The sequence below is a fragment of the Streptomyces carminius genome, assembly GCF_002794255.1.
In the GTDB taxonomy this organism is placed as follows: Bacteria; Actinomycetota; Actinomycetes; order Streptomycetales; family Streptomycetaceae; genus Streptomyces; species Streptomyces carminius.
Genome location: NZ_PGGW01000019.1, coordinates 232027 through 289697, shown reverse-complemented (window position 1 = coordinate 289697; position 57671 = coordinate 232027). Strand labels below are relative to the sequence as shown.

At 73.8% G+C, this 57671-nt stretch carries 48 protein-coding genes and 1 riboswitch (2 of these 49 only partly in view); of the genes, 30 read left to right on the top strand and 18 right to left on the bottom strand.

What is annotated here, in order from left to right; genetic code table 11:
* Positions 1–585 carry the 3' portion of a sulfite oxidase-like oxidoreductase gene (locus CUT44_RS07595; protein WP_100201384.1) on the top strand. The gene continues 57 nt to the left of window position 1, outside the view, so 585 of the gene's 642 nt are visible here — the last part of the coding sequence; its start codon lies beyond the left edge, outside the window; it ends in the stop codon at positions 583–585.
* Positions 586–631: 46 nt separating this feature from the next.
* Here the strand turns inward: CUT44_RS07595 and CUT44_RS07590 are convergent, their stop codons facing one another.
* The 7 genes from CUT44_RS07590 to thiO form a co-directional block, all read right to left on the bottom strand.
* Positions 632–1225, bottom strand: coding sequence for a DUF4396 domain-containing protein (locus CUT44_RS07590; protein WP_100201383.1), 594 nt, complete (start codon positions 1223–1225; stop codon positions 632–634).
* Positions 1226–1301: 76 nt separating this feature from the next.
* Positions 1302–2243 carry a deoxyribonuclease IV gene (locus CUT44_RS07585; RefSeq protein ID WP_100201382.1) on the bottom strand — a complete coding sequence of 314 codons (942 nt, stop codon included), beginning with the start codon at positions 2241–2243 and terminating at the stop codon, positions 1302–1304.
* A 67-nt stretch (positions 2244–2310) separates the two neighbouring features.
* Positions 2311–3018, bottom strand: a complete 708-nt coding sequence (locus CUT44_RS07580; RefSeq protein WP_100201381.1) for a transglycosylase SLT domain-containing protein — start codon at positions 3016–3018, stop codon at positions 2311–2313.
* Positions 3019–3327: 309 nt separating this feature from the next.
* On the bottom strand, positions 3328–5253 hold the full coding sequence (gene pknB, locus CUT44_RS07575) for a Stk1 family PASTA domain-containing Ser/Thr kinase (RefSeq protein WP_100201380.1): 1926 nt from the start codon (positions 5251–5253) through the stop codon (positions 3328–3330).
* Positions 5254–5395: 142 nt separating this feature from the next.
* The gene (locus CUT44_RS07570) at positions 5396–6193 is read right to left on the bottom strand and encodes a thiazole synthase (protein ID WP_100201379.1); all 798 of its coding nucleotides are present in this window, start codon (positions 6191–6193) and stop codon (positions 5396–5398) included.
* Between the two features lie 6 nt (positions 6194–6199).
* Positions 6200–6412 (bottom strand): sulfur carrier protein ThiS, encoded by a 213-nt coding sequence (gene thiS / locus CUT44_RS07565; RefSeq protein ID WP_100201378.1) that lies wholly within the window; start codon positions 6410–6412, stop codon positions 6200–6202.
* Positions 6409–7614 (bottom strand): glycine oxidase ThiO, encoded by a 1206-nt coding sequence (gene thiO, locus CUT44_RS07560; protein WP_100201377.1) that lies wholly within the window; start codon positions 7612–7614, stop codon positions 6409–6411. The genes thiS and thiO overlap by 4 nt, the downstream gene beginning before the upstream one ends.
* A riboswitch (TPP riboswitch) is annotated at positions 7609–7721 on the bottom strand. Its footprint overlaps the gene before it by 6 nt.
* 230 nt (positions 7722–7951) lie before the next feature.
* On the opposite strand from thiO, the gene CUT44_RS07555 reads away from it, so the two are divergent.
* From CUT44_RS07555 to CUT44_RS07535, 5 genes are all read left to right on the top strand, one after another.
* Complete coding sequence (locus CUT44_RS07555) at positions 7952–9163, top strand: NAD(P)/FAD-dependent oxidoreductase (RefSeq protein ID WP_233221296.1); 1212 nt, start codon at positions 7952–7954, stop codon at positions 9161–9163.
* A gap of 33 nt (positions 9164–9196) precedes the next feature.
* Complete coding sequence (locus CUT44_RS07550; RefSeq protein WP_100201445.1) at positions 9197–9595, top strand: Rv2175c family DNA-binding protein; 399 nt, start codon at positions 9197–9199, stop codon at positions 9593–9595.
* Between the two features lie 124 nt (positions 9596–9719).
* Positions 9720–10439, top strand: a complete 720-nt coding sequence (thiE, locus tag CUT44_RS07545) for a thiamine phosphate synthase (RefSeq protein WP_100201376.1) — start codon at positions 9720–9722, stop codon at positions 10437–10439.
* 110 nt (positions 10440–10549) lie between these two features.
* Positions 10550–11470 carry a methylenetetrahydrofolate reductase [NAD(P)H] gene (gene metF / locus CUT44_RS07540; RefSeq protein ID WP_100201375.1) on the top strand — a complete coding sequence of 307 codons (921 nt, stop codon included), beginning with the start codon at positions 10550–10552 and terminating at the stop codon, positions 11468–11470.
* A gap of 30 nt (positions 11471–11500) precedes the next feature.
* Positions 11501–12538: a hypothetical protein gene (locus tag CUT44_RS07535; RefSeq protein ID WP_199185642.1), complete on the top strand. Its 1038-nt coding sequence runs from the start codon at positions 11501–11503 to the stop codon at positions 12536–12538.
* Between the two features lie 46 nt (positions 12539–12584).
* Here the strand turns inward: CUT44_RS07535 and CUT44_RS07530 are convergent, their stop codons facing one another.
* Entirely contained in the window at positions 12585–14108 is a 1524-nt protein-coding gene (locus tag CUT44_RS07530; protein WP_199185641.1) for a phytoene desaturase family protein, read from the bottom strand.
* Positions 14109–14624: 516 nt separating this feature from the next.
* Here CUT44_RS07530 and CUT44_RS33880 point away from each other — a divergent pair.
* The 3 genes from CUT44_RS33880 to CUT44_RS07515 all read left to right on the top strand — a co-directional run bounded on the left by CUT44_RS33880 (position 14625) and on the right by CUT44_RS07515 (position 16712).
* Positions 14625–15149: an SAV_6107 family HEPN domain-containing protein gene (locus CUT44_RS33880; protein WP_158239574.1), complete on the top strand. Its 525-nt coding sequence runs from the start codon at positions 14625–14627 to the stop codon at positions 15147–15149.
* Positions 15150–15257: 108 nt separating this feature from the next.
* Complete coding sequence (locus CUT44_RS07520; protein WP_100201373.1) at positions 15258–16025, top strand: methyltransferase; 768 nt, start codon at positions 15258–15260, stop codon at positions 16023–16025.
* A gap of 291 nt (positions 16026–16316) precedes the next feature.
* Positions 16317–16712: a DUF3040 domain-containing protein gene (locus tag CUT44_RS07515; RefSeq protein ID WP_100201372.1), complete on the top strand. Its 396-nt coding sequence runs from the start codon at positions 16317–16319 to the stop codon at positions 16710–16712.
* A gap of 163 nt (positions 16713–16875) precedes the next feature.
* Here CUT44_RS07515 and CUT44_RS07510 read toward each other — a convergent pair whose 3' ends face one another.
* From CUT44_RS07510 to CUT44_RS07495, 4 genes are all read right to left on the bottom strand, one after another.
* On the bottom strand, positions 16876–19314 hold the full coding sequence (locus CUT44_RS07510) for a transglutaminase TgpA family protein (protein ID WP_100201371.1): 2439 nt from the start codon (positions 19312–19314) through the stop codon (positions 16876–16878).
* A gap of 27 nt (positions 19315–19341) precedes the next feature.
* The gene (locus CUT44_RS07505) at positions 19342–20772 is read right to left on the bottom strand and encodes a DUF58 domain-containing protein (RefSeq protein ID WP_100201370.1); all 1431 of its coding nucleotides are present in this window, start codon (positions 20770–20772) and stop codon (positions 19342–19344) included.
* Positions 20772–21797, bottom strand: coding sequence for an AAA family ATPase (locus tag CUT44_RS07500; RefSeq protein ID WP_100201444.1), 1026 nt, complete (start codon positions 21795–21797; stop codon positions 20772–20774). The genes CUT44_RS07505 and CUT44_RS07500 overlap by 1 nt, the downstream gene beginning before the upstream one ends.
* A 143-nt stretch (positions 21798–21940) precedes the next feature.
* Entirely contained in the window at positions 21941–22483 is a 543-nt protein-coding gene (locus tag CUT44_RS07495; protein WP_100201369.1) for a beta-class carbonic anhydrase, read from the bottom strand.
* Positions 22484–22892: 409 nt separating this feature from the next.
* On the opposite strand from CUT44_RS07495, the gene rsmH reads away from it, so the two are divergent.
* The 16 genes from rsmH (at position 22893) to CUT44_RS07415 (ending at position 41681) form a co-directional block, all read left to right on the top strand.
* Positions 22893–23849 carry a 16S rRNA (cytosine(1402)-N(4))-methyltransferase RsmH gene (rsmH, locus tag CUT44_RS07490; protein ID WP_100201368.1) on the top strand — a complete coding sequence of 319 codons (957 nt, stop codon included), beginning with the start codon at positions 22893–22895 and terminating at the stop codon, positions 23847–23849.
* A 92-nt stretch (positions 23850–23941) separates the two neighbouring features.
* Positions 23942–24442: an FtsB/FtsL family cell division protein gene (locus tag CUT44_RS07485; RefSeq protein ID WP_233221283.1), complete on the top strand. Its 501-nt coding sequence runs from the start codon at positions 23942–23944 to the stop codon at positions 24440–24442.
* Positions 24439–26397 carry a peptidoglycan D,D-transpeptidase FtsI family protein gene (locus tag CUT44_RS07480; protein ID WP_100201367.1) on the top strand — a complete coding sequence of 653 codons (1959 nt, stop codon included), beginning with the start codon at positions 24439–24441 and terminating at the stop codon, positions 26395–26397. Before CUT44_RS07485 ends, CUT44_RS07480 begins: the two co-directional genes overlap by 4 nt.
* A complete protein-coding gene (locus tag CUT44_RS07475; protein ID WP_100201366.1) occupies positions 26394–28172 on the top strand; it encodes a UDP-N-acetylmuramoyl-L-alanyl-D-glutamate--2,6-diaminopimelate ligase in 1779 nt (592 codons plus the stop codon). Before CUT44_RS07480 ends, CUT44_RS07475 begins: the two co-directional genes overlap by 4 nt.
* A complete protein-coding gene (locus tag CUT44_RS07470; RefSeq protein WP_100201365.1) occupies positions 28169–29623 on the top strand; it encodes a UDP-N-acetylmuramoyl-tripeptide--D-alanyl-D-alanine ligase in 1455 nt (484 codons plus the stop codon). Before CUT44_RS07475 ends, CUT44_RS07470 begins: the two co-directional genes overlap by 4 nt.
* On the top strand, positions 29623–30681 hold the full coding sequence (mraY, locus tag CUT44_RS07465) for a phospho-N-acetylmuramoyl-pentapeptide-transferase (protein ID WP_100201364.1): 1059 nt from the start codon (positions 29623–29625) through the stop codon (positions 30679–30681). The genes CUT44_RS07470 and mraY overlap by 1 nt, the downstream gene beginning before the upstream one ends.
* Entirely contained in the window at positions 30678–32126 is a 1449-nt protein-coding gene (gene murD, locus CUT44_RS07460) for a UDP-N-acetylmuramoyl-L-alanine--D-glutamate ligase (RefSeq protein WP_100201363.1), read from the top strand. Before mraY ends, murD begins: the two co-directional genes overlap by 4 nt.
* Before the next feature lie 724 nt (positions 32127–32850).
* Positions 32851–34272 carry a putative lipid II flippase FtsW gene (gene ftsW, locus CUT44_RS07455; RefSeq protein ID WP_199185648.1) on the top strand — a complete coding sequence of 474 codons (1422 nt, stop codon included), beginning with the start codon at positions 32851–32853 and terminating at the stop codon, positions 34270–34272.
* A gap of 7 nt (positions 34273–34279) precedes the next feature.
* Positions 34280–35374: an undecaprenyldiphospho-muramoylpentapeptide beta-N-acetylglucosaminyltransferase gene (gene murG / locus CUT44_RS07450; RefSeq protein ID WP_100201362.1), complete on the top strand. Its 1095-nt coding sequence runs from the start codon at positions 34280–34282 to the stop codon at positions 35372–35374.
* A 64-nt stretch (positions 35375–35438) separates the two neighbouring features.
* Complete coding sequence (locus tag CUT44_RS07445; RefSeq protein WP_100201441.1) at positions 35439–36290, top strand: cell division protein FtsQ/DivIB; 852 nt, start codon at positions 35439–35441, stop codon at positions 36288–36290.
* Positions 36291–36566: 276 nt separating this feature from the next.
* Complete coding sequence (gene ftsZ, locus CUT44_RS07440; protein WP_100201361.1) at positions 36567–37814, top strand: cell division protein FtsZ; 1248 nt, start codon at positions 36567–36569, stop codon at positions 37812–37814.
* Positions 37815–37825: 11 nt separating this feature from the next.
* Positions 37826–38596, top strand: coding sequence for a peptidoglycan editing factor PgeF (gene pgeF, locus CUT44_RS07435; RefSeq protein WP_233221280.1), 771 nt, complete (start codon positions 37826–37828; stop codon positions 38594–38596).
* Positions 38593–39312 carry a YggS family pyridoxal phosphate-dependent enzyme gene (locus CUT44_RS07430; RefSeq protein WP_100201360.1) on the top strand — a complete coding sequence of 240 codons (720 nt, stop codon included), beginning with the start codon at positions 38593–38595 and terminating at the stop codon, positions 39310–39312. The genes pgeF and CUT44_RS07430 overlap by 4 nt, the downstream gene beginning before the upstream one ends.
* A 201-nt stretch (positions 39313–39513) precedes the next feature.
* Entirely contained in the window at positions 39514–40161 is a 648-nt protein-coding gene (locus CUT44_RS07425) for a cell division protein SepF (RefSeq protein WP_100201359.1), read from the top strand.
* Positions 40162–40229: 68 nt separating this feature from the next.
* Complete coding sequence (locus CUT44_RS07420) at positions 40230–40514, top strand: YggT family protein (protein ID WP_100201358.1); 285 nt, start codon at positions 40230–40232, stop codon at positions 40512–40514.
* A gap of 48 nt (positions 40515–40562) precedes the next feature.
* Positions 40563–41681: a DivIVA domain-containing protein gene (locus tag CUT44_RS07415; RefSeq protein ID WP_100201357.1), complete on the top strand. Its 1119-nt coding sequence runs from the start codon at positions 40563–40565 to the stop codon at positions 41679–41681.
* A gap of 358 nt (positions 41682–42039) precedes the next feature.
* Here CUT44_RS07415 and ileS read toward each other — a convergent pair whose 3' ends face one another.
* Entirely contained in the window at positions 42040–45189 is a 3150-nt protein-coding gene (gene ileS, locus CUT44_RS07410; protein ID WP_100201356.1) for an isoleucine--tRNA ligase, read from the bottom strand.
* Positions 45190–45694: 505 nt separating this feature from the next.
* On the opposite strand from ileS, the gene CUT44_RS07405 reads away from it, so the two are divergent.
* The 3 genes from CUT44_RS07405 to CUT44_RS07395 all read left to right on the top strand — a co-directional run bounded on the left by CUT44_RS07405 (position 45695) and on the right by CUT44_RS07395 (position 48042).
* The gene (locus CUT44_RS07405) at positions 45695–46363 is read left to right on the top strand and encodes a TraR/DksA family transcriptional regulator (RefSeq protein ID WP_100201355.1); all 669 of its coding nucleotides are present in this window, start codon (positions 45695–45697) and stop codon (positions 46361–46363) included.
* Positions 46364–46445: 82 nt separating this feature from the next.
* Complete coding sequence (gene lspA / locus CUT44_RS07400; RefSeq protein ID WP_100201354.1) at positions 46446–47024, top strand: signal peptidase II; 579 nt, start codon at positions 46446–46448, stop codon at positions 47022–47024.
* A gap of 76 nt (positions 47025–47100) precedes the next feature.
* On the top strand, positions 47101–48042 hold the full coding sequence (locus CUT44_RS07395) for an RluA family pseudouridine synthase (protein WP_100201353.1): 942 nt from the start codon (positions 47101–47103) through the stop codon (positions 48040–48042).
* A gap of 79 nt (positions 48043–48121) precedes the next feature.
* Here the strand turns inward: CUT44_RS07395 and CUT44_RS07390 are convergent, their stop codons facing one another.
* Positions 48122–49294: a mechanosensitive ion channel family protein gene (locus CUT44_RS07390; protein WP_100201352.1), complete on the bottom strand. Its 1173-nt coding sequence runs from the start codon at positions 49292–49294 to the stop codon at positions 48122–48124.
* 26 nt (positions 49295–49320) lie between these two features.
* On the opposite strand from CUT44_RS07390, the gene CUT44_RS07385 reads away from it, so the two are divergent.
* Positions 49321–50037: a dienelactone hydrolase family protein gene (locus CUT44_RS07385; RefSeq protein ID WP_408646723.1), complete on the top strand. Its 717-nt coding sequence runs from the start codon at positions 49321–49323 to the stop codon at positions 50035–50037.
* Positions 50038–50106: 69 nt separating this feature from the next.
* Here CUT44_RS07385 and CUT44_RS07380 read toward each other — a convergent pair whose 3' ends face one another.
* The 3 genes from CUT44_RS07380 to CUT44_RS07370 all read right to left on the bottom strand — a co-directional run bounded on the left by CUT44_RS07380 (position 50107) and on the right by CUT44_RS07370 (position 53607).
* Positions 50107–51816, bottom strand: a complete 1710-nt coding sequence (locus CUT44_RS07380; protein ID WP_100201350.1) for an alkaline phosphatase D family protein — start codon at positions 51814–51816, stop codon at positions 50107–50109.
* 254 nt (positions 51817–52070) lie between these two features.
* Positions 52071–52865, bottom strand: coding sequence for a thioredoxin domain-containing protein (locus tag CUT44_RS07375; RefSeq protein WP_100201349.1), 795 nt, complete (start codon positions 52863–52865; stop codon positions 52071–52073).
* 46 nt (positions 52866–52911) lie between these two features.
* Positions 52912–53607: a hypothetical protein gene (locus CUT44_RS07370; protein ID WP_233221279.1), complete on the bottom strand. Its 696-nt coding sequence runs from the start codon at positions 53605–53607 to the stop codon at positions 52912–52914.
* 328 nt (positions 53608–53935) lie between these two features.
* On the opposite strand from CUT44_RS07370, the gene dnaE reads away from it, so the two are divergent.
* Positions 53936–57478 (top strand): DNA polymerase III subunit alpha, encoded by a 3543-nt coding sequence (gene dnaE, locus CUT44_RS07365; protein ID WP_100201348.1) that lies wholly within the window; start codon positions 53936–53938, stop codon positions 57476–57478.
* Between the two features lie 151 nt (positions 57479–57629).
* Here the strand turns inward: dnaE and CUT44_RS32985 are convergent, their stop codons facing one another.
* On the bottom strand, positions 57630–57671 hold the final stretch of the coding sequence (locus CUT44_RS32985; protein WP_158239573.1) for a hypothetical protein. It continues 120 nt past the right edge of the window; 42 of the gene's 162 nt are visible here — the last part of the coding sequence; its start codon lies beyond the right edge, outside the window — the gene reads right to left on this strand; the stop codon is at positions 57630–57632.

Here is a 57671-nt window from a genome sequence, read left to right as displayed (position 1 = left end):
CTTCCGCCGGGACAGCGGCTCCAGCGTGGCTGGCCGGTGACCCACTACGGCCCGGTGCCCAGGTTCCGGCCCGAGCGCTGGGAGTTCCGCGTCTTCGGGGTCACCGCCGACGGCGGGACGCGGCACTGGAGCCACGAGGAGTTCTCGGCGCTGCCCCACGAGACCGTGGTCGGGGACCTGCACTGCGTCACCCGGTTCAGCATGCTGGGCGTGGAGTGGGGCGGGGTGCGGGCCCGTACGGTCCTCGAGCTGGTGCCGCCCGCCGAGGAGGTCACGCATGTGATGGTGTGGGCCGAGTACGGGTACAGCGCCAACCTGCGGCTGGCGGACTTCGCCGCCGACCGCACGGTGTTCGCCACCCACCGGGCCGGCGAGCCGCTCACCGCCGAGCACGGCTTCCCGGTGCGGCTGGTCGTGCCGCAGCTGTACGCCTGGAAGGGGCCCAAGTGGGTGCGGGGAGTGGAGTACATGACCGCCGACCGCCGGGGCTTCTGGGAGGAGCGGGGCTACCACAACCTCGGTGACCCCTGGCGGGAGCAGCGCTACTCGTACCAGGAGGAGCCGGGCGACGGCCCCGAGCCATGACCAGGTGCCCGCCGTCCGGCCCTCCGGGCGGTGCGCCCGGGGCCGCTCAGTGGTACCGGTGCACCACCGCGTGCCCCCTGCCGCGGCCGATCAGCCAGCGGTTGACCGGGGTCGTCACCACGAAGGCGACGGCGAAGGCGAAGGCGAGCGCGCCCCAGAACAGCCAGTCCGAGAGATGGGCGTCCAGCGCGCCCGGCGTCAGGGCGATGACCCCGTTGTCGACCAGTTCCATCACGGTGATCGAGACGGTGTCGGCGGCGAGGGCGACCCGGACGGCGTTGCGGAGGCCGACGCCGGCCCGCAGGACGGCCCGGAGCGTGAAGCTGTAGCCGAAGAGGAACGCCAGGACGATGGCGAGGGCCATGGTGGGCACGGTGTGCCAGCCGAGGGCGGTGCCGATGACCATGCCCAGCACCTCGCCGAAAGCGCAGCCGGTGAGGCAGTGCAGGGTGGCCCTGGCCGCCGTCGCCCAGGAGGCGGCGCCGGGGACGGTGTGCTCTCCGTGGTCCGCCCGGCCCGTGGAATCCGGGTGGCTCGTGTGGTCCGCGTGTCCGGAGTGGTGCCGCGGGTGACCGGTGTGCTCCGCGTGACCGGTGTGGCCGTGATGCCCTTCGCGGGAGCGGTACGACTGCGACGACATGGAATGACACCTCCGTGACGGGAAGGACGGCTGTCCGCCGCGCAGTGCCGAGCATATACCCCACGGGGGTATGGAGTCAGCCTCTGAGCTCCTTCAGCCGTGCCACGTCCGCCGTATGCCCCTCCTTGCCGCCCGGCGTCTCGATGACCAGGGGCACCCCCTCGGTCGCCGGATGGCGGAACAGTTCCCGGAACGGCTCCGCCCCGATGTGCCCCGCGCCGATGTTCGCGTGGCGGTCCCGGCGCGCACCGGCGACGTCCTTGGAGTCGTTGGCGTGGATCAGCCGCAGCCGTCCCTCGCCCACCACCGCCGTCACCTCGTCCAGCAGCGCCTTCATCCCTCCCCCGGCGGCCGTGTCGTGCCCGGCGGCGAAGGCGTGGCAGGTGTCCAGGCAGACGCCGAGCCGGGGATGGCGCTCCAGGGCGTCGACGTACGGCCCCAGGTCCTCGGCCAGGGCGCACAGCGAGGCGCCCTGGCCGGCGGTCGGCTCCAGCAGCAGCCAGGGGTCCTCGGAGGTGCCGGAGGTGTCCAGCTCCGCCAGCAGCGGCAGCAGCCGCTCCCGGACCTGGGCCAGCGCGGTGGCGCGGTCGCGTCCGCCGGTGGCCGAGCCGGTGTGGACCACCACCCCCAGGGCGCCGATCCGCCGGGCACGGCGCAGCGAGTGCCGCAGCGAGGTCACGGACAGGTCGGCCGTGGCCTCGCTGTGCGAGCCGAAGTTGATCAGGTAGGGGGCGTGGACGTAGGCCGGGATGCCCTCGTCCGCGCAGGCCGTGCGGAACGCCTCGTCCTGCCGGGGGTCGCCGGCCGGAGTGGCCCAGCCGCGCGGATTGGCGACGAAGACCTGCACGGCCTCCGCGCCGATCTCGCGGGCGTGGGCCAGCCCCTTGGCGGCGAGCCCGCCGGACACCGCGACATGGCTGCCCACGGGGTTGCGGGCGCGGCGGGCCGCGGGGGCGGAGCCCCGGGAGGAGGACGGGGCGGAGGGGTTCCGGACGGAGGGGGACGGTGCGCTGCTCACACACCGAAGGGTGCCAGGCCCGCGGCGGGAACGGCCCGTCGGCCCGGGTGCCCGGATACCCGGCCGGTCAGTAGGCCGAGTGGACGTTGTCCATCGAGCCGTACCGGTCGGCCGCGTAGTTGCAGGCCGCGGTGATGTTCGCCACCGGGTCGTAGATGTCCCAGGAGGTGCCCTCGACGTGGTACGCCGCGAAGGTGGGCGGGATCACCTGGAGCAGGCCCTTGGAGGGGATGCCGTTCCGGGCGTTGATGTCCCAGTTGTTGATCGCCCGCGGGTCGCCGCTGGACTCGCGCATGATGTTGCGGTGGATCCCCGCGTAGCTGCCGGGAATGCCCTCGCGCTCCATGACGGCCAGGGCCTCGCGGATCCAGCCGTCGAGGTTGTCCGGGTAGGAGGCGGCCCGCACCGGGCGGTCGGCGGAGCGGGTGGCGGGCTGCCGCGCGGTGGCGCGCCCGTCCGTCCCGGTACCCTCGCGGGCCGCGGGTTTCCGCTCCTCCTCCAGGTCCTCCAGGGCTTCGGCCTGCGCCTCCTGATAGGCGGCCGCCGACCGCTCCGCGAGGGCACCCTGCTGGAGGGGGTCGGCGCCGGTGGCCGGGGCGGTCAGTTCGACGGGGGCGCCCGCGGCGGGGGCGGCCTGGGCGGCCTGGGACGGTTCCGGGCCCGGAGCGAGGACCAGGGCCACAGTGGCGGCGCCGGTGGCGGTGGCCACGCCGGCGGCCGAGAGCCGGTGGGTGCCGGCCGCGCGGAGCCGGCCGAGAACGCTGGCAACGGTCATGGGGGAGGAGAACCTCTTCCGATCGCTGGAGCCGCACAGCCGGACCGGCCGGTGCCGGTGGGGGCGCGCCGGGTCCTGCTCCCGACGCCGCGACCGTTGCATTGTCAGCACTCGGAACTTATCCGGACAAAGAGCGGAAATACTAACCCGTTTCGTAGCCGCCGGGTTCCTCCGGCTCTCAGGGCGCCCCGGGCGGTGCATACGGCCGCCTCGGCGGCCGTACGCGCCCACTACGGGGGTTAGTAAGTGATCCGGGTCCTATGGGGCGTCTCACAGCGCAGGCGCCCCGGATCACCGTACGTGTCCGGGTCAGCGCACCCAGATGGTGATCTCCGAACCGCGCGGGGCCCGCTCGCCGCCGTCCACGGACTGGTCGAAGACGGTGCCGGTGATGAAGACCTTGCGGACCCTCACCTCGAAGCCCGCGTCCTCGAGGGCCTGCCGGGCCTCGCTCTCGTCCAGGCCCTCCACACCGGGGACCTCCACCAGCTCCGGACCCTTGGAGACGGTCAGCGTGACGGTGTCGTCCTCGGCGGCGACCGAGCCCTGTGCGGGGGACTGCCGGGCGACGCTGCCCTCCTCCTCCTCGGAGAACACCCGCTCCGGAGCCACCTCGGCCTTCAGACCGGCCTCGGTCAGCCGCTGCCGCGCGGTGCCCTCGTCCTCCCCGACGACACCGGGCACCTCGATCCGCTCGCCCTTGGACACCACCAGTGCCACGGCCGCGCCGGGCCGCCGCCCGGTGCCCGCGGCCGGCTCCGTGCGGATCACCGAGCCCCGCTCCACGTCACCGGAGAACTCCCTGGTCACCATGCCCGGCTCCAGCCCGGCAGCCTTGATCCGGCGGCGCGCGTCGGCCAGGGAGGCGTCCTTCACCCCGGGGACCTCGACCCGCTCCGGACCCCGGGAGACGGTGAGGGTCACCGTGCCGTTGCTGCGGATGCGCTCGCCGCGGCCGGGGTCGGTCGAGACCACCCGGCCCTTCGGCACGGTCTCGCTGTGCTCCCGGGCCACCTTCCAGTCCAGGCCGGCCTCCTCGACGGCCCGCTTCGCCTCGGACTCGGTCATGGAGAGCACCCCGGGGGTCCGGGTGAACTGGCCGGAGTTGATGTACCACACCCCCAGACCCGCGCCGAGGACCAGCAGGACGGCGACGACCACCGCCTGCACCGAGCGGCGCGGCATCCGCCGGCCCGTGCGGGCGGCCGGTCCGGCCGGGGGTACGGGCGGCACGGGCAGCACACTGGTGCGGTTCAGGGAGTCGTCCGCTCCCGCCGCGTCCCGCGGTACGCGGCGGGACAGGACGGCGGTGCTGTCCTCGGGGCCGACCGCTCCGGCCCCGGCGCCCCCGCCGACGGCGGCCGGGGGCAGGAGGTCGAGCTGCCCGTCGGTCAGTGCCTGCCGCACCGCGCCGACCTCGGCGAGCAGTTCCACGGCGTCGGCCGGGCGCCGCCGCGGATCGCGGGCGGCGGTACGGGCGACCAGGGCGTCGAGTGCGCCGGCCAGGCCGGGCACGGCCGCGGACGGGGCCGGGACGTCCTCGTTCAGATGCTGGTGGAGCACCTGGGCCGGGGTGTCGCCGGAGTGCGGCTTGGCGCCGGTCAGCATCTCGTACAGCATCACGCCGCAGGCGTAGACGTCCGCCCGGGCGTCGGCGGTGCCGTGCTCGATCTGCTCGGGGGCCAGATAGGAGACGGTGCCCAGCAGCGAGCCGGTGGAGGCGGAGGTCTGCTGGCCCACCGCCCGCACCAACCCGAAGTCGGCGACCTTGACCCGTCCGTCGTCCCCGATCAGGACGTTCTCCGGCTTCATGTCGCGGTGCACCAGCCGGTCCAGATGGGCGGCGCCCAGCGCCGCGAGCACCGCCTGGAGGATGTCCAGGGCGGCGCGCGGCTGGAGCGCCCCGCGCTCGCGCAGCAGATCGCGCAGTGTGCAGCCCTCGACGTACTCCATCGCCAGGTACACGTAGCCGCCGTCCGCACCCTGGTCGAAGACCCCCACCACATTGGGGTGGGCCAGCCGGGCGGCCGACTTGGCCTCCCGGATGAACCGCTCGACGAACGAGCCGTCCACCGCGAGGGAGGGGTGCATCACCTTCAGGGCGAGCACCCGGTCCAGCCGGGTGTCCAGGGCCCGGTAGACCGTGGCCATGCCGCCGACGGCGATCCGCGCTTCCACGCGGTACCGGCCGTCGAGCAGCTGCCCGAGCAGCGGGTCCTGAAGGGTGGTGTCCACGCCGCAGAGTCTACGAGCCCGCCCCGGCACCGGCGCCCGGGTCCGCGGCGGGTGCCCCGGAGTGCAGCGGAACGGTGACGAAACCGCCGCCCGGGCGCGATCCGCGCGCCCGGGCACGCGCCGCGTCCCGCCCGGACGGCCCCTACCGGAACGCCGGGCGCTCCGGGTCGAGGTCGGCCGTTCCCTCCGCAGGCGAGGACGCCAGGGCGAAGTGGCGGCGCGGGATGCGGCCCGCCCGGTACGCCAGTCGCCCCGCCTCCACCGCGTGCCGCATGGCCTCGGCCATCAGCACCGGCTCCTGGGCCCGGGTGACCGCGGAGGCCAGCATCACCGCCGCGCAGCCCAGTTCCATGGCGAGCGCCACGTCCGAGGCGGTGCCCGCGCCCGCGTCGAGGACGACCGGTACCGACGCCCGCTCGGTGATCAACTGGAAGTTGTGCGGATTGCGGATACCCAGGCCCGAGCCGATCGGCGAACCCAGCGGCATGATCGCCGCGCAGCCCACGTCCTCCAGCTTCCGGGCCAGGACGGGGTCGTCGTTGGTGTACGGCAGGACGGTGAAACCGTCGTCCACCAGTGTCTCGGCGGCCTCCAGCAGTTCCACCGGGTCGGGCAGCAGGGTGCGCTCGTCGGCGACGACCTCCAGCTTGACCCAGTCGGTGCCCAGCGCCTCGCGGGCCAGCCGGGCGGTGAGCACGGCTTCCCCGGCGGTGAAGCAGCCGGCGGTGTTGGGCAGTACCCGGATGCCGTGCCGCTCCAGCACCGACAGCACCGAGCCGGAGACCGAGGGGTCCACCCGCCGCATCGCGACGGTGGTCAGCTCGGTACCGGAGGCCAGCAGCGCCCGCTCCAGGACGTCCAGGCTGGGCGCGCCGCCCGTACCCATGATCAGCCGGGAGGCGAAGGCGGTGCCGCCGATGGTGAACGTGTCGTCGGCCATGGGAATTCAGCCTCCCTGGACTGCGGTGAGGACCTCGACGCGGTCGCCGTCGCCGAGTTCGGTGGCGGGCCACTGCCCGCGCGGTACGACGGTCTCGTTGACCGCCGCGGCCACCCCCGTGGTCGCGGCGGTGAGACCGGCCACGAGCCGGTCGAGGGTGAGGCCGCCCGTGATCTGCCGGGGCTCCCCGTTGAGGCGGATGGTGACCGGTGCGTTCACGCGTGACTCCTTTGGGCCGTGTTCTCCCGTGCCGCCCCCCGCGGTGCCGCGCTCTCTCCGGCGGTGTCCTCCCGGGCCGCGCGGTCGAAGCGCCGGGGGCTGAACGGACGGATCTCCCCGGGGAGCCCGCCGTCGGTCAGCACCCGGGCCAGGGCGTCGCCGGTGACCGGGGCCAGCAGCACCCCGTTGCGGTGGTGGCCGGTGGCCAGGTACAGGCCGGGCAGTGCGGTCGGGCCGAGCAGCGGCGCGTTGTCGGGGGAGCCGGGGCGCAGCCCCGCCAGGGTCTCCACCAGCGGCAGTTCGGTGATGCCGGGCACCAGTTCGTGCGCGTCGCGCAGCAGCTCGTAGACGCCGCCCGCGGTCACCGTGGTGTCCCAGCCCTGCTCCTCGCTGGTGGCGCCCAGGACCAGCTCGCCGTCCGCCCGCGGCACCAGGTAGACATGGCCGCCGCGGACCAGGGCCCGCACGGTGCGGGAGAGGAACGGCGCGTACACCGGCGGGACGCGCAGCCGCAGGATCTGTCCCTTGACCGGGCGCACCGGCGGCAGCACCTCCCGGGGCACGCCCGCCAGCCGCCCGCTCTCGCTGCCCGCCGCCAGTACGACCCGGTCGGCCGCCACCTCGGTGCCGTCCTCCAGGGCCACCCCGGCCGCCTGGTCGCCGGTCACCGTCAGCCGGCCGGCCCGCTGCCGGACGAAGTCCACTCCGGCCCGCTCGCAGGCGGTCAGCAGTGCGGCCGCCAGCCGCCGGGGATCGACCTGGTGGTCACCGTCCACCCGGAGCCCGCCGCGCACCCCCGGGGCGAGCATCGGCTCCAGTCTCCGGCACTCCCGGCCGGTCAGCCAGGCCGAGTCCAGCCCGCAGCGCCGGTGCAGTGCGTGCAGCTCCCGCAGGTGGGCGCGGTCGTCGGCGTCCAGGGCGACCGCGAGGGTGCCGCAGGTGCGGTAGCCGGTCTCCTGTCCGGAGGCCGCCGAGAGCTCGGCGGTGAACTCGGGGTAGCGGCGCGCGGAGGCCAGGTTGAGGGCGAGCAGTGCCTCCTCGCCGTAGTGCAGTTCGGTGACGGCGGCCAGCATCCCGGCCGCGACCCGGGCCGCCCCGCCGCCCGGCGCCGGGTCGACGACCGTGACGCGCGCTCCCCGCTGTGCGGTGCGCCAGGCCGTGACCAGCCCGATGACGCCGCCGCCGATGATCACTACGCGCATGGGCGCGCCCCTCCCTTCGCCGGCATGACCCGGATCAGGTTCGTACGGTCGGAGGCCGCACAAGCCTCCCTCTCAGCCCGGTGCGCCGGGCTCCCGCGAGTCGTTCCGCTGCTGTCCACTGCCGCGGTCCGGGCCGTCTGGCGTTCCCCGGACTGCCGCCACCCTACTGCGGGCCCCGGTGCGGCTGAAGGGCGGTCCGGACCCCGGACCGCCCTTCAGCCGCACCGGGCGGTTCCGCACCGGTCCGCGCCGACCTCCTGCGCCGACCTCCTACAGTGAGTGCGTGAGCGCGCGAACCGAGCAGAGCGGGCAGCGGGTCCTGATCGCCGGGGCCGGGATGGCCGGGGTGCAGACCGCCGTACAGCTGCGCGAGCGGGACTGGCCCGGGACGGTCACCCTGCTCGGCGCCGAGCCCCACCGGCCGTACGACCGGCCGCCGCTGTCCAAGGCGGTGCTGACCGGCGGGGCCGGGGCCGCCGCGGGAACCGGTTCCGGCACCACCTTCGACATCGCCTTCGACGTCGACTTCGACGCGCTCGGTGTGGAACTGCTCCTGGGGCGGAGGGCCACCGGGGTGCGCCCCGCGGACCGGGAACTGGACACCGACGCCGGGCCGCTGCCGTACGACCACCTCGTCCTCGCCACCGGCGCCGAGCCGGTCCCGCTGCCCGGCGGCGGCGCCGGGGCGCACCTGCTGCGCACCCTCGACGACGCCGAGCGGCTGCGTCCGGTGCTCGCCGCCCGGCAGCCGCTGGTGGTCGTCGGGGCGGGCTGGATCGGTGCGGAGTTCGCCACCGCCGCCCGCGAGGCGGGCTGCCCGGTGACGGTGGTCGAGGCCGCCGGCCACCCGCTGGCCGGGGTGCTGCCGCCCGAGGTCGCCGGCCGGCTGCGCCGCTGGTACGAGGAGGCCGGCGCCGTGCTGCTCACCGGACGCACGGTCACCGGAGTACGGCCCGGCGGCACGCAGCCGTACGAGGCGGAGCTGTCCGACGGCTCCGCGCTGCCCGCCCGGGCCGTGGTGGCCGGGATCGGCGCGCGCCCGGCCACCGGCTGGCTGGCGGGTTCGGGCGTGGCCCTGGACGCCTTCGGCGCGGTGCTCGCCGACGACCGGCTGCGCTCCTCCGTCCCCGGTGTGTACGCGGTCGGGGACTGCGCCTCCTTCCCCTCGGCCCGGTACGGTCGGCGGCTGCTGGTGCACCACTGGGACAACGCGCTCGTCGGACCGCGGACGGTCGCCTCGCTGCTGACCGCGGGCGAGGCCGAGACCCCGCCGTACGACCCGGTGCCGTACTTCTGGTCCGAGCAGTTCGGCCGCTTCGTCCAGTACGCGGGTCACCACGGCGAGGGCGACGAACCGCTGTGGCGCGGCGACCCGGACGGCCCCGCCTGGTCGGTGTGCTGGCTGCGCGGCGGTGTGCTGCGGGCGCTGCTGGCGGTGGGGCGGCCCCGGGACGTCGCCCAGGGCCGCAGGCTGATCGAGCGCGCCGCGGTGCTGGACCCGGCCCGGGCCTCCGACCCGGCCGTACCCCTGAAGAGCGCCGTGCGCTAGTGGCTGTCGGTCCCGGATGGCAGGCTTGTGCCCGTGAACGAGATTGACGCGAAGACCGATGCTCTCGTCCCGGCCTGGCTCACCCTCCCCGATGTCGCGGAGAAGCTGGGTGTGGAGGTGACCCGCGTACGGCAGCTCATCAAGGAGGGGCAGCTGATCGCGGTGCGCCGCGAGAACCGCGAGAACCGCGGAAACGGCGAGAACACCGGAAACAGGGTGCTCCAGGTTCCCGCCGACTTCATCGGCGAGGGACGGATCGTGAAGGGGCTGACCGGGACCATCACCCTGCTCAAGGACGACGGCTTCAGTGACGAGGAGATGTTGGAGTGGCTGTTCACACCCGATGACACCCTGCCCGGCACCCCGGCGCAGGCACTGCGCGAGAACCGCGGGACCGAGGTGAAGCGGCGCGCCCAGGCGCTCGCCGTCTGACCGACCCGGCCGGACCGGGGCACCGGTCCGCCGAGAACCGCACGACCGATCCACCGGTGTGCGGGTGGTGGCGCCCGGCCGGGCGCCACCACCCGCACACCCCGCCCCGGGGGGAGGGCCCGCGATGGCCCCTGAGACCGCTGACACCGCCGCGACCACCGCGACCACGAACACGCCGGAGGCCGGGACCGCACGCGAGCGGCTCGGCGACGCCCGGCTGTACCTGTGCACCGACGCCCGCACCGACCGCGGTGATCTGCCCGCCTTCCTGGACGCGGTGCTCTCCTCGGGGGTGGACATCGTGCAGTTGCGCGACAAGACCCTGGAGGCGGCCGAGGAGCTGGCGCACCTGGAGGTGTTCGCCGAGGCCTGCCGCCGACACGGGAAGCTGCTCGCGGTCAACGACCGGGCGGACGTCCTCCACGCGGCCCGCGCGGCCCGTACCGCCGGCCCGGACGTGCTGCACCTGGGGCAGGGGGACCTGCCGGTGGCGGCGGCCCGCGCGATCCTGGGCGACGGCGTCCTGATCGGCCGCTCCACCCACACCGGGGCCGAGGTGGACACCGCGCTCGCCGAGCCGGGTGTGGACTACTTCTGCACCGGTCCCTGCTGGCCCACCCCCACCAAGCCGGGCCGGCCGGCCCCCGGGCTGCCGCTGGTGCGGTACGCGGCGGCGCGGCGGCCGTCCCGGCCCTGGTTCGCCATCGGCGGGATCGACGCCGGGAACCTCGACGAGGTGCTGGCGGCGGGGGCACGGCGGGTGGTGGTGGTCCGCGCGATCACCGAGGCGGACGACCCGGGAGCGGCGGCGGCACGGCTGGCGGAGCGGCTGCGGCGGGCCTGAGGACCGCTCGCCGTCCACCTGCCGGACAGCGGGTGGGCAGCGGGCGGACAAACGGGGCGAAAGCATCCGGCCGTGCGGTGTCGGCCGGAACCGCCCGTTAGCCTGCGGGTATGTCTCTCGGTACCCCCTCCACCCGGACGGATCGCGCACGCACCGTCCGCGAGCTGCTCGCCTCCGGCGAACGCTCGTACTCCTTCGAGTTCTACGCGCCCAAGACGGAGAAGGGCGAGCGGGTCCTGTGGGACGCGGTCCGCCGTGTCGAGGCGGTCTCCCCGACCTTCGTGTCGGTGACCTACGGCGCCGGGGGCTCCTCCCGGGAAGGCACCGTACGGGCCACCGAGCGGATCGCCACCGAGACCACCCTCACCCCGGTCGCGCACCTCACCGCGGTGGACCACTCGGTGGCCGAGCTGCGCAACGTCATCGGCCAGTACGCGGACGCCGGCATCCGCAACATGTTCGCGGTGCGCGGCGACCCGCCCGGCGACCCGACGGGCGAGTGGATCCCCCACCCCCAGGGCGTCATGTACGCCGCCGACCTCGTCCGGCTCATCAAGGAGTCGGGTGACTTCTGCGTCGGCGTCGCGGCCTTCACCGGGATGCACCCGCGCTCCACCGACGTCGAGAGCGACACCCGGTACTTCGTCGAGAAGTGCCGGGCCGGTGCCGACTACGCCATCACCCAGATGTTCTTCCACGCCGAGGACTACCTGCGGTTGCGCGACCGGGTAGCCGCCGCCGGTTGTGCCACTCCCGTCATCCCGGAGATCATGCCCGTCACGAACGTGCGGCAGATCGAGCGGTTCGCCCAGCTCAGCGACGCGCCCTTCCCGCCGGAACTGGCCGAACGCATCCTGGCGTTCGAGCACGATCCGGCCGCTGTACGCTCGTTGGGAATCGAGTACGCCACGGAACTGTGCGCGAGGCTGATGTCGGAAGGCGTCCCCGGACTCCACTTCATCACCCTCAACCGCTCCACGGCGACACTGGAGATCTACGAGAACCTGGGCCTGCACCAGCGGGGCCGGTAGGAAAAACGGACACGGGTGGGGAGGACGCACATGGGGTGGACGCTCCTCCACATCGCGTTCGGTGCTGTCGCGGTGTGGCTGCTGGCCGAGGTGCTGCTGCAGTACAAGGCGCGGCTGCGCTGGCGGCTGCTGGCCTTCGGCGGGTTCGCCATGGTGGTCGTCGGTGTGGAGCTGGCGCCCTCGCTTCCCCTGATCGCACTGGGCGCAGCCGCCTTCGCGGTCGGTCAGACCTTCGTCACGCTCTCCTACCGGCGCGGCTTCACCGCGGGCTGGGCGATCGGCGGTCTGCCGGGAGTCGGCAGCCGCCGGGAGGTGCGGCCCATGCCCCCGGAGGAGGCCGGACCGCAGCTGGAGGTCACCGACCTGCGCGTGGAGGAGACCGCGGAGGGGGCCGGGGAGCAGTCCGCCTACCGGCCGGAGCCGCTGCCCGACGACACCGGCCAGTACGGCGTCTACGCGCGGGAGCCGCAGCCCGGCGAGCAGGAACCCGGCGAGCGGTACGCCGAGTACGGCACGGCGGACGGCACCGGTGGCGGGCAGGACGGCTACGGCGGCCAGTACGGCTACGGCGGGTACGGCACCGGTGGCGGGCAGGACGGGCAGTACGCCGCGGCCGGCGACTCCGGATACCCCGGCTCGTACGGCGACGGCACCGGGATGCCCGGGCAGCCCGCCTACGACGACCTGTACGCGACCGCGGCGGACTCCTCCCAGGCCGCGCAGGGATACGCCCCCTACCCCGACTACTCGGGCGGCTACGACACCGGCGGCTACGGCACCGGCGGCTACGGAGCCGGCTACGGCGCCGACCCGTACGCCGGCGCACCGCAGCAGCCGTACGGCCAGAACCCGTCCGACGTCCCGTCCGGCGAGGTGTGGGTGCCGCAGCAGCGCGACACCGAGCCCCAGCCCCAGCCCCAGCCCGGGCAGGACGGCTACGGCGGCCAGTACGGGTACGGCACGGGTGACGGCTACGGGGACCAGTACGGCCAGGGGCCCAACGGGGAGGCCGGATACGACACCTCCTCCGGCGCCGGCTACTACTACGGCGACCAGTCCCGCTGGTGACCCGCCGCGGGCGTCCGCCCGCGGCACACCGCGAGGGCGGGCGTTCTCACCGCGAGCCGCGCCAGCCGTCCCCCTTGACCACCAGCCCGGCCACCAGCGCCCCCGACATCCCGGCGTGCGCCAGCCCGCCCCCGGGATGCGCCCAGCCCCCCGCCCGGTACAGCCCGGGCAGCGGTGCCCGGTTGGCCGTCCGCAGGAAGGCGCCGTCCGCCCCGGCCAGCGCGGGGGCGGGCACCGCGCCGCCCGGTGCCCCGGTCTCCCGCTCGGTGTCGGCCGGGGTGCGCACCTCCCGCCACAGCAGCCGCCCGCCCAGGGCCTCCCCGGCGGCGTCCACGGCGGCCAGTGCCTCGTCGGCGAGGCGTTCGGCCGCTCCCGGCGCCGTCCAGTCCACCGCCCCCGGCCACTCCGGGGCCGTCAGCACGGCACCGGGCGGGGCCGCCCCGGCCCGGTGCGGGGGCACGGTCACCGACAGCACCGCCGACTCGTGTCCGCCGTCGGGCACCAGTGCCGGATCGCCGGGCCGCAGCACGGTGACGGTCCGCACCGCCTTCCCGGGGGCGGACAGGTGCACCACGGTGCGGTGTGCGGTGCCGGCGGGCCGGGCGCCGCGCAGCGCGAGGAGCACCGTCAGCCGTCCCGGGGCGGAGCCGGGCCCGCGGTTCCCGCCGTCCTGCGGGTCCCCGGGGGCGTCCGGGGCCTCGTACAGCGACCGGGAGCCGGTGCCGCAGACCACGGTGTCGGCCGCCATCCCGGTCCCGTCGGCCAGCTCCACCCCGGCGGCCCGGCCGTCGGCCACCGTGATCCGGGAGACGCCGGTGCCGAAGCGGAACTCCACCCCGCGCGCCAGGCACCGCTCGTGGACCGCGTCCGCCAGCGCGCGCAGCCCGCCGGCGACGTACCAGGTGCCGAAGGTCTGCTCCAGGTACGGCAGGACGACGGCGCTCGCCGGTGCCGTGCGCGGGTCGAGGCCCCAGCCGAGCACACAGCTCTCCAGCAGCGCGGCCGGCCGCGGATCGCGCAGTTCGGCGCGGACCGCCCGGCCGAAGGTGGTGGCGCGGCGGCGCAGCGGCCCGTACCGCCGCGCCGGATACGGGTCGCGGCCCAGCGCCGCCCGGTCGGCCGCGGCGGTCAGCGGTTCCTCCAGCAGCGGGCGGCGGGTGGTCTCCCACACCTGGCGGGCCCGGACCAGCAGCTCGCTCCACCGCTCACCCGTGCCCGCGCCGAACGCGGTGTCCAGGGCGCCGGTCACCCGCGCGCGGGAGCCGCCCGGCAGGACGACGCCGGTGCCGTCGGCCAGGACGTGCCGCACGGCCGGCTCCACCCGTTCCAGCCCGACGCACTCCTCCAGCGGCTCCCGGCCGGTCTTGACGAACAGGTCGCGCCAGACGGCGGGCAGGTGGAGCAGCCCCGGGCCGGTGTCGAAACCGAACCCGTCCCGCTCGTGGCGCCGTACCGCGCCGCCGTAGGTGTCCGACCGCTCGCACACCGTCACCCGGTGGCCCGCCGCGGCCAGCCGGGCGGCGGCCGCCATGGCGCCCATACCGGCGCCGATCACCACAGTCCGTGCCATGGGGAGGGACTCTAGTCGGGTGGCGGTAACAGCTTCGGGGCGCCGTACGCAGAAGGGAGTGGAAGCGCCTGAGTACGGTTCTGAGTAGCTGTGCGGATGGGCTTCGGACGGCGTGGACGGCAGAGTCGGAGACGACGGGCACTACCGCACCGCACCGCCGGCACGGGGCGGCGGAACGGGGCGTGGCCGTCCGTGGGGGAACGCTCGGGGAACCACGGGGGACGGAAGCGGGCGGCACGGCCTACAGGCCGGGCCGCCCGCTTCCGCCGTTCCGGTCCGCGCCGCGGCGGTCCCGTGCCTCCCGTGCGCCCCGGTGCCTCTCGCATCCCGGTGCCTCTCGCGCCCCGGCGTCCCGGCGCGCCGGGACGGTACGTCAGGGTAACGCCCCGGGTTCGGGCAAAGCCCTGTGAAGGGACGTCTGCCCAGGTCAGAGTCGATTGTCAGTGGCATGCGCAACGATGTTCCCATCGTGACCAGCACACGCGTGCACAGTCAGACGACGACAGGAGGTTCGCCATGAACGGGCCCCCGAAGGATGTCCACCCCGTGCTGCGCCGGGCCGCGGCCCCGCCGGCCGCACTCGACCTGCTCGCCCAGGCACAGCACGGCCTCGACGAGGCCGCGGAGCTGGAGCACTCCAACGACCGGTACGCCGCCGCGCACCTCGCCGCCCTGCGCACCGCCGCCGCGGTGCTCGCGGTGCGCGGCCGGCCGGAGTCCACCGCCCGCGCCAGAAAACGCATACGCAGCGCCTGGGAGGTCCTGCCCGAGGTGGCGCCCGAGCTGGAGGAGTGGAGCCGGCTGTTCGCCGCCGGGGCGCCGAAGCGGGCCCGGGCCGAGGCGGGTATCGCGGGCGCGGCCAGCAGCCGGGACGCCGAGGAGCTGATGCGCGACGCCGGGATGTTCCTGCGGATCGTCGAGCAGATGCTGGTGCAGCAGCCCGCGCTGCCGCACTCCAGGATCGCCCAGGAGGAGTCGGCGGGACGGTCCGGCCGGGCAGGGCTGCGGGGCCGGGAGGACCCGGAGCTGCGCGCGGGCTGAATGCCGCCGGGGCAGTGGGGGGCAACGGGGCGGGCCGGGCGGCTCCGGCCGCGGTGACGCAATAGGCTGGGCCGGCCAGCGTCCCGCAGCCGCCGAGGAGCGTCCGCCATGTCTCGCCCCCATACGTCCCTGCGCACCGCCGTCGTCTGGGAAGTGCTGCGGGAGGCGCTCGACGACCGGGCCAAGGCCGCGGGAAGGGATGTCCTGGACATCCTGGACACCGGCGGCGGCACCGGGAACTTCGCCGTCCCCGTGGCCCGGCTCGGCCACCGGGTCACCGTGGTGGACCCGAGCCCGGACGCGCTGTTCGCACTGGAGCGGCGCGCGACGGAGGCGGGCGTACCCGACCGGGTGCGCGGGGTGCAGGGCGACGCGCACGGGCTGTTCGACGTGGCCGAGCGCGGCGGCTACGACATGGTGCTGTGCCACGGGGTCCTGGAGTACGTGGACGACCCGGCGGAAGGACTGCGCAACGCGGCGGCCGCGCTGCGGCCGGAGGGCGGCACCCTGAGCGTGCTCGCCGCGGGACTGGGCGGCATGGTGCTCGCCCGTGCCCTGGCGGGGCACTTCGCCGAGGCCCACCGGGCGCTCACCGATCCCGACGGGCGGTGGGGCGGCGGCGACCCGGTGCCCCGGCGTTTCACCCCCGAGCAGCTCACCGCCCTGGTCACCGCCAACGGACTGGAGGTCGGCGCGGTTCACGGGGTGCGGGTCTTCACCGATCTGGTGCCGGGCGCCCTGGTGGACACCGACCCGGGCGCGGCCCGGGCCCTGGCCCGGCTGGAGGAGGCCGTGGCCGAACTGCCCGCCTTCCGGTCCGTGGCGGCGCACCTCCATGTGCTGGCGCGTACCGGCTCCGGCCCGGCGGCGGGCTGACCGGAGTCCAAAGGAGGCGGCCGCACACCGCGCGCACGGCGGGAGGCCCTTCCGGAGTGCGTGCGGTAGGCCACAGACGACCCGAACGGCCGCTTCCCGCCGTATGATCGAGGGACACCTTCCCGGCATGACGGCCCGGCGGCGGGGGAATGAGTCCACCACCGCCTTCCGGCATCTCGGTCCCGGTGGCACGAACTGGTGTAGAGGGGCGGGTTTCACGGGGGCGGATCCCTGCCTATCCTTGAAGGGTCGCATCCGGTCGCCCCCGCGACCGACGAGTAGGAGGACTCCGTGCCGCTCTCTGAGCACGAGCAGCGGATGCTCGAGCAGATGGAGCGAGCGCTGTACGCCGAAGACCCCAAGTTCGCGACAGCGCTCGAGGGAAGCGAGCTGCGCACGTACACCCGGCGACGGGTCTACCAGGCGGTCGCGGGCTTTCTGGTGGGCGTCGCGCTCCTCATGGCGGGGATGGTCGCGCAGCAGGTCGTCGTCAGCGTGCTGGGCTTCCTCGTCATGCTCGGCTGCGCCGTTCTCGCGGTGACCGGCTGGCGTAAGGCGCCCAAGCCCGGTGAGCAGCACCAGGAGGCGGGCCGGCCGGCGCATTCCCGCAGGCAGGGACGGCCGCGCCGCTCGATGATGAACCGTATCGAGGAGCGCTGGCAGCGCCGCCGCGACGAGCAGCAGTGAGGGACGGCGGCAGGGATCGAGCCGTGCCGGCCACCGGCGGACGGTGACGGACCGGATGTGACGGGTGAGGGGCCCTCCACACAGTGGAGGGCCCCTCACCCGTCACATCCGGTCCCCCGCCGGTTTCCGGGGGTGCCCGCGGGCACCCCCGGAAACCGGCGGGTCAGGCCCGCTGCCGTGACGGCCGCAGCCGTGCGACCGTCCTCCGCAGTGCCCCGCCGTACCGTTCGGCCACCGCCGACCAGCGATCCGAGACCGCCCACACCATGCGTACGGCCGACCGCGGCAGCAGCCGGGCCCGCAGCCGCGCCCGGCGCCCGGCGGCCTCCCGGAGCCCGTCCCGCACCCGCCGCACCTCCTCGGCCAGCCCTTCCGCCGACCGCGGCTCGGGGGCGTACAGCGCCCGCTCCACCGCCGTGGCCAGCCGGTGTGCCGCCTCGGCCGCCTCGCCCTCCAGCCTGCCCAGCCGTACGATGCGCGCCGCGGTCATCCGCGGCGTGGCGGACTCCTGGGGGAGGATGCCGTGGTCCCAGGCGGAGTCGACCGTCTCCCGCCAGGCGGCGAGCGTCCGGGTCCCGGGGTCGGGGCCGCCGCCCATGCGCCGGGACCGGACCCGGCGCCGCCACAGTCCCGGCAGTGCCACCAGGCCCGCCAGCAGCGCCAGCAGCCCCGCCGCCGTCAGCACCGGCGTCCCCAGACGCAGCAGCGAGTCCGCGAGGGAACCGCCGGAGGAGCCGTCGTCCCCGGCGGGGGCCGCCGGGTCGCAGGCCCCCTGGGCCCGCACGTCCACGGGGCACTCCGCGCTCCGCGACGGGAGGGGAAGCGGCTCGGCCTCGTCCTCGGGCAGCGGCGCCGGAACGCTCGGCCGGTCGACGGGGGGCAGATCGGGCCGGGTGTACTCCGGGACGTTCCCGCGGCTCGGGGTGGGCTCGAAACGGGTCCAGCCCACGCCCTCGAAGTACAGCTCGGGCCAGGCGTGCGCGTCCTGCAGCCCCACGGTCATCCCGCCCTCACCGTCCGGCTGGCCCGGCGTGAAGCCCACCGCGACCCGGGCCGGGATGTCCAGGGTGCGCGCCATCGCGGCCATGGAGAAGGCGAAGTGGACGCAGAAGCCCTCCCGGTCCTCCAGGAAGCGGGCGATGGCCTGACTGCCGGTGCCGGCCTCCACCTCGGTGCTGTAGCGGAAGCCGCCCCGGGCGGCGAACCAGTCCTGGAGCATGACCGCCGCCGCGTAGTCGTTCGGGGCCCCCCGGGTGACCCTCCGTGCCGTCTCGGCGACCACCGGCGGCAGCGAGCCCGGCACCTCGGTGTACTCCGCGCGCAACGCCGCCGAGGGCTCGGGCGCCTCGGCGAGCTGCCGCGCGGTCGGCTGCACCACCAGACTGGTCACCTGGTACCGCGCCCCCCGGGTGGTCTGGCCGCGGTCGCCCACCACGGTGCGGCCCTCCGGCTCGAAGCGCCACCGGCCGCCGATGCGCACCTCGTCGGCCGGGTACGGCATGGGAAGCCAGCTCTGCGCGTACCAGTCGGCGGCCCGGACGATGGTGGTGACCTCGTCGGTGCGGACGTCCCCGGACAGCCCGGGCACCGGGGGGAGGAACTGCGGCAGCTCGGTGATCCGCCGCTCCGACGGCCGCCACGCGGCGCCGTCGAACTCGTCCAGCGCCACGATCCGCAGATACATGTCCGAGGTGCTCTCGGCGTCGGTCCGGTAGGTCAGCACGGTGCGGTTCTCCGGCTGCTGCAGGCTGTTCTCCAGCGCGACCAGCGGATTGACCGCCGAGACCGTGCCGCCGCCCGGTCCCCGCCCGCCGCGGGCGGTCTCCAGCAGCCCGCCGCTCAGCGACGGCAGCGCGGCCGGGGCGACCAGGGCGACACCCAGGGCGACCGCGCCGATCCGCCGCCCGGTGCGCAGCGGCGCCACGGCGGAGTCGTCCGCCCGCCAGCCTCCCGGCTCCGCGCCGATGCCCGCGGGCCGGTCCGTGCCGTCCCGGCCGCCGCCTCGGCCGCCGAACACCCGGCCCCACTGGGACAGCCGGTCCCGGCCCTCCGCGAGGAGCAGCAGCAGGTAGCCGGAGGCCGCGCAGAGGAACCACAGCCAGCGCACCCCCTCCCGGGGAGCCAGCCCGGCCGCCACGGAGTACAGGGCCAGCAGCGGCAGTCCGGCCGGGGCCGCGCTGCGGTACGTCACGGCCAGCGCGTCGACCAGCAGGCCGATGACGACCACCCCGCCGACCAGCATCAGCCGGATGCCGTCGGTGACCGGGGCCGGGATCGAGAACCGGCTGACATCCGCGGTGCCCTGCGTCAGCAGCGCGCCGAACGCCTCGAAGGCGTCGGGGCCCGGCACCACCCCGAACAGGGCCTCCCGCCGGACGAAGACGAGGGTGAGCAGCAGCAGCGTCACCAGTGCCTGGATCCCCACCACCGCCCCGCCGGGGAGCGGCCTGCGCCGGGCCGCCGCGCCCACCGCCGTCTGGATGCCCAGCAGCAGGGCTGCCTGCGCCAGCCAGCCCACCGGGCCGACCAGCGGCAGCAGGGCGCATGCCGAGGCCAGTGTGGCCACCCAGGCGCACAGCGCCAGCCGTGCCTGTCCGCTCATCACCGTCGGCCCCTCCTCACCTTTCTCTCACCCGCTCGCCGGCTCGTCCACGGGACCGCCCGCCGGACCGCCCGCCTTCGGGCCGCTCGCCGGCGGTCCGAAGGCGCCGCCCGGCACCTCCGCCTGCCGCCACAGCCGGGGCAGCGGCTCGGCGGGGGTGTACGGCAGCACCGCCCAGCCCGCCTCGGACAGCAGCCGCTGCTGTTCCTCCTCGGTGCTCCGCGCCCGCAGCCCGCGCGGGACCAGGGCCACCGCGCCGTCGGCACGCTGCCGCATCCGGCAGGCCAGTACCGTCTGCTCCTCGTCCGTCATGCCGAGAAAGGCGACCAGCAGTCCCTCGTGCCCGCCGCCGCTGCCGCCGCGCAGTGCCTCGTAGGCCCGGGCCAGACCCGGCTCGCCGGAGTGGTCCACCACCGCGAGGGTGTCCATGATCAGCCCGGCGGTGTCCGAGGAGCCGCCCTCCAGGCTGCCGCCGTCCGGGCCGGGCACCGAGGCGCCGGTGTCGGTCAGCAGCCGTACCGCGTATCCCCGCTCCAGCAGATGGGCGGCGACCGAGGCGACGCCCGAGACCGCCCACTCGAACGCCGAGTCCGGGCCGGAGCCGGTCCAGGCCGACCGGCGGGTGTCCAGCAGCACCGTGCAGTGCGGTTTGCGCGGTTGTTCCTCGCGGCGCACCATCAGCTCGCCGTGGCGGGCGGTGGAGCGCCAGTGCACCCGGCGCAGGTCGTCACCGCGCCGGTAACCGCGCGGGATCACGTCGTCCTCGCCCGCCGTCGCCAGCGAACGCTGCCGTCCCTCGCCCCAGCCGCCGGTGTCGCCGCCCAGCCGCACCGGCGGCAGCGGCTCGGTCAGCGGCACGACGGTGAGGAGGTCGTACGAGCTGAAGGACCGGGTCAGCTCCACCATGCCGAAGGGGTCGGTCAGGCGCAGCTGCAGCGGCCCCAGCGGGTAGCGCCCGCGCAGGTCGGAGCGGATCCGGTAGGAGACCTCACGGCGGCCGCCGGGCTCCACCCGGTCCAGGACGAAGCGGGGGCGCGGCCCCAGCACATAGGGCACCCGGTCCTGGAGCATCAGCAGCCCGGTGGGCAGCCGCGAGACGTTCTCCAGCCGCAGGTGCACCCGGGCCTCGGAACGGGCGGAGACCCGGGAGGGGGTCAGCCGGCGGGAGGCCGCCACCCGGTGCCGGGTGCGGTGCAGGACGGCCACGCACACCAGGGGCAGCGCGGCCAGCAGCATGCCCACCCGCAGCAGGTCGCCCTGGCCCAGCAGATAGGCGCAGACCGTCGCCGCGGCCCCCGCGGCCAGGAAGGAGCGCCCCCGGGTGGTGAGCCCGCCGAACGCGGTGCGCAGCGGGCCGTGCCGCCGCCCGGTACGCGCGGCGTCGTGCCCGGTGTCCCGGCCCGGGCTCCGGCCGGGACCGGTGGCGGTGCCACCGCTGCCGCCCCAGCCGCCGTCCATCAGTAGCCCCGCTGGGGCGGGCGGCCGTACAGCGGGGGCTGCGGGGGCGCCTCCCGGGGGTGTGCGGCGGGCACCGGCACCCGCTGCAGGATCTCGGTGACGATCTGCTCGGCGGTGCGCCCGCTCAGCCGGACCTGCGCGGTGGGCAGCAGCCGGTGCGCCAGGACGGGGACGGCCAGCCCCCGTACGTCGTCGGGCAGGACGAAGTCCCGCCCGTCCAGGGCCGCCGTCGCCTTGGCCGCCCGCAGCAGGTGCAGGGTGGCCCGGGGGGAGGCGCCCAGCCGCAGCTCGGGGTGGCTGCGGGTGCCCGCCACCAGCTCCACCGCGTACCGGCGGACCGGTTCGGAGACATGGATGCCGCGCACGGCCTCCGCCAGCTTGGCGATCTCGTGGGCGTGGGCGACCGGCTCCAGGTCGTCCAGCGGGGAGAGGCCGCCGTGCACGTCCAGCATCCGCAGTTCGGCCTCCGGGCTGGGGTAGCCGATCGAGACCCGGGCCATGAAGCGGTCGCGCTGGGCCTCGGGCAGCGGGTAGGTGCCCTCCATCTCGACCGGGTTCTGGGTGGCCACCACCATGAACGGGTCGGGCAGCTCGTAGCTGTGTCCGTCTATGGTGACCTGCCGCTCCTCCATCGACTCCAGCAGCGCCGACTGGGTCTTGGGGGAGGCGCGGTTGATCTCGTCGCCGATCACGATCTGGGCGAAGATGGCGCCCGGCTTGAACTCGAACTCCTGCCGCTGCTGGTCGTAGACGCTCACCCCGGTGATGTCCGACGGCAGCAGGTCGGGCGTGAACTGGATCCGGCGCACCGAGCAGTCGACGGATCTGGCCAGGGCCTTGGCGAGCATGGTCTTGCCCACCCCCGGCACGTCCTCGATCAGCAGATGGCCCTCGGCCAGGAGTACGGTCAGCGAGAGCCGTACGACCTCCGGCTTGCCCTCGATCACGCTCTCCACCGACCGGCGCACCCGGTCCACCGTGGCGGTCAGATCGCTGAGGCTCGCTCGCTCGTCATAGGTCGTCACCCGGCCCTCCTCGGCCCGTTCCACGGACCGGCCGCCCCAGGCGGCCGACCGGCCCCATTCCGTCCCGCGGGCCCCCCGGCCGCGGGGGACCCGCGGGGATGGAGCCGGCACTCAACCATTCTTCACGTACACAGGCTTACGCGTCACGGTTCCCGATCGTTCGCCGGGCCGTCCGCGGGATCGATCTCCCGCAGCAGGCCCGTGGTGACGTCGAAGACGAAGCCGCGCACGTCGTCGGTGTGCAGAAGGAACGGAGAAGTACGTACCCGTTCCATCGACTGCCGCACATCCTGGTCCAGATCCCGGAAGGACTCCACGGCCCACGAGGGCCGCTGGCCGACCTCCAGCTCCAGCTCGTGCCGGAAGTCCTCGGTGAGGTTCAGCAGGCCGCAGCCGGTGTGATGGATCAGCACGACGGAGCGGGTGCCCAGCGCGCGCTGACTGATGGTCAGTGAGCGGATGACGTCGTCGGTGACCACACCGCCGGCGTTGCGGATGGTGTGGCAGTCGCCGAGGTCGAGGCCGAGCGCGTCGTGCAGGTCGAGGCGGGCGTCCATGCAGGCGACCACGGCGACCTTCAGGACCGGCCGGGCGTCCATGCCCGGGTCGGTGAAACCGGCCGCGTAGTGCCGGTTGGCGGAGACGAGTCGGTCGGTGACCGACTTTTCACGGGAAGACGGTGGCATGGTACGACCGTAACCGGACCGTGCCCGCGTGGCCCGTGGCGGGGCCGGGCAAAGCCGGTCATCGCACCACAGGTGTGACGCACGCCACACACCGGGTGCGGAGCGCGCCGCCCGGCGGGCGTCTCCGGGCCGGCGGCCGCCCGCCCGGAGCGGCCGTGACGCGCCTGACCAGTTGGTTGACCGGGCGAACCAGTGGACTAAAGTGACGCGGAGTGGGAGTCGGGGCACTCTGCCGAGCTCCCTCCGGAACCGACATCCCGCGTGTGCCCTGCGCACACGTACGGCCGTGTACGGCACCGGCCTCCTCCCGCTCCCGGCCGGGCGGCACAGTCCTTCCCGGCCGCCGTCCCCCTTTCCCCTTTCCGAGCGGGTGGGACCGGGCCGTACGGGCCGGCTCAAGGAGAGCCCAGTGAGCACCAACGAGCGGCACGTCCCGGTCATGCTCCGGCGCTGCCTGGACCTGCTCGCCCCCGCCCTGGAGCGGCCCGGCGCGACGGTCGTGGACTGCACCCTGGGACTGGGCGGCCACAGCGAGGCGCTGCTGTCCGCCTTCCCCGGGCTGCGGCTGATCGGTCTGGACCGCGACCCGGCCGCCCTTGAGCTGGCCCGTGAGCGGCTGGCGCCGCACGGGGACCGGGCCACCCTGGTGCACGCCGTCTACGACGAGCTCCCCGCGGTACTGGCCCGCCTGGGCGCCCCGCGGGTCCAGGGGGTGCTGTTCGACCTCGGGGTCTCCTCCATGCAGCTCGACGAGGCCGGACGCGGCTTCGCGTACGCCCGGGACGCGCCCCTGGACATGCGGATGGACCAGAGCCGGGGCGTCAGCGCCGCCGAGGTGCTCAACACCTATCCGCCGGGGGAACTGGTGCGCCTCCTGCGCGCCTACGGCGAGGAGAAACAGGCGAAGCGGATCGTCGCGGCGATCGTGCGGGAGCGCGAGAAGGAGCCCTTCACCACCAGCGCCCGGCTGGTGGAGCTGATCCGGGCGGCACTGCCGCAGGCCGCCAAGCGCACCGGGGGCAACCCGGCCAAGCGGACCTTCCAGGCGCTGCGCATCGAGGTCAACGGGGAGCTCGCCGTCCTGGAGCGGGCGCTGCCGGCGGCCGTGGCCGCGCTGGCCCTGGGGGGCCGGATCGCGGTGCTCTCGTACCACTCGCTGGAGGACCGCCTGGTCAAGCAGGTGCTGGCGGCCGGCGCCGCCGGCACCGCGCCCCCCGGTCTGCCGGTGGTCCCCGAGCGCTACCAGCCCCGGCTGCGGCTGCTCACCCGGGGCGCGGAGCTCCCCGGCGAGGAAGAGGTGGCCGGGAACCGCCGTGCCGCCCCCGCCCGGCTGCGTGGCGCCGAGCGCATCCGGGAGGAGTCCTGAAGGAGACGCCGAGGCCGCCGGAGACACCGGGCACGCCGAGGAAACAGCCGAAGGCGGAGCCGGGAGCAGGAGCGAGGACGGGGGCGAGGGCAGTGCCGGGAACAGGGCCGGGAACAGGACCGGGAGCGGGACCGAGGCCGCCCGGGACAGGGCCGAAGGCCCGGAAGACGGTCGCGGCGGACCGGGGGCGCACCGCCCCCACACCGCAGCAGCGGCTGGCCCGGCTGGCGCGGCTGGCGCCCGCCGGCAGCCCCGCCGGCCCGGCCCGCACCCCCTTCGTGCTGCTGGTCGTGGTGCTGCTCGGCTCCGGGCTGCTGACCCTGCTGCTGCTCAACGCCGCCGTCAACCAGGGCTCCTTCGAGCTGGGCGAACTGGAGAAGCGGACCGAGGAGCTGACCGACGAGGAGCAGGCCCTCCAGCAGGAGCTGGACTCCTACTCCGCCCCCGGCAGCCTGGCCGAGAAGGCCCGCGAACTGGGTCTGGTGCCCGGCGGGAACCCCGCCTTCATCCTCCCGGACGGCACCGTCCGCGGTGCCCCCTCCCCGGTCCCCGGGGCCGTTCCCGGCGCGGACGGGCAGGGAGAGCGGCCATGAGCGACCGACCGCGCCGCACCCCCGGCCCACGCCCGGCGCCCGGCGCCGGAGCCCGTCCCCGCCCGTCCGCCCGCCCGTCCACCCGTACGCCCGCCCGCGCGCCCGCCCGCCCGTCCCGCCCCGGTGCGCGGGGAACCGTCCGGCTGAGCAGCCACCGGCCCCGGCTGCGGCTGTTCGGACTCCTGTTCACCCTGGTGATGCTGGCCTTCACGGTGCGGCTGCTCCAGGTGCAGGCCGTGGACGCGGGCACCTACGCGGCCAAGGCCGACGTCAACCGCTACGTCACCGTTCCGATCGCCGCCGAGCGGGGCACCGTCACCGACCGGAACGGCGTGGCGCTGGCCACCACGGTCGACGCCTACGACGTCACCGCCGACCCGTACCTGTTCACCCCCGAGCAGGCGAAGGTGCCCGACGCCCCCGCCCAGGCCGCGGAGCTGCTCGCCCCCGTCCTCGGGGTGGCCGAGGAGACGCTCACCGAGCGGCTGTCCCGGCCGGACACCCGCTATGTCGTCCTGGCCCGGCAGCAGTCCCCGCAGGTCCGGCGACAGATCACGGACCTGCGGCAGGTCCTGGCCGAGCGGCAGGGCTCCGGCGGGACCCGCAACGTACTGGCCGGGGTGTACTTCGAGGAGCACGCCAAGCGGGTGTACCCGGGCAAGCGGCTCGCGGCCGGGGTGCTCGGCTTCGTCACCGCGGACGGGACGGGCGGCGGCGGACTGGAGGCGAAGTACGACGAGACGCTGGCCGGGCAGGACGGCAAGATCACCTATGCCCAGTCCGGCGGCCGCCGGGTCCCCACCGAGGAGGTGCGCGAACAGCCCGCCCGGCCCGGCTCCGACGTGGAGCTGACCCTGGACCGCGACATCCAGTGGGCCGCGCAGCAGGCCATCTCCGAACAGGTCGAGAAGTCGCAGGCCGACCACGGCTACGTGGTCGTCCAGGACGTCCGCACCGGTGAGATCCTGGCCATGGCCAACGCGCCCGGCTACGACCCGAACGACCTGTCGGGCGCCACCGCCGACCGGCTGGGCAACCCCGCCGTGCAGGACGCCTTCGAGCCGGGCTCCACCAGCAAGGTGATGTCCATGGCGGCGGTCCTGGAGGAGGGCGCGGCCACCCCCGACACCCACGTGGTGGTGCCCAACCGGCTGCCGCGGGCCGACCGCAGCTTCGCGGACGACCACGACCACCCCACCCTGTACCTCACCCTCAACGGGGTGCTCGCCAAGTCCAGCAACATCGGCACGATCCTGGCCGTCGAGCAGCTCGGTGACACCCAGCCGGAGGCCAACCGGGTGCTCCACTCGTACCTGCGGAAGTTCGGCATGGGGCAGCGGACCGGCCTGGGCTTCCCCGGCGAGACCTCCGGCATCCTCGCCGACCCGGAGGACTGGAACGCCTCCCAGCAGTACACCATCCCCTTCGGCCAGGGGATGTCGGTCAACGCCGTCCAGGCGGCGTCGGTCTACTCCACCGTCGCCAACGGAGGTGTACGCGTGGCGCCGACCCTGGTGCGGGGCACCACCGGGCCGGACGGCCGGTGGCGGCCCGCGCCCAAGCCGGAGCGGACCCGGGTGGTCGGTGAGAAGACCGCGCGGACGCTCACCACCATGCTGGAGTCCGTGGTGGCCGACGCCGAGGGAACCGGCACCGCCGCGCAGATCCCCGGCTACCGGGTGGCGGGCAAGACGGGCACCGCCAACCGGGTGGATCCCGCCACCGGCCGCTACAACGGCTACACCGCCTCCTTCGCCGGGTTCGCGCCCGCCGACGCCCCCCGCGTCACCGTCTACTGCGCCGTGCAGAACCCCAAACAGGGCAGTTACTTCGGCAGCCAGGTGTGCGGCCCGGTGTACCAGCAGGTCATGAAGTACACCCTCAAGGCCCTCCGCATCCCGCCCACCGGCGAGAAGGCCCCCCGGCTGCCCCTCACCTTCAAGCCCGGAGAATGACCGGAAAGCGACCTGTGAGAACCAGAACAGAACCCCCGTGGAACCCCGCCGGCACCACCGGCGGGCCCCCCGCCGAACCCGGTACCTCGCTTCGCGGCACACCGGGCGGGCCCGGTACGCTCACCGCCGTGCCACAAGCTGATCAGACCCCTTCCCCGCCCCCGGTCCCGCCCCGCCCGGAGCGGGTCCGCCCCGTCCCGCTGGCGGAGCTGGCCCGGCTGCTGGGCGCCGCCGTCCCCGAGGGCAACGCGGCCGTCACCGGCATCACCCACGACTCGCGCGCCGTACGCCCCGGCGACGTCTACATCGCGCGTCCCGGCGCCCGCTTCCACGGCGCGGACTTCGCCGCCTCGGCCGCCCGGCTGGGCGCCGTCGCGGTGCTGACCGACCCGACGGGCACCGGGCGGGCCGCAGCCACCGGCCTGCCGGTGCTGACGGTCGGGGACCCGCGCGAGGTGATGGGCGCCCTGGCCGCCGCCATCTACGGCGACCCGGGCCGGGACCTGCTGCAGATCGGCATCACCGGCACCTCCGGCAAGACCACCACCGCCTACCTCATCGAGGGCGGGCTGCGCGCGGCGGCGAAGGAGGGGGAACCGACCGGGCTGATCGGCACGGTCGAGTCCCGCATCGGCGACGAGCGGATCAAGTCCGAGCGGACCACCCCGGAGGCCACCGAGCTTCAGGCGCTGTTCGCCGTGATGCGCGAGCGCGGGGTCCGCTCGGTGGCCATGGAGGTCTCCAGTCACGCACTGGTGCTGGGCCGGGTGGACGGCTGCGTCTTCGATGTCGCCGTCTTCAACAACCTCAGCCCCGAGCACCTGGACTTCCACTCGGACATGGAGGACTACTTCCGGGCGAAGGCGCAGCTCTTCACGGCGGCGCGGTCCCGCGCCGGTGTGGTCAACATCGACGACGAGTACGGACAGCGGCTGGCAGCCGGCGTCAGCGAGGTCCCGGTCACCACCTTCTCCGCCGAGGGCCACCCGGACGCCGACTGGCGCGCGCGGGACGTGGAGGTCGGTCCGCTCGGCTCCACCTTCACCGTCGTCGGGCCCGGCGGCGAGACCGTGCGGGCCGCCGCACCGCTGCCCGGCCCGTTCAACGTCTCCAACGCGCTGGCGGCGATCACCGCGCTGGTGGCCGCCGGGATCGACCTGAAGACCGCGGCCGAGGGCGTCGCCGCGGTGCCCGGCGTGCCCGGCCGGCTGGAGCGGGTGGACGCCGGCCAGCCGTACCTGGCGGTCGTGGACTACGCGCACAAGCCCGACGCCGTGGAGTCCGTCCTGCGTGCCCTGCGCAAGGTCACCGGGGGCCGGGTGCACGCGGTGCTCGGCTGCGGCGGCGACCGGGACCCGCACAAGCGGCCCGCGATGGGCGCGGCGCTGGCCCGGCTGGCCGACACCGCCGTCCTGACCTCCGACAACCCGCGCTCGGAGGACCCGCTCGCGATTCTCGCCGCCATGCTCGCGGGCGCCGCCGAGGTACCGGTCCACGAGCGCGGCACCGTGCTGGTGGAGGAGGAGCGCGCCGCCGCCATCGCCGCCGCCGTCGCCCGGGCCGAGCCCGGGGACACGGTGCTGGTGGCGGGCAAGGGCCATGAGCGGGGCCAGGACATCGCCGGGGTGATCCGCCCCTTCGACGACCGCGAGGTGCTGCGTGCGGCCGTCGAGCGCCGGCTGGCCGCCCGCGACCGGGAAGCCGGCACGGCCGGGGAGCCCGGCCCGGCCGGAGACACCGAAGGAACCGAAGGAACCGTGGAGAACACGCCGTGATCCCGATGACCCTCGCAGAGATCGCGGACGCCGTCGGTGGCCGGGTCCACGACGTGCCGGACGGGGCGGCGGTACCGGCCGTCGCCGGTCCCGTCGTCCGGGACTCCCGGGAGGTACGGCCCGGCTCCCTGTTCGTCGCCTTCGCCGGTGAGCGGGCCGACGGCCACGACTTCGCCGCGCGGGCCGTGGCCGACGGCGCGGCGGGCGTACTGGCCGCCCGGCCGGTCGGCGTCCCGGCGGTCGTCGTCGACGACGTGCTGACCGCCCTGGGGGCGCTGGCCCGCCATGTCACGGCACGGCTGGGCACCACCGTCGTCGCCCTCACCGGCTCGGCGGGCAAGACCAGCACCAAGGACCTCATCGCCCAGCTCCTGCGGCGGCTCGGACCCACCGTGTTCACGCCCGGCTCGCTCAACAACGAGATCGGCCTGCCGCTGACCGCGCTGAGCGCCGAGGAGGGCACCCGCCATCTCGTCCTGGAAATGGGTGCCCGCGGCATCGGCCACATCCGCTACCTGACCGGGCTGACCCCGCCGCGCGTCGGCGTGGTGCTCAACGTCGGCTCCGCGCACCTGGGCGAGTTCGGCGGCCGCGAGCAGATCGCGCAGGCCAAGGGCGAACTGGTGGAGGCCCTGCCCCCGGCCGAGGAGGGCGGGATCGCCGTCCTCAACGCCGACGACCCCCTGGTGCGGGCCATGCGGGCCCGCACCGACGCCCGGATCGTCCTCTTCGGCGAGTCCGCCGACGCCGACGTCCGCGCCGGGAATGTCCGGCTCACCCCGAAGGGGCAGCCCGCCTTCACCCTCCACACCCCCACCGGGTGCGGGGAGGTGACCATGCGCCTGTACGGTGAGCACCACGTGTCGAACGCGCTCGCCGCGGCGGCCGTCGCCCACGAGTCGGGCATGTCCGCCGAAGGGATCGCCGAGGCGCTCTCCGCCGCGGACACGCTCTCCCGCTGGCGGATGGAGGTCACCGAGCGCGCCGACGGCGTGACCGTCGTCAACGACGCGTACAACGCGAACCCCGAGTCCATGCGGGCCGCACTGCGCGCGCTGGTCGCGATCGCGGGCGGTGACGCCGTGGGGGAGGGGCGTCGCACCTGGGCGGTGCTCGGTGAGATGGCCGAACTCGGCGAGGAGTCGCTGGCCGAGCACGACGCTGTCGGGCGGCTCGCCGTCCGGCTCAACGTCAGCAAGCTCGTGGCGGTGGGTGGCCGGGAGGCCGCCTGGCTCGACATGGGCGCCAAGAACGAGGGTTCGTGGGGTGAGGAGTCGGTGCACGTGTCCGACGCTCAGGCGGCAATCGACCTGTTGCGCGACGATCTGCGGCCGGGGGACGTCGTCCTGGTGAAGGCGTCCAGGGCGGCAGGCCTGGAGAAGGTGGCGCTCGCGCTGGTCGAGGGCAGGGGTCTCCCCGCCGAAGGTAGGGGAAAGGTCGCCGACCGATGATGAGGCAGATCCTCTTCTCCGGGGTCATCGGGCTCTTCCTGACCCTGGTCGGCACACCGCTGCTGATCAAGCTGCTGGCCCGCAAGGGCTACGGGCAGTTCATCCGCGACGACGGCCCGCGGGACCACCACAGCAAGCGCGGCACCCCCACCATGGGCGGCATCGCCTTCATCCTGGCCACCCTGATCGCCTACGCCCTCACCAAGGTCATAACCGGCCAGCCGCCGTCGTTCTCCGGCGTGCTGGTGCTGTTCCTGATGGCGGGCATGGGCCTGGTCGGCTTCCTCGACGACTACATCAAGATCGTCAAGCAGCGAAGCCTGGGCCTGCGCGCCAAGGCCAAGATGCTCGGCCAGCTCATCGTCGGCATCGCCTTCGCGGTGCTGTCGCTGAACTTCGCCGACGCCCGCGGCCAGACCCCGGCGTCCACCAAGCTCTCCTTCACCGAGGACTTCGGCTGGTCGATCGGGCCGGTGCTCTTCGTCATCTGGGCGCTGTTCATGATCCTGGCGATGTCCAACGGCGTGAACCTCACCGACGGCCTCGACGGCCTGGCCACCGGCGCCTCGGTGATGGTCTTCGGCGCCTACACCTTCATCGGGGTCTGGCAGTACCAGGACTCCTGCGCCATCACCGGCAGCCCGAGCTGCTTCGAGGTACGTGATCCACTGGACCTGGCGGTCGTCGCCTCCGCGCTGATGGGCGCCTGCTTCGGCTTCCTGTGGTGGAACACCTCGCCCGCCAAGATCTTCATGGGCGACACCGGCTCGCTGGCGCTGGGCGGCGCGCTGGCCGGGCTGGCCATCGTCTCCCGCACCGAGCTGCTGCTGGCCCTGCTCGGCGGTCTGTTCGTCCTGATCACCATGTCCGTCGTCATCCAGGTCGGCTCCTTCCGGCTGACCGGCAAGCGGGTGTTCCGGATGGCACCGCTCCAGCACCACTTCGAACTCAAGGGCTGGAGCGAGGTGCTGGTGGTGGTCCGCTTCTGGATCATCCAGGGCATGTGCACCATCGTCGGCATCGGCCTGTTCTACGCCGGCTGGGCGGCCGGGAAATGACGGCCGGTCACCCCGTCGGCGGGCGGTTCGCCGGGAAGCGCGTCACCGTCGCCGGTCTCGGCGTCTCCGGAATTCCCGCGGCCCGGGTGCTGCGGGAACTGGGCGCGGAGGTGACGGTCGTCAACGACGGCGACGACGAGCGCGCCCGGCGGCAGGCGGCCGAACTGGAGGAGTCGGGCGCCACGGTCCGCCTCGGCGACGGCGCCACCCTGCCCAAGGGCACCGAACTGGTCGTCACCACCCCCGGCTGGCAGCCGGACAAGCCGCTGTTCGCGGCGGCCGCCGAGGCCGGGGTGCCGGTGTGGGGCGATGTCGAGCTGGCCTGGCGGCTGCGCGGCCCCGGGGCCGCGCCCTGGCTGGCGGTCACCGGCACCAACGGCAAAACCACCACCGTACGGATGCTGGCCTCGATCCTGACGGCCGCCGGCCTGCGCACCGCCGCCGTCGGCAACATCGGTGTCTCGCTGCTGGACGCGGTCCTCGGCACGGAGCCGTACGACGTGCTCGCCGTGGAGCTGTCCAGCTACCAGCTCCACTGGTCGGCCTCGGTGCGGCCCCACTCGGCGGCGGTGCTCAACCTCGCCCCCGACCATCTGGACTGGCACGGCTCGATGGAGGCGTACGCCGCCGACAAGGGCCGGATCTACGAGGGCAACGAGGCCGCCTGCGTCTACAACGCCGCCGACCCCGCCACCGAGGAGCTGGTCCGCCGGGCCGACGTCGTGGAGGGCTGCCGGGCGATCGGCTTCACCCTCGGCACCCCCGCCCCGTCCCAACTGGGCGTGGTGGAGGGCGTCCTGGTGGACCGGGCGTTCGTGGCGGACCGGCACCGGCAGGCGCAGGAGCTGGCCGAGGTGGCGGACGTGAACCCGCCCGCCCCGCACAACATCGCCAACGCCCTGGCCGCCGCCGCCCTCGCCCGTGCCTTCGGGGTGGAACCGCGGGCCGTGCGCGACGGGCTGCGCGCCTTCCGGCCCGACCCGCACCGCATCGAGCACGTCGCCGAGGTGGCGGGGGTGGCCTACGTCGACGATTCCAAGGCGACCAACACCCATGCCGCCGAGGCGTCGCTGAACGCCTACGACCCGGTGGTGTGGATCGCCGGGGGCCTCGCCAAGGGCGCGACCTTCGACGAACTGGTGGCCGGGGCGGCGAAGCGGCTGCGCGGCGCGGTGCTGATCGGTGCCGACCGTGCCCTGGTCCGTGCGGCGCTGGCGCGACACGCCCCGGATGTTCCGGTCGTCGACCTCGACCGGACCGACACTGGGGCGATGGCGGCGGCGGTCCGCGAGGCCGCCGGGCTGGCCCGCCCCGGGGACACCGTCCTCATGGCGCCGGCCTGTGCCTCGATGGACATGTTCACCAACTACCACGCGCGCGGCGAGGCCTTCGCCACCGCCGTCCGCGAGCTGGCCGCCGGCCGGTCCGCGGAGCGGGAGCACTGACCCGCCGGCCCCCGCTCCGCGGACCGGCCGGCGCGGGAGAGCAGGAGGGGACGTTGACTTCTCCCCCCGGGGCGGGGGGACCCGGCCCTCGCGGGCCGGTCCTTCCGCCCCGCCGCCGGCCGCCGGTTCGCGCCGACGGCCGGGACCGGCGCGCCGTTCACCGGTCCCGCACCGGATCCGCGCACCCGGCGGCGTCCCGCCGGTCCGGCGGCGGCAGCCGGCCCGCCCGGAGGCCGAACCGCCCTTCCCCGGCCGGCTCCGCGGAAGTCCGTTCCTCCCCCGCGCGCGGGGGACGCCCCCGCCCCCGCCCGAGAGCGGGGGCAGCCACGGAGGAGTTCCGATGACGGCCGAGCGCCCCGCGTCGCCGACGGTGCCCGCGTGTACGCCTGCCGGGGTCGGCGGGTCCCCGGCCCGCCGTGCTCCCCGTGCTCCCCGCGCTTCCCGTGCCTCCCGTACCGGGGCGTCCGCCCCGCGCTCGTCCCCGCGCGGGGCGGAGGGGCGGGTCCGGCCGGTGGCGTCCGTGGCCGGGGCGGTGGTGTTCGCGGTGGTGGCCGCCCTCCGTACGGCGCTCCGCCCGGTCGTGCCCGCCGCGGCGAGTGCCGCCCCGGCCCTCCCGCGGCGCCCTCCGCGCGGGCTCGCGGCGGGGTGGGCGGACCGTGTCCGCGCCGCTCTCGCGTCCGCCGTGCCCACCGGCCCCGTGCCGGCGGCCGCGGGCGGCCCCCCGGTGCCCGTTCCCGCCCCCGTCCCCGCCGCGGGGCGTCTCCCGCGCGAGGCGCAGCGCTCCCGCCCGGGCGCGCCCCGTGCGGCGTCCGGACGGGGCTCCGGCGCCGCGCCGCACCCGGCACGCCCCCCGCGTCCCCCGCGCCCCCCACGCCTCGTGCGGCGTCCGGCGGCGGGCCTCCGGCGGCTGTACCTGCGGGCGAAGCGGACCTGGGACCGGCCGCTGACCGCGTACTACCTGATCCTCGGCGGCAGTCTGCTGATCACCGGCCTCGGTCTGGTGATGGTCTTCTCCGCCTCCCAGATCGAGGCGCTGCGCTCCGGGCTGTCCTCCACGTACTTCTTCCGCAAGCAACTGCTGGCCGCCGCGCTGGGCGGTGTGCTGCTGCTGGCCGCCGCCCGGATGCCCACCGCGTTCCAGCGCGGGCTGGCGTACCCGCTGCTGGCCGTCACGGTGTTCCTGATGTGCCTGGTCCAGATCCCCGGGATAGGGCAGGAGGTCAACGGCAACCGCAACTGGATCGGTCTCGGCGGCCCGTTCCAGCTCCAGCCCAGCGAGTTCGGAAAGCTCGCCCTGGTGCTGTGGGGGGCCGACCTGCTGGCCCGCAAGGGTGAACGGCGGCTGCTCGTCCAGTGGAAGCACCTGCTGGTGCCGCTCGTTCCGGTGGCACTGCTGCTGCTCGGCCTGATCATGCTGGGCCGGGACATGGGCACCGCGATCATCCTCGCCGCGATCCTCCTGGGGCTGCTGTGGCTGGCCGGGGCGCCCCTGCGGCTGTTCGGGGGGATGCTCGCCGTCGGCGGGGTCCTGGGGGCCCTCCTCATCGGGACCAGCGGCAACCGGCTGGCCCGCTTCGCCTGCCTGGGCGCCACCGAGCCCGGCCCCAACTACGAGTGCTGGCAGGCCGTGCACGGCATCTACGCCCTGGCCTCCGGCGGCTGGTTCGGTTCCGGACTGGGCGCCAGCGTGGAGAAATGGGGGCAACTGCCCGAACCGCACACCGACTTCATCTTCGCCGTGACCGGGGAGGAACTCGGTCTGACGGGGACGCTGTCGGTGCTCGCCCTTTTCGCGGCTCTAGGCTATGCGGGTATCCGCGTGGCCGGACGTACGGAGGATCCCTTCGTCAGGTATGCCGCGGGAGGTGTGATCACCTGGATCACGGCCCAGGCCGTGGTCAACATCGGTGCGGTGCTCGGCCTGCTGCCGATCGCCGGTGTCCCGCTCCCGCTGTTCTCCTACGGAGGGTCCGCCCTGCTGCCGACGATGTTCGCGGTCGGACTGCTGATCTCGTTCGCGAGAAGGGAGCCCGCCGCACGGAGGGCACTGGCCATGCGGCAGCCCGCTGTGAGAAGGAAGCTGGCTGGGGTGAGACGGAAGACAATGCGACGGAGCGCCGTTCGGCGCCCGTCCGGAGAGCGGTGAAGATTCGGTGCATGTCGTACTCGCCGGTGGGGGGACCGCCGGCCACATCGAGCCCGCGCTCGCCCTCGCGGACGCCCTGCGCAGGCAGGACCCGGCCGTGGGGATCACGGCACTCGGAACGGAACGCGGACTTGAGACCCGGCTCGTCCCGGAACGCGGCTACGACCTGGAGTTGATCCCGGCCGTGCCGCTGCCGCGCAAACCCACCCCCGAACTGATCACCGTACCGGGGCGGCTGCGGGGGACCATCAAGGCGGCAGAGCAGGTCCTGGAGCGCACCGGGGCCGACTGCGTGGCCGGCTTCGGCGGCTATGTGGCGCTGCCCGGCTACCTCGCCGCCAAACGGCTCGGGGTGCCGATCGTCGTCCACGAGGCCAATGCCCGGCCCGGGCTGGCCAACAAGATCGGCTCCCGCTACACCCGCTTCGTCGCCGTATCCACCCCGGACAGCAAGCTGCGGCACGCCCGCTACGTCGGCATCCCGCTGCGCCGCTCCATCGCCACCCTGGACCGGGCGGCGGCGCGCACCGAGGCCCGGGCCGCCTTCGGCCTCGACGCCAACCTGCCCACGCTGCTGGTCACCGGCGGTTCCCAGGGCGCGCGGCGGCTGAACGAGGTCGTCCAGGTCATCGCTCCGGCCCTGCAGCGCTCCGGGGTGCAGATCCTGCACGCGGTCGGCCCGAAGAACGAGCTGCCGCGGGTGGACAACATGCCCGGGATGCCGCCCTACCTCCCGGTGCCGTACCTGGACCGGATGGACCTGGCGTACGCCGCGGCGGACATGATGCTCTGCCGCGCGGGCGCGATGACGGTGGCCGAACTGTCCGCCGTCGGGCTCCCGGCCGCCTACGTCCCGCTGCCGATCGGCAACGGGGAGCAGCGGCTGAACGCCCAGCCGGTGGTCAAGGCGGGCGGCGGGCTGATCGTCGACGACGCGGAACTGACGCCGGAGTGGATCCAGGCCAACGTCCTGCCGGTGCTCACCGATCCGCACCGGCTCTACGAAATGTCCCGCTGCGCGGCCGAGTTCGGCCGGCGGGACGCCGACGAGCTGCTGGTCAAGATGGTGTACGAGGCGGTCGCGGCACGTCGCCAGGGCTGATGCCCCGGCGCGGGGAAGCGGTCGCGGAGGCACAGGAGCGGGGAGAGCAGGAAGCGTGTCCGAACTGTCCGCGACGGAACCGCCGGCCGCCGGCCGCGGTCGGCGGGGCCCCGGCCGTGGCGGGACGGGCCCCGGCCCGCGCCCGGCGGCGCCGGGGCCCCGCCGGCGCCGCCGGGCGCTCCTCGTGCTGTCCCTGGCCCCGGCTCTGCTGCTCGGCGGCCTCGCCCTGTGGCTGCTCTACGGCTCCGCGTGGCTGCGGGTGGAGGAGGTCACGGTCGGCGGGGAGCGGGTCCTGACCCGGCGGCAGGTGCTCGACGCGGCCGACGTGCCGCTGGGCGAGCCGCTGGTCTCGGTCGATCCCGGCGCGGTGGAGCGGCGGCTGCTGGAGAGGCTGCCCCGGATCCGGTCCGTGGAGGTGTCGCGGTCCTGGCCGCACGGCGTGGAGCTGACGGTCACCGAGCGCAGAGCGGTGCTCGTCATGGTGCGGAACGCCGAGAACACCGGGAACGCCGGGAACGCCGAAAAAACCGAAGGTGACGGGAAGTACGTGGAGGTGGACGAGGAGGGCGTACCGTTCGGCACGGCCGCCGAACGGCCCGCCGGCGTCCCCCTGCTCGTACTGGACCTCGGCGACTCCCCGAGCCGGCACCGGTTCGGTCCCGGGCGGATGCGCCGGGAGGCGGCGGAGGCCGTCACGGCCCTTCCCGGCGGGGTGCGCCGGGACACCCGCACCGTGCGGGTCCGCTCGTTCGACTCCATCACCCTGGAGCTGACGGATGGACGCACGGTGCTGTGGGGGAGCGCCGAGCACGGCGCCAGGAAGGCCGAATCGCTCACTTTGCTGATGAAAGCGGCCGAGGGGGCCGACAGGTTCGACGTGCGGGTCCCCGGCGCTCCGGCGGTGTCGGGGAGTTGACGGGGGTACAGGCGGGCCAGCACCCTGGTTGGCTACCCCGATACCTGATCACATAGGGTGAGAAGAAAAACGGGAGGTTCGGCGTGTTCGTTGAACGCGCACGGCTTGTCGACCTAGTGTCCATTCCGGAGAATCCGAGGAACGACAGACACTGGTAACCCTGAACTTCAACGTTAGGGTTCGGGTCGGCGTCCGGACCGTCCCACTCGGCATAGGCCGTCGCACCGCAGCCCTTGTGGAGCGGCGACACATAACTCGAGGCGAGAGGCCTTCGACGTGGCAGCACCGCAGAACTACCTCGCAGTCATCAAGGTCGTCGGCATCGGCGGCGGTGGCGTCAACGCCATCAACCGGATGATCGAGGTCGGTCTCAAGGGCGTCGAGTTCATCGCGATCAACACCGACGCACAGGCCCTGCTGATGAGCGACGCCGACGTCAAGCTCGACGTCGGCCGTGAGCTCACCCGCGGCCTCGGAGCCGGCGCCAACCCCGATGTCGGCCGTAAGGCCGCCGAGGACCACCGGGAGGAGATCGAGGAGGTCCTCAAGGGGGCCGACATGGTCTTCGTCACGGCGGGCGAGGGCGGTGGCACCGGTACCGGAGGCGCGCCCGTCGTCGCGGGCATCGCGCGTTCCCTCGGCGCCCTCACCATCGGCGTCGTCACCCGCCCGTTCACCTTCGAGGGCCGCCGCCGGGCCAACCAGGCCGAGGACGGCATCGCGGCCCTGCGCGACGAGGTCGACACCCTCATCGTCATCCCCAACGACCGGCTGCTGTCCATCTCGGACCGCCAGGTCAGTGTGCTCGACGCGTTCAAGTCCGCGGACCAGGTGCTGCTGTCCGGTGTGCAGGGCATCACCGACCTCATCACCACGCCCGGTCTGATCAACCTGGACTTCGCGGACGTCAAGTCCGTGATGTCGGAGGCGGGCTCGGCGCTCATGGGCATCGGCTCGGCGCGCGGCGACGACCGTGCGGTGGCCGCCGCCGAGATGGCGATCTCCTCGCCGCTGCTGGAGGCGTCCATCGACGGCGCCCGCGGTGTGCTGCTGTCCATCTCCGGCGGCTCCGACCTCGGCCTGTTCGAGATCAACGAGGCCGCCCAGCTGGTGAGCGAGGCGGCACACCCCGAGGCGAACATCATCTTCGGCGCGGTCATCGACGACGCGCTCGGGGACGAGGTCCGGGTCACCGTCATCGCGGCGGGCTTCGACGGCGGGCAGCCGCCGTCGAAGAACCGCGACAAGGTGCTCGGTTCCTACAGCGGCGGCAAGGAGGAGCCCGCCGCGGGACCGCGCCCGGTGCCCGCCGAGCCCGACCGCCCGTCCTTCGGCGGACTCGGCTCGGTCACCCCGCGGGAGGAGGAGGAGAAGCCTCCGGTGGCCCCGCTGGCCGACTCCCCGTCCCCCTACGGCACACCGTCCTCCGACAGCGGCCCGTCCGTGACTCCCCAGGTGCCTCCGGCCCGTCCGTACCAGGACGGGCAGGCCGAGGAGCTCGACGTGCCGGACTTCCTCAAGTAGGCGCCACGGGCGTGATACGACAGCACGACCTCATAAGCGGCGCGCACTTCGCCTTCACCGACCGGTGGGGCGGGGTGAGCGCCGCTCCGTACGGCGAACTCAATCTCGGCGGCGCGGTCGGGGACGACCCGGGCGCGGTGCGGACCAACCGGGAGCTGGCGGCGAAGGCGCTCGGCCTCGACCCGGCCGCGGTGGTCTGGATGAACCAGGTGCACGGCCGCGAGGTGGCCGTCGTCACCGGGCCGTGGAGCACCGGCGCCGCGCCGGAGGCGGACGCGGTGGTGACCACCCGCCGGTCCCTCGCTCTCGCGGTGCTCACCGCCGACTGCGTACCCGTCCTCCTGGCCGACCCGGTCGCTTCGGTCGCGGGCGCCGCGCACGCCGGACGGCCCGGCCTGGTCGCCGGGGTGGTGCCGGCGGTGGTGGCGGCGATGACCGACCTGGGCGCCGACCCGGCGCGCACCGTCGTACGCATCGGCCCCTCGGTGTGCGGGCGTTGCTACGAGGTGCCGGAGCGGATGCGGGAGGAGGTCGCGGCGGTGGTGCCCGAGGCGTACGCCACCACCTCCCGGGGCACCCCGGCGGTCGATGTCGCCGCGGGCGTGCGTGCCCAGCTCGTCCGGCTCGGTGTCCCCGAACCGCCGCGGTCCCGGGTGTGCACGCTGGAGTCGGACGACCACTACTCCTACCGCCGGGAGAGGACCACCGGCCGGCTGGCGAGCTATGTCTGGCTGGCCGGCGCGGACGGCACCGGTGCGGCGGACGGGGAGCGTGGGGTGTGAGCGACCGCAGGGCCGAACTGGCCGGCCGTCTCGCCCGGGTGGAGGAGCGCATCACCCGCGCTTGTGTCACCGCGGGGCGCGAACCGAAGGACGTGACCCTGATCGTGGTCACGAAGACCTACCCCGCCGAGGACGTCCGGCTGCTGGCCGGACTCGGGGTGCGGCAGGTGGCGGAGAACCGCGACCAGGAGGCGGCCCACAAGGCGGCGTCCTGTGCCGATCTCGCCCTCACCTGGCACTTCGTGGGGCAGTTGCAGACCAACAAGGTCCGCTCGGTCGCCCGTTACGCCGACTTCGTGCACTCGGTCGACCGGCTCAGACTGGTCGGCGCGCTGTCCTCGGCGGCCGAACGGGCCGGGCGGCGGATCGGCTGCCTCGTCCAGGTGGCGCTCGACCGGGAGTCGGGTGCGGCGGGGGAACGCGGCGGTGCCGCGCCCGGCGAGGTGGGGGAGTTGGCCGACGCGCTGGCCGCCGCGCCGGGGCTGTGGCCGGCCGGTGTGATGACGGTCGCACCCCTGTCCGGGCCGTACGCCGGGCGGCCGGAGGCGGCCTTCGAGCGGCTGGCGGAAATCTCAACCCGGCTACGGGCCCGCCATCCTGCTGCCACCATGGTCTCCGCGGGAATGAGCGCGGACCTGGAGGAAGCGGTGGCGGCAGGTGCGACACATGTGCGTATCGGCAGCGCGGTACTCGGAGTCCGACCCGGGCTCCGGTAACGTCGCCGAAGGAGTCGGAGCACAACAGAAAATATGGTCATTCCGCCTGAAGGGGATGGCCGTGTGGATCCAGGGCCACCGGGACCACCGGGACCACCGGGGGCGGGGCCCTGGGGCCTCCTGCCGGAGGTGCCGGGGGCAGGGAAGGGGCCTCCCCCGCCCGCGGGCAGGGGAACCACCACAGAGCGGAGGACGCAGAGAATGGCCGGCGCGATGCGCAAGATGGCGGTCTACCTCGGCCTCGTGGAGGACGATGGGTACGACGGCCCGGGGTTCGACCCCGACGACGAGTTCGAGCCCGAGCCGGAGCCCGAGCGGGACCGGCGACGGCATCAGCCGCACCAGCCCGTGGACGCCCCCGCGGCCAAGGCCGAGGAGGAGCCGGAGCCCGAGGAGCCGGTGCGCGTCGTCCGTCCTCCGGCCCGCCGGGAGCGTGAGCAGATTCCCGCGGCCGTCCCCGACAGCGGGCGGTCCGGGAGGATCGCCCCCGTGTCGTCCATCACACCCGAACGCCAGAGCCTGGAGAAGAACGCGCCGGTGATCATGCCCAAGGTCGTGTCCGAGCGGGAGCCCTACCGGATCACCACACTGCACCCCCGGACGTACAACGAAGCCCGTACTATCGGGGAACACTTCCGCGAGGGCACTCCCGTGATCATGAACCTGACCGAGATGGACGACACGGACGCGAAGCGTCTCGTCGACTTCGCCGCCGGTCTGGTCTTCGGCCTCCATGGGAGTATCGAGCGGGTGACACAGAAAGTATTCCTGCTGTCGCCTGCTAACGTCGATGTCACGGCGGAGGACAAGGCCCGCATCGCAGAGGGCGGGTTCTTCAACCAGAGCTGAGATCGGACCACACCGCAGTACGCCGGCCCACGGGCCGGACACGGAGCAAGGGGAGAGGGAAGCGCACGATGGGAGTCGCACAGCAGGTGATCCTCATTGCGCTGCAATGCTTCCTGGTCGTACTGATCTTCCGCCTGGTGATGGACTACGTCTTCATGTTCGCCCGCTCATGGCAGCCCGGCAAGGCGATGGTGGTCGTCCTGGAGGCCACCTACACTGTCACTGATCCGCCACTCAAGCTGCTGCGGCGGTTCATACCGCCGTTGCGCTTCGGGGGTGTGGCGCTTGATTTGTCCTTCTTCGTACTGATGATCATCGTCTACATCCTGATCAGTGTCGTGGCCGGGCTGTGAGCGATACGGTCCTGCCGATATGCCGATGACTTACGTTGAGGTGGAGAGATGCCGCTGACCCCCGAGGACGTGCGGAACAAGCAGTTCACGACCGTCCGACTCCGCGAGGGCTACGACGAGGACGAGGTCGACGCCTTCCTCGACGAGGTCGAGGCCGAACTGACCCGGCTGCTCCGGGAGAACGAGGACCTGCGCGCCAAGCTCGCCGCGGCGACCCGGGCCGCCGCGCAGAGCCAGCAGCAACAGGGCATGCGGAAGCCGCCGGAGCACCAGGAGAGGCCCGGCGCGCCCGTGCCCGCCGCCATATCAGGACCGCAGCCGGTCCCGCCGGGGCAGATGGGCGGTCCGCCCCAGCTGCCCGGCGGTGCACCGCAGCTGCCGGCAGGTCCCGGCGGGCCCGGGCCGCAGGGCCCGCACGGTCCCGGTCCGATGGGGCACGGCGGTCCGATGGGTCACGGCGGCCCCATGGGCGGTCCGGGCGGCCACGGCGGTCCCGGTGGTCCGGGCGGTCCCGGTGGCCCGGGTGGTGACAGCGCGGCCCGTGTGCTGTCGCTGGCGCAGCAGACCGCCGACCAGGCGATCGCGGAGGCCCGTTCCGAGGCCAACAAGATCGTCGGTGAGGCGCGCAGCCGCGCCGAGGGCCTGGAGCGGGACGCCCGTTCCAAGGCCGACGCCCTGGAGCGGGACGCGCAGGAGAAGCACCGCGTCGCGATGGGCTCCCTGGAGTCCGCCCGCGCCACGCTGGAGCGCAAGGTCGAGGATCTGCGCGGCTTCGAGCGCGAGTACCGCACACGGCTGAAGTCCTACCTGGAGAGCCAGTTGCGCCAGCTGGAGAGCCAGGCCGACGACTCGCTGGCCCCGCCGCGCACCCCGGCGGCGGCCTCGCTGCCGCCGTCCCCCTCGATGGCCCCGGCCGGCGGCGGGATGGGCGGACACCAGCAGATGGGCGGTCACAACCAGGGCGGCCAGTCGATGGGCGGTCCGGGCGGTCACGGCGGTGGCCACGGTGGCCACAACCAGGGCGGCGGTCAGACGTACGGCGGGCAGCAGCAGATGTCCCCGGCCATGACCCAGCCGATGGCGCCGGTCAGGCCGCAGGGCCCTCAGCCGATGCAGCAGGCACCGTCACCGATGCGGGGCTTCCTCATCGACGAGGACGACAACTGACCGGCTGAACCGGCGGCGGGGACCGAGGTGCCCGCCGCGGGTGACGGACGGATCGGCATATCACGACGGGCCGGGCCCGGGACCGTGTGGTCCCGGGCCCGGCCCGTCGGCGTGGTGGTACTACGGGCCTGCCCGGCAGGTCCGGCCACCGGGGATGCCGGGCGGTGCCCGTACGGCGGCGGCCACCGTCCGGCCGGCTCCGGGGAGTTCGGGGGCAGCCCCGGCACCTCCGGAGGGCACTCCGCCCGGCCGGTGCTCCGCTCCCCGGTACCGCGCCGACCCGGCCGGCTCCCGGCTGTTCCGGGCCACCCGGCGGCGGCCCGGAACAGCCGGGAGCCGCGCGCGGCCCCGGCGGCCCCTACGCCCGGCGGAGCCGGAAGACCAGGGACAGCGCCTCGTCCTCGAAGGGCTCGCCGAAGGAGCCGTCCCCCTCGCCCTCCGCGTAGTCCACCGCCAGGACCTCGTCGGAGACCAGGGCCTGGTGGTCGTTCAGCGCCCGGGTGACCTCCGGGTCGTCCGAGCGCCAGCGCAGGACGATCCGGTCGGCCACGTCCAGCCCGCTGTTCTTGCGTGCCTCCTGGACCAGCCGGATCACGTCCCGGGCCAGGCCGGCCCGGCGCAGTTCCGGGGTGATCTCCAGGTCGAGGGCGACCGTGGCGCCCGTGTCGGAGGCCACCGACCAGCCCTCACGCGGGGTCTCGGTGATGATGACCTCCTCCGGCGACAGCGCGATCGTCTCGCCGTCGATCTCCACCGCCGCCGTGCCCGCGCGCAGCGCCGCCGAGAGCGCGGTGGCGTCCGCGGCGGCGATGGCCCTGGCGACCTCCTGGGTGCGCTTGCCGAACCGGCGGCCCAGGGCGCGGAAGTTGGCCTTCGCCGTGGTGTCCACCAGGGAGCCGCCGACCTCCGCCAGGGAGGCGAGCGAGGTGACGTTCAGCTCCTCGGCGATCTGGGACCGCAGTTCGTCGCTGAGCAGTTCGAAGCCCTGCGCCGCGAGCAGTGCCCGCGACAGCGGCTGCCGGGTCTTGACCCCCGACTCGGCGCGTGTGGCCCGGCCCAGCTCCACCAGCCGCCGCACCAGCAGCATGTCGCGGGACAGGTCCGGGTCGACGGCCGACAGGTCGGCCTCGGGCCAGGTGGCCAGGTGGACCGAGTCCGGCGCGCCGGGCGTGACGGGCACGACCAGGTCCTGCCAGACCCGTTCGGTGATGAACGGCACCAGCGGCGCCATCAGCCGGGTGACGGTCTCCAGCACGTCGTGCAGCGTGCGCAGCGCCGCCGCGTCGCCCTGCCAGAAGCGGCGCCGGGAACGGCGCACGTACCAGTTGGACAGGTCGTCCACGAAGGTGGACAGCAGCTTGCCGGCGCGCTGGGTGTCGTACGCCTCCATGGCCTGGGTGCACAGGTCGGTCAGGGCGTGCAGTTCGCTCAGCAGCCAGCGGTCCAGCAGCGGCCGCTCGGCGGGAGCCGGGTCGGCCTGGGAGGGCGCCCAGGCGGAGGTGCGGGCGTACAGCGCCTGGAAGGCGACGGTGTTCCAGTAGGTCAGCAGGGTCTTGCGGACGACCTCCTGGATCGTGCCGTGCCCGACGCGCCGCGCGCTCCACGGCGAGCCGCCCGCCGCCATGAACCAGCGCACCGCGTCCGCGCCGTGCCGCTCCATCAGCGGGATCGGCTCCAGGATGTTGCCCAGGTGCTTGGACATCTTCCGGCCGTCCTCGGCGAGGATGTGGCCCAGGCAGACCACGTTCTCGTAGGAGGAGCGGTCGAAGACGAGCGTGCCGACCGCCATCAGCGTGTAGAACCAGCCGCGGGTCTGGTCGATGGCCTCGGAGATGAACTGCGCCGGGTAGCGCTTCTCGAACAGCTCCTTGTTGCGGTACGGGTAGCCCCACTGGGCGAAGGGCATCGAGCCCGAGTCGTACCAGGCGTCGATGACCTCCGGGACGCGGACGGCCCGACGGGAGCAGCCCTCGGCGGGGCAGGTGAAGGTGACGGCGTCGATGTACGGCCGGTGCGGGTCCAGGCCGGACTGGTCGGTGCCGGTGAGCTCGGACAGCTCCGTCAGCGAGCCCACGCAGGTGAGGTGGTCCTCCGCACACCGCCAGATCGGCAGCGGCGTGCCCCAGTAGCGGTTGCGGGACAGCGCCCAGTCGATGTTGTTGTTCAGCCAGTCGCCGTAGCGGCCGTGCTTGACCGACTCCGGGAACCAGTTGGTCCGCTCGTTCTCCCGCAGCAGTTCGTCCTTGACGGCGGTGGTGCGGATGTACCAGGACGGCTGCGCGTAGTAGAGCAGCGCGGTGTGGCAGCGCCAGCAGTGCGGGTAGCTGTGCTCGTACGGCACATGGCGGAAGAGCAGACCGCGCGCGTCGAGGTCGGCGACCAGCGCCTCGTCGGCCTTCTTGAAGAACTGCCCGCCGACCAGGCCCACTCCCTCCTCGAAGGTGCCGTCGGGCCGGACGGGGTTGACCACCGGCAGCCCGTAGGCACGGCAGGTGAGCAGGTCGTCCTCGCCGAAGGCCGGGGACTGGTGGACCAGGCCGGTGCCGTCCTCGGTGGTGACGTACCCGGCGTTGAGGACGAAGTGCGCCCCTTCGATCTCCACCAGGTCGAACGGGCGCCGGTAGGCCCAGCGCTCCATCTCCCGGCCGGTGAAGCTCTGCCCCGTCGCGCTCCAGCCCTCACCCAGCGCCTTGGCCAGCAGCGGTTCGGCCACCACCAGTTTCTCGGTGCCGTCGGTGGCCACCACGTAGGTGACCTCGGGATGGGCGGCGACCGCGGTGTTGGACACCAGCGTCCAGGGGGTGGTCGTCCACACCAGCAGCGCTGCCTCGCCGGCCAGCGGGCCGGAGGTGAGCGGGAAGCGGACGAAGACCGAGGGGTCGACGACGGTCTCGTAGCCCTGCGCCAGTTCGTGGTCGGACAGGCCGGTGCCGCAGCGCGGGCACCAGGGCGCCACCCGGTGGTCCTGGACGAGCAGGCCCTTGCCGAAGATCTGCTTCAGCGACCACCACACGGACTCGACGTACTGCGGGTCCATCGTCCGGTAGGCCTCGTCCAGGTCGACCCAGTAGCCCATCCGGGTGGTCAGCTCGGCGAAGGCGTCGGTGTGCCGGGTCACCGACTCGCGGCACCTGGCGTTGAACTCCGCGATGCCGTAGTCCTCGATGTCCTGCTTGCCGGAGAAGCCCAGCTCCTTCTCCACCGCCAGCTCCACCGGCAGCCCGTGGCAGTCCCAGCCGGCCTTGCGGGCCACGTGGTACCCGCGCATGGTGCGGAAGCGCGGGAAGACGTCCTTGAAGACGCGGGCCTCGATGTGGTGGGCGCCGGGCATGCCGTTGGCGGTGGGCGGCCCCTCGTAGAACACCCACTCGGGGCGGCCCTCGGACTGCTCCAGGCTGCGGGCGAAGGTCTTGTTCTCGCGCCAGAAGTCCAGCACGGCGCGCTCCAGGGCGGGGAGGTCCACCTGGGCGGGCACCGGACGGTACTGGGGCGGGGACTGCTGGCTCATGAGCGGGCTTCCTCCAACGGACGTCGTGACTTCCGCCGGAGGGACGAGACCGTCCGCCTGTCGGCGCCGGTACCCGCGGTACCACCCTCCTTGACGGCGGACGCGCCGTGCACGCCTCCTGCCGCCCACTCATTGGTGCCGCGCTGCCGGTTCTACTCGCCGCCCGTCCGGGAGGCTTTCTTCCGGCGGCTCCGGGGTGATCTTCACGCCGCGCTCGCCCCCGGGCTCACACCGTCCCCGGGTCGCTCATGGCCGCTCACGGAACGCTACTCGTCCCCATCCACGCCTTTCGCTCCGCCCAGTGTAAGGGTGCTCCCGGGGGCGGGCGGACCGGTTTTCGGGCGGCGGGGCGGGGCACAACGCTTCGCAGGGATACGGGCCTGCCGGAAGTTCCTCGGAGGAGGCCCGGGCGGACCGGCGCGTCCCGTTGCCGGGTGAATGATGCCGATTTATCGTTCGCGTCACTGTCCGCGAGCAAGATCACAATATGTGAGGGAGAGCGGTCATGGTGGTGAGGGAGACCCCGGCGAGGAGGAGCGGGGCCGTACGGGAACCCGCCATGGGCGCCGGCGGCGCGGGCGGCACCGTCGCGGGCGGGGCCGCGGGGAAGACCGCGGGCAGGGCCGCGGAGAAGGCCACGGAAGAGGCGGCCGGGAAAGCGGCCGGGAAGAAGACAGGAGCCAAGACGGTGGTTGCCAAGAAGAGCACGACGGAGACACAGGCCGCCGGGACAGCCACCTCGGTCCCCCCGGCACGGACGGCGGCGGCCCCCGCCGCCCCCGGCGAGCTGGCCGTACGGCCGGGGGAGGAGGCCTGGACCCCGGACGAGGTGGAGGAGGCGCGCGCCGCGCTGGCCGGGGAGGCCGAGCGGCTGCGCGCCGAGATCCACACCGCCGAGGAGGCCCTCGAGGATCTGATGCGCGACTCGGCCGACGCCGCCGGGGACGACCAGGCCGACACGGGCACCAAGAACATCACCCGTGAACACGAGATGTCCCTGGCGGAGAACGCCCGCGAGATGCTCTACCAGACCGAGCGCGCCATGGACCGGCTGGTGGCCGGGACGTACGGCGACTGCGAGAACTGCGGGGAGCCGATCGGCAAGGCGCGGATGCAGGCCTTCCCCCGGGCCACGCTCTGTGTGGAGTGCAAGCAGCGGCAGGAACGCCGCTGACGGCCCCGGGCGGGTGTGACGTACCCTGCATCACGTGACAGAGGTGGAACGGGCGGGCGGGAAGCCCGGCCAGGCAGAGGCCATGACCGAGGGCGAGTCCGTGGACGGCACCGGCGGCGCCGGGACCCCCGGAGCCGAGGACGGCGCCGGGGGTCCCGGGCGGCCCGCGTCCGGCCGCCGCCGGCGGATCGTGGAGCTCGCCATCGTGGCGGCCGTCGCGTACGCCCTGGACCTGATCACCAAGGTCATCGTGGTGGAGAGGCTGGAGGGACACGATCCGATCGAGGTGATCGGCACCTGGCTGCGGTTCCAGGCGGTGCGCAACCCGGGTGCCGCCTTCGGTATCGGCGAGGCCCTCACCGTCGTCTTCACGGTCATCGCGGCGGCCGTGATCGTGGTGATCGTACGGATCTCCCGCAGGCTGTACAGCGCACCGTGGGCCCTCGCGCTCGGACTGCTGCTGGGCGGGGCCCTGGGCAACCTCACCGACCGGATCTTCCGGGCGCCGGGGGTCTTCCAGGGACATGTCGTGGACTTCATCGCGCCCGCGCACTTCGCCGTCTTCAACCTCGCCGACTCGGCGATCGTCTGCGGCGGTGTGCTGATCGTGTTCCTGTCCTTCCGGGGGCTGGACCCGGACGGCACCGTCCACCGGGACTGACCGGCCACCGGCCGGCCCGCCGTGTGCCCCCGCCCGCCGGGCGGGGGCACACCGCACTTCCGGCATACTCGACCGGGTGAACCTGCTTCCCGAGATCCGCACCCTGCCCGTACCCGACGGCCTGGAGGGCGAGCGCGTCGACGCCGCCCTGGCCAGGATGTTCGGCTTCTCCCGCACCAAGGCCGCCGAACTGGCCGCCGCGGGGAAGGTCCGGCTCGACGGAGCGGAGGCCGGGAAGTCGGAGCGGGTGCGCGGCGGAGCCTGGATCGAGGTCGAGATGCCCGCGCCGCCCGTGCCGGTGCGGGTCGTGGCCGAGCCCGTGGCGGGCATGCGGATCGTGCACGACGACGCCGACCTGGTGGTGGTCGACAAACCGGTCGGGGTGGCCGCCCACCCCAGCCCCGGCTGGAGCGGTCCCACCGTGATCGGCGGACTCGCCGCGGCGGGCTTCCGCGTCTCCACCTCGGGCGCCGCGGAGCGGCAGGGCATCGTGCACCGGCTGGACGTGGGCACCTCCGGGCTGATGGCGGTCGCCAAGTCCGAGCGCGCCTACACCCTGCTCAAGCAGCAGTTCCGGGAGCGCACGGTGGACAAGCGCTACCACGCGCTCGTCCAGGGCCACCCCGACCCGCTGAGCGGCACGATCGACGCCCCCATCGGCCGGCATCCCGTCCACGACTACAAGTGGGCCGTCACCGCCGACGGCAAGCCGTCGGTCACCCACTACGACCTGGTCGAGGCGTTCCGGGCCGCCAGCCTGCTCGACATCAAACTGGAGACCGGCCGCACCCACCAGATCCGCGTCCACATGGCCGCCCACCGGCATCCCTGCGTCGGCGACACCACCTACGGCGCCGACCCGACGATGGCGAAGCGGCTCGGCCTGACCCGGCAGTGGCTGCACGCGGTCCGGCTCGGCTTCGAGCACCCGGCGGACGGCCGCCGGGTGGAGTTCACCAGCGACTACCCGGACGACCTGCGCACGGCCCTGGACCGGATCCGGGCCGAGAGCGCGTAGCGGGGCTGACGCGGGAGCGGGGCCCGTGCCGTGGCCGGGCACGGCCCCGGCCACCCGGCGGCCACGGCACGGGCCCCGCTCAGGTCGCCCTGCGGGCACCGGGGACGTTCGCCCGGCCCGTCCCGTCCTTCCCGGCCGTCCCCCCGGTGCCGTCGGTCCCGGGCCGCTCCGCGGCCTCCTCCGGCGTCCGGCCGGCCGCCGCCCCGCCGTCCCGGCCCGGTTCCGGCGCCGCGGGCGCGGTCGTGACGCGGGGAAGGGCGTAGGGGTGCTCCCGGTGGAGCCAGGTGACGAGCCCCTCGCGGACCTCGCACCGCAGTGTCCAGATGTCGTCGGCGTTGCGCGCCGTCATCACCGCGCGGACCACGATCGTGGTGGGGGTGGTGTCGTAGACCACCAGGCTCCAGTTGCGGCCGTCCCACACGTCACTGGCCCGCACGAGCTCCTCCGTCTTCGCGCGGATCTCGGCGATCGGGGCGGAGTGATCGAGGTGGAGGTAGACCGTGCCGGTCATCTGCGCGCCGCCGCGGGACCAGTTCTCGAACGGCTTGTTGGTGAAGTACGACACCGGCATGGTGATCCGGCGCTCGTCCCAGGTGCGCACGACGAGGTACGAGATGGTGATCTCCTCGACCGTGCCCCACTCGCCGTCCACGATCACCGTGTCGCCGATGCGGACCATGTCGCCGAAGGCGATCTGCAGCCCGGCGAAGAGATTGCCCAGGGTGGACTGGGCGGCGATACCGACGACGATGCCCAGCACACCGGCCGAGGCCAGCATGGAGGCGCCCAGCTTCTCCAGCGCGGGGAACTGCAGCAGCATCGCCGCACCGGCGATCACCGTGACCACCGCCGTCGCCATCCGCCTGATCAGGGTCAGCTGGGTGCGCACCCGCCGCACCCGCGCCGCGTCGTGGGCGATCCCGGCGTAGCGGGAGTAGGCCGTCTCCACCACCGCGGTGACGATCCGCAGCACCAACCAGGCGGTGGCCCCGATCAGGATCAGGTTGAGCCACAGGTCGACGGTCTTCTGGTGGTCCCTGCCCAGCTGCGTCTGCTCGGAGAAGCCGTTGAGCAGGCCGACGAAGACCACGGCCTGGAGCGGCCACCGGCCGCTGCGCAGCAGGCCCCACATCGGGGTCTCCGGGTGCCGGGCGTCCAGGCGCCGCAGCGCGCGGTCCACGACCCATCCGACGACGAGGGCCAGCGCGATGGCGCCGCCGAAGACGATCAGCGGCCGCAGCACGTTCTCCATGGTCGGGTGACTCCTCGGGGGAACTCCTGGGAACGGAAGAAGGGCTCCCCCGACCGTACCTGGCACCATGGGGTCGTTCCCGCCCCGGGCCCGGCACCCGGGTCCGGGCCACGGCTGTGACCAGCGAAGGAAGTGACACCTTGGCCGTCATTGTGATGTTCCACTCCGCCTTCGGGCCGCGCCCCGCCGTGCAGGCCGCGGCCGGGCTGCTGCGGGAGGCCGGGCACGAGGTGCACACCCCGGACCTGTACGGCGGTCACAACCCGCCGCGACAGCTCGACACGGTCGAGGAGAGCATGCGGGTCAGGGAGGAGATCGGCCGCGACGAGCTGCTGCGGCGGGCCGTGACCGCCGCCGCGCCGCTCTCCGGACGGGGAGTGGTCTACGCCGGGTTCTCCATGGGCGGGGCGATCGCCCAGAACCTGGCGCTCGCCGACGACAGGGCACGCGGGCTGCTGCTCCTCCACGGCACCTCCGACGTCCCCGAGGACGCGGCCGCCGACGAGCTGCCCGTACAGCTCCATGTCGCCGACCCCGACCCCTTCGAGCCGCACGACTGGCTGAACGCCTGGTACCTGCGGATGCGGCGGGCGGGCGCGGAGGTCGAGGTCCACCGCTACCCCGGGGCCGGGCACCTGTACACCGACCCCGGGCTGCCCGACCACGACAAGGAGGCGGCCGAGCGGACCTGGCGCGTCGCGCTGGACTTCCTGGCCGGCCTGCCGGACCCGGCGGACGGCTGAGGAGCCCGCGGGACGGGGGAACCGCGGGCCGTGCGGCCGTGTCCGCCGTGCCCCCGCCCCGGCACGGGGTCAGCGCACCTCCTCCGCCGCCCGCTCCACGCGCTGGGTGCCCGAGGGGGTGCGGTAGGAGCGCAGGTACCGGACGGCGGAGGCCGGGTCGGTCCGGTCGGCCAGCGCGAAGTAGTCCATCTGCGCCCGCTCGCGGGTCACGTCGAGGACGCCGTAACCGTGCGAGTCCATGTCCACCCACCGGGTGTGGCGGTTGGCGGCCCGAACGGCGGCCTCGGCGACAGTCGAGACGGTGTGCGGCGGGACCCCGAGCGCGTCGTCGAGGTTGTCCGAGGTGACGGAGGTGACCACGAACTCCGTGGCGACCGGCGGCTCCAGCGGGTAGGTGGCGGCCCGCACCGGCACCTCGTTGGCCCAGGCCATGTGGATGTCGCCGGTGAGGAAGACGGTGTTGCCGATACGGCCCTCGCGCAGATGGGTCAGCAGCTCGCGGCGGTCGTCGGTGTAGCCGTCCCACTGGTCGGTGTTGACCGCCAGACCCTCCCGGGGGACACCGAGCAGCCCGGCCAGCGGTCCCAGCAGGTACGCCGGCACGGAGCCGAAGGCGACCGGCGAGACCATCACCGAGGTGCCCACCAGATGCCACCGGATCCCGGCGGCCGCGGATGCCGTCAGCGAGGACTTCAGCCAGTCCAGCTGGGCGCGGCCGGTGATGGTGCGGCCGGGGTCGTCCACCTCACCGCTGCCGGCGCCCGCCTGCTTGTCCCGGAAGGAGCGCAGGTCCAGCAGGTGGAGGTCGGCGAGATCGCCGAAGCGCAGCCGCCGGTGGACGGTGCCCTCGGTGGCGGGGCGGACCGGCATCCACTCGAAGTACGCCTGCCGGGCCGCCCGGGCGCGCGCCGCCCAGTCGCCCTCGGTGCCGGGGGTGTGGTTCTCGGCGCCGCCGGACCAGGCGTCGTTGGCGGTCTCGTGGTCGTCCCAGACCGCGATCACCGGATGGGCGGCGTGCAGGGCCCGCAGGTCGGGGTCGGTCTTGTAGTGGGCGTGGCGCTGCCGGTAGTCGGCCAGGGTGACGGTCTCGTGGGCGGGCTCCACCGCCCGGACGGAACCGTTCCCCAGCGGGAACTCCTCCCGGCCGTACTCGTAGACGTAGTCGCCGAGGTGGAGGACGGCGTCGAGGTCGGTCCGGGCGGCGAGGTGGCGGTACGCGGCGAAGAATCCGCTCTCGTAGTGGGCGCAGGAGGCCACCCCGAAGCGGAGGCGGTCCGCCGTGGTGCCGTCGGCGGGCGCGGTGCGGGTACGGCCGGCGGGGGAGCGGACGCCGGCGGCGGTGAAGCGGTAGTGGTACGCGGTGGCCGGACGCAGCCCGCGGACGTCGGCCCTGACCGTGTGGTCGGAGGCGGCCGTCGCGGTGACGCGGCCGGAGGCGACGACGGAGGAGAAGCCGCGGTCCTCGGCGATCTCCCAGGAGACCTCCACGGCCTCCCCCCGGCCGGAGCCGGGCACCGCGTCGGCGGAGGGGGTGACCCGGGTCCACAGCAGGACACCGTCGGGCAGGGGATCCCCGGAGGCGACGCCGTGTGCGAAGACCGGCCCGTCACCGGGCGCGCCGGGCACGTCGGCCGCCCGGGCCCGTCCGGCGGCCAGCGGCAGCAGCGCGGCGGTCGCGGCGCCGGCCGTGACGACCGTGCGGCGGGTGGGGGACGAGCCGGAGGAAGGGGAAGGGGCAAAGGAGGCTGAAGAAGCGCGAGGGGCGTGAGTGTCGGTCACGGCGGCCGATGCTATGCGGTGGCGGGGGCGGCGAACAGCGGACCGGCAGAAGTTCGGCCACCGGCCGGACAACTGCCGGACGGCGTTCCCCGGCTCGTGGCGGAGCCGCACCGGAGCCGTGTCCGCGCCGTGTCCGCACAGCGTCCGCGCGGACCGGACGGGCCCGGCCCGGTGACCGCGCCGCTGGGCGGCGGGACACCGGGCCGGGTGGGGGCGACCGCCGTCCGGCGGCGGTCCGGCGGCTGTGTGCCGGCTTACTTCACGCCGAGCTTCGCGAGTTCCTCGGGGAGCTTGGGGGTCTCGACGTCCTTGCCGTTGATCCGGACGGTGGGCGTGCCCTTGATGTCGGCCTTGTTGAAGCTGTCGATCATCTCCAGGGCCCACTTGTCGTAGGTGCCCTTCTCGACGGCCGTCTCGAACTCCTTGTTGCCCTTCAGCGCGTCGACGTTCTCCGCGACCTTCAGCAGATAGTCGTTGTCGGCGAACTTGTCCTCGTTCTCCGGCGGGTGGTGCTCGGCGGAGTACAGCAGACCGTGGTACTCCTTGAACGCCTCGGTGCTCACGTCCAGCGCGGCGCCCAGCGCGCTGGCGGCGTTCTTGGAGCCGTTGCCGCCGAAGTTGCCGTCGATGATGGCCCCGAGGTGGACCTGCAGCTTGTACTTGTCCTCCTCGGCGCCCTTCTTGAGGGTCTCGCCGAGCGCCTGCTCGAAGCTGGCGCAGGCCGGGCAGCGCATGTCCTCGTAGACGTCGATGGTCGTCTTGGCGTCCTCGCCGCCGAGGACGACAACCGTGCCGTTCTTCCCGGTGGCGTTGGCCGGCTTGACCAGCTTCTTGTCGGCGGCCGCGGACCAGGACTTGTCGCTGCCGCTGCTGCTCTCCATGTTGGCGACGGCGAAACCGACACCGCCCGCGACCGCGAGGACGGCGATCACCGAGCCGCCGACGATCAGCTGGCGGCGGATCTTCTCCTTCTTGGCCTGCTTCTCGCGCTCGACCCGCAGCCGCTCGCGGGCGGCACGCTTGGCTTCCTGGCTGTTTCGCTTGCTCATCGGGGGGTTCTCCGTGTCGGTTGCGTACGTGTGGGGACGGTAGTGCTCAGACGGTGGTGGCCGCCGGGCAGGGAGGTCCGCGTCGCACGACGGAGTGGATGAGCAACGGAAGCGCGCGGGGGGCGCGGGAGCGGGGGGCGGGGCGCACGCCTCGCCCGGTCTGCCCCACGGGCATCACGCGGGCGCCGGCCGCCGGCAGCAGCGGCCGGAAGAGGGCCGCCGCGGCGGCGCACAGCAGCCGGGTGAGCGCCGCGTCGCCCCGCCGCAGCCAGGCGGCGGCGGTCAGCCCGACGGCCAGGTGCACGGCCAGCAGGAGCCAGGGGGCGGCGGGGTGCGCCGGGGCGGGGAGCGGGGGAGCGCCGGAGGCGGCCATCCGCGCCAGCGGCGTCCCGAACTCGCCGCCCGCGCACAGCAGGTCCACGCCCAGTGAACGCAGCGGACCCGCCACCGGACCGCCGGCCTGCCCGTAGCAGGCGTCCTGGCCGGCGGTGAAGACGGTGTCGGCGGCCAGCTCCAGCGGTACCAGCAGCGCGGCGATCGACCAGTACCCCCGCTCCCGCCGCCCGGCGAGCGAGAAGGCGGCGGCGAACACCACCGCGGTCACCAGGGCGAGCGGCAGGAACGGCAGGGGGTTTCCGGTGAGCAGGACGTGGGCACCCGCGGACAGGGTGACGCACAGCGCGGTGAAGACCGCGGCGCGCACCCCTCGTACGCCCATGCCCGGGAAACCCATCGTGTCCATCGCAGCCGAGTGTGCCATGTGCTCCGCTAAGAAGGGCCTAAAGGGCGGGCGCCGGTGGCGATCGCAACACGACCGATGTCCGGGGAATACCGGGGCACTGCCCCGGCACTGCCCCGGCAGTGCCCGGTGACCCGGGGGACCCGGTCGGCCGGGCCGCCCCGGAAAGCGGCTGTGACCTGCGTTTTCGACGCCGGGACGGGAGCGGTGCGCGAGGGCCGGACGACACTCGCCCGCCCGTGCGGGGCACGGGGTTCCTGTCGGTGCCAGGCCGTAGACTTCGGAGCCGTCCAGGCACTGCCGCAAGCCCCTGCACCGGAGGTCCCCCACCGTGGCCGATCAGCCGTTCACCCATCTGCACGTACACACCCAGTACTCGCTGCTGGACGGTGCGGCACGGCTGAAGGACATGTTCGACGCCTGTCAGGAGATGGGCATGACGCACATCGCCATGACCGACCACGGCAACCTCCACGGGGCCTACGACTTCTTCCAGCACGCCACCAGGGCGGGCGTCACGCCGATCATCGGGATCGAGGCGTACGTCGCCCCGCAGTCACGGCGGTACAAGCGCCGTGTCCAGTGGGGCCAGCCCCACCAGAAGCGCGACGACGTCTCCGGCTCCGGCGGTTACACCCACAAGACGATCTGGGCGGCCGACAGGACGGGCCTGCACAATCTCTTCCGGCTCTCCTCCGACGCCTACATGGAGGGCTTCTTCGTCAAGTGGCCGCGCACCGACCGGGAGATGATCGCCGAGTTCTCCGAGGGCCTGATCGCCTCCACCGGCTGCCCCTCGGGCGAGGTGCAGACCAGGCTGCGGCTGGGCCAGTTCGACGAGGCGCTCAAGGCCGCCGCCGACTACCAGGACATCTTCGGCAAGGGACGCTACTTCCTGGAACTGATGGACCACGGCATCGAGATCGAGCGCCGGGTCCGCGACGGGCTCCTGGAGATCGGGAAGAAGCTGGGCATCCCGCCGCTGGTCACCAACGACAGCCACTACACCTACGCCGGCGAGGCCGAGGCCCACGACGCACTGCTGTGCATCCAGACCGGCAAGAACCTCTCCGACCCCGACCGCTTCCGGTTCGACGGCGCGGGCTACTTCCTGAAGTCCGCGGCGGAGATGTACGCCATCGACTCCTCCGACGCCTGGCAGGAGGGCTGCCGCAACACCCTCCTGGTGGCCGAGCAGGTCGACACCGCCGGCTGGTTCGAGAAGCGGGACCTGATGCCCCGCTTCCCCGTCCCCGAGGGGCACACCGAGGAGTCCTGGTTCCGCGAGGAGGTCCGCCGCGGCATGGAGCGCCGGTACGCCGGACAGGTCCCCGAGGACCGGCAGCGGCAGGCCGACTACGAGATGGACGTCATCGTCGAGATGGGGTTCCCCGGCTACTTCCTGGTGGTCGCCGACTTCATCATGTGGGCCAAGAACAACGGCATCGCCGTCGGCCCCGGCCGCGGTTCCGCGGCGGGCTCGATCGTGGCGTACGCCATGGGCATCACCGACCTCGACCCGATCGAGCACGGGCTGATCTTCGAGCGGTTCCTCAACCCCGAGCGCGTGTCCATGCCCGATGTCGACATCGACTTCGACGAGCGCAGGCGCGGTGAGGTCATCCGCTACGTGACCGAGAAGTACGGCGCCGACAAGGTCGCCCAGATCGGCACCTACGGCACCATCAAGGCCAAGGCCGCGATCAAGGACTCCGCCCGGGTGCTGGGCTACCCGTACGCCATGGGCGACCGCATCACCAAGGCGATGCCCGCCGACGTCCTGGGCAAGGGCATCCCGCTGTCCGGCATCACCGACCCCAAGCACCCCCGCTACAACGAGGCGGGCGAGATCCGGTCGATGTACGAGAACGAACCGGACGTGAAGAAGGTGATCGACGCCGCCCGGGGCATCGAGGGCCTGGTGCGGCAGATGGGCGTGCACGCGGCGGGCGTGATCATGTCGAGCGAGCGGCTGGTCGACCACGTCCCGGTGTTCAGCCCCAAGAACGACGGGGCGGTGGTGACCCAGTGGGACTACCCGACCTGCGAGTCGCTCGGCCTGCTGAAGATGGACTTCCTGGGCCTGCGCAACCTCACGATCATGGACGACGCCGTCAAGCTGGTGAAGGCGAACAAGGGCGTCGACATCACCCTGCTCGACCTCTCGCTGGACGACCCCAAGACCTTCGAGCTGCTCCAGCGCGGCGACACCCTGGGCGTCTTCCAGTTCGACGGCGGCCCCATGCGCTCCCTGCTGCGCATGATGAAGCCCGACAACTTCGAGGACATCTCCGCGGTCTCGGCCCTGTACCGGCCCGGTCCGATGGGCATGAACTCGCACATCAACTACGCGCTCCGCAAGAACGGGCAGCAGGAGATCACCCCGATCCACCCGGAGCTGGAGGAGCCTCTCCGGGAGGTCCTCGACATCACCCATGGCCTGATCGTCTACCAGGAGCAGGTGCAGAAGGCCGCCCAGGTGCTCGCCGGGTACAGCCTCGGACAGGCCGACCTGCTGCGCCGGGCGATGGGCAAGAAGAAGAAGGAGGTCCTGGACGCCGAGTTCGTCAACTTCCAGAAGGGCGCCCGGGACAAGGGGTACTCCGACGAGGCCATCCAGGCCGTGTGGGACGTGCTGGTCCCCTTCGCCGGATACGCCTTCAACAAGGCGCACTCCTCGGCGTACGGGCTGGTGTCGTACTGGACGGCCTACCTCAAGGCGAACTACCCGGCCGAGTACATGGCGGCCCTGCTGACCTCCGTCCGCGACGACAAGGACAAGTCGGCGGTCTACCTCAACGAGTGCCGCCGCATGGGCATCAGGGTGCTCCCGCCGGACGTCAACGAGTCCGAGGCGAACTTCACCCCGCGCGGCGACGACGTGATCGTCTTCGGGCTCACCGCCGTGCGCAACGTCGGCCAGAACGTGGTGGACTCGATCGTCGCCTGCCGGAAGGCCAAGGGAAAGTACACCTCCTTCCCCGACTTCCTGGACAAGGTCGAAGCCGTGGTGTGCAACAAGCGCACCGTCGAGTCGCTGATCAAGGCCGGTGCCTTCGACGAGCTGGGCCACACCCGCAAGGGGCTGACCGCCCACTTCGAGTCGATGATCGACAACGTGGTGCAGATCAAGCGCAAGGAGGCCGAGGGACAGTTCGACCTGTTCGGCGGCATGGGGGAGGAGACCGCCGACAGCGGTCCGGGTTTCGGTCTGGACGTGGAGTTCCCCACCGACGAGTGGGACAAGAGCTATCTGCTCGCCCAGGAGCGGGAGATGCTCGGTCTGTACGTCTCCGACCACCCGCTGTTCGGTCTGGAGCACGTGCTGTCCGACAAGACCGACGCCGCGATCTCCCAGCTCACCGGCGGCGACTTCGCCGACGGGGCGATCGTCACCATCGGCGGCATCATCTCCGGGCTCCAGCGGAAGATGACCAAGCAGGGCAACGCCTGGGCGATCGCCACCGTGGAGGACCTGGCCGGCTCGATCGACTGCATGTTCTTTCCCGCCACCTACCAGCTCGTCTCCACCCAGCTCGTGGAGGACACGGTGGTCTTCGTCAAGGGGCGCCTGGACAAGCGCGAGGACATCCCCCGGCTGGTCGCCATGGAGCTGATGGTCCCCGACCTGTCGGACGCCGCCTCCGACGCGCCCGTCACCATCACCATTCCCACGGTCAAGGTCACCCCGCCGCTGGTGGAGAAGCTCGGCGAGGTGCTGACCCACCACCGCGGCTCGACCGAGGTGCGCGTGCGGCTCCAGGGCAGCCGCAAGACGACCGTGCTCCGGCTCGACCGGCACCGGGTCACCGCCGACCCGGCGCTCTTCGGTGACCTCAAGGCGCTGCTCGGCCCGTCCTGCCTGGCGGGCTGACCCCGCCCCGCCCGGGGCGGTCTGCCCGGAGCGGACGGACGGCCCGGGGCGGTGAGCACTCACCGCCCCGGGCCGCCCCCGTGGTGCCCGGGCCCGGGACTTCGCGGAACCGGGGCCGGGTGATCGTGGTTCTCCGCCGGTCGGTCGCCGGTCAGTTGTGGCCGAAACGCCGGTGGCTCCTGCGGCCGCCCTC

Bases quoted from the DNA above. Each gene is read 5' to 3' on its own strand.
- ileS (WP_100201356.1), bottom strand. From the start codon at position 45,189: ATGAGCCAGCAGTCCCCGCCCCAGTACCGTCCGGTGCCCGCCCAGGTG.
- CUT44_RS07425 (WP_100201359.1), top strand. From the start codon at position 39,514: ATGGCCGGCGCGATGCGCAAGATGGCGGTCTACCTCGGCCTCGTGGAG.
- CUT44_RS07390 (WP_100201352.1), bottom strand. From the start codon at position 49,294: ATGGAGAACGTGCTGCGGCCGCTGATCGTCTTCGGCGGCGCCATCGCG.
- CUT44_RS07510 (WP_100201371.1), bottom strand. From the start codon at position 19,314: ATGAGCGGACAGGCACGGCTGGCGCTGTGCGCCTGGGTGGCCACACTG.
- thiE (WP_100201376.1), top strand. From the start codon at position 9,720: ATGGCCCCTGAGACCGCTGACACCGCCGCGACCACCGCGACCACGAAC.
- mraY (WP_100201364.1), top strand. From the start codon at position 29,623: ATGAGGCAGATCCTCTTCTCCGGGGTCATCGGGCTCTTCCTGACCCTG.
- CUT44_RS07415 (WP_100201357.1), top strand. From the start codon at position 40,563: ATGCCGCTGACCCCCGAGGACGTGCGGAACAAGCAGTTCACGACCGTC.
- metF (WP_100201375.1), top strand. From the start codon at position 10,550: ATGTCTCTCGGTACCCCCTCCACCCGGACGGATCGCGCACGCACCGTC.
- CUT44_RS07495 (WP_100201369.1), bottom strand. From the start codon at position 22,483: ATGCCACCGTCTTCCCGTGAAAAGTCGGTCACCGACCGACTCGTCTCC.
- CUT44_RS07480 (WP_100201367.1), top strand. From the start codon at position 24,439: ATGAGCGACCGACCGCGCCGCACCCCCGGCCCACGCCCGGCGCCCGGC.
- murD (WP_100201363.1), top strand. From the start codon at position 30,678: ATGACGGCCGGTCACCCCGTCGGCGGGCGGTTCGCCGGGAAGCGCGTC.
- CUT44_RS07530 (WP_199185641.1), bottom strand. From the start codon at position 14,108: ATGGCACGGACTGTGGTGATCGGCGCCGGTATGGGCGCCATGGCGGCC.
- CUT44_RS07520 (WP_100201373.1), top strand. From the start codon at position 15,258: ATGTCTCGCCCCCATACGTCCCTGCGCACCGCCGTCGTCTGGGAAGTG.
- CUT44_RS07505 (WP_100201370.1), bottom strand. From the start codon at position 20,772: ATGGACGGCGGCTGGGGCGGCAGCGGTGGCACCGCCACCGGTCCCGGC.
- CUT44_RS07405 (WP_100201355.1), top strand. From the start codon at position 45,695: ATGGTGGTGAGGGAGACCCCGGCGAGGAGGAGCGGGGCCGTACGGGAA.
- CUT44_RS07580 (WP_100201381.1), bottom strand. From the start codon at position 3,018: ATGACCGTTGCCAGCGTTCTCGGCCGGCTCCGCGCGGCCGGCACCCAC.
- CUT44_RS07420 (WP_100201358.1), top strand. From the start codon at position 40,230: ATGGGAGTCGCACAGCAGGTGATCCTCATTGCGCTGCAATGCTTCCTG.
- thiO (WP_100201377.1), bottom strand. From the start codon at position 7,614: ATGCGCGTAGTGATCATCGGCGGCGGCGTCATCGGGCTGGTCACGGCC.
- CUT44_RS07475 (WP_100201366.1), top strand. From the start codon at position 26,394: ATGACCGGAAAGCGACCTGTGAGAACCAGAACAGAACCCCCGTGGAAC.
- CUT44_RS07555 (WP_233221296.1), top strand. From the start codon at position 7,952: ATGGCCGGGGTGCAGACCGCCGTACAGCTGCGCGAGCGGGACTGGCCC.
- CUT44_RS07590 (WP_100201383.1), bottom strand. From the start codon at position 1,225: ATGTCGTCGCAGTCGTACCGCTCCCGCGAAGGGCATCACGGCCACACC.
- CUT44_RS07375 (WP_100201349.1), bottom strand. From the start codon at position 52,865: ATGAGCAAGCGAAACAGCCAGGAAGCCAAGCGTGCCGCCCGCGAGCGG.
- CUT44_RS07370 (WP_233221279.1), bottom strand. From the start codon at position 53,607: ATGGACACGATGGGTTTCCCGGGCATGGGCGTACGAGGGGTGCGCGCC.
- CUT44_RS07535 (WP_199185642.1), top strand. From the start codon at position 11,501: ATGGGGTGGACGCTCCTCCACATCGCGTTCGGTGCTGTCGCGGTGTGG.
- CUT44_RS33880 (WP_158239574.1), top strand. From the start codon at position 14,625: ATGAACGGGCCCCCGAAGGATGTCCACCCCGTGCTGCGCCGGGCCGCG.
- lspA (WP_100201354.1), top strand. From the start codon at position 46,446: ATGACCGAGGGCGAGTCCGTGGACGGCACCGGCGGCGCCGGGACCCCC.
- CUT44_RS07570 (WP_100201379.1), bottom strand. From the start codon at position 6,193: ATGGCCGACGACACGTTCACCATCGGCGGCACCGCCTTCGCCTCCCGG.